The following is a 56,749-nucleotide window of genomic DNA, read 5'->3' as shown; positions in this document are numbered from 1 at the left end:
GACAGCGCTGCGCCGGCCGCCGAGAGTGACGCGCCAAACGTCTTGTCCCCTCACCACCAAAGGAACGGAATACCGATGAGCGAATTCGACAACGTCACCGCCCCGCCGCCGCCGCCGGCCTCGGCAGGGCCGCAGGAAGACCGCACGGTCGCGCTGATCACCCATCTGTCCGGGATCATCGCCGGTTTCATCGTGCCGCTGATCATCTGGCTGATCAACAAGGACAACCCGGCCAAGTCCTTCCTCAACGACCAGGCCAAGGAAGCGCTGAACTTCCAGATCACCGTCGCCATCGCCTACGTGATCTGCGTGGTGCTCAGCGTGATCGTCATCGGCGGGCTGCTGATGCCGGTGGTGTGGGTGGTGAACTTGGTGTTCTGCATCCTGGCCGGCATCAAGGCCAACGAAGGCGTCGCCTACCGCTATCCGTTCGCGCTGCGCCTGATCAAGTAAGCGCACCCACGACGCGTCTCCGAAGGCCCGGCCGCTGCGCCGGGCCTTTTTTGTTCTTGCCGCGCGCTGCCCGACGGGGACAGCTGGGCATCCAAACCGGGTGCGGTCGGCCGGTCAACCGCGGCCCGAGCGGCGCGTTTGCAAGGCTGTCGCCATCATCGGAGCACCGCATGATCCGCCGCGAGAGCCTGAGCGCCGCCAATCGTTTCGGCCTGGGTGCCCGTCCCGGAGAGCTGGCCGCGATGGGCGAGCCGCGGGCCTGGCTGGCCGCGCAGTGGCAGTCGCCGCCACTGGCGCCGGCGCTGCAGGGGCTGCCCGACAGCCTGGCCTACCTGCGCCGCGAGGCCGATTACCAGCGCGAACGCCGCCAGGCGCGGCGGCAGGCGGCCGGCGATCCGCAGCAGGCCGCCCAGCAGGCGCAGCAAGCGGCGCGCGGGCTGTACCGGCAGGCACAGGCGCAGGAACTGGCGGCGCGCTACCGGGTCGCGGTCGCCAGCCCGGCCGGGTTCGCCGAGCGCCTGGTGCAGTTCTGGTCCAACCATTTCGCGGTCTCGGTCGACAAGCGTGCGGCCGCGCTGTACGCCGCGCCGATGGAGCGCGAGGCGATCCGCCCGCACTGCATGGGCCGCTTCGCCGACCTGCTGCTGGCGGTGGAGCGGCACCCGGCGATGCTGCGCTACCTGGACAATGCCAATTCGGTCGGCCCCGACTCGCTGCTGGCGCAACGCGCGCAGCGCCGGGCCCTGCGCATGGATCCTGAAGGCCCGGCGCGCCGCCTGGGGCTCAACGAGAACCTGGCGCGTGAGATCCTGGAACTGCACACGCTGGGCGTGGACGGCGGCTATACCCAGGCCGACGTCACCGAACTGGCGCGTGCGCTCACCGGCTGGGGCGTGCCGGCGCCGCGCGACTTCGAGCAGGGCGCGCCCGACAGTGCCTTCGTGTTCCGCGCGCCGGCGCACGCCGCCGGCAGCCGCCTGGTGCTGGGACGGCGCTATGCCGAGGATGGCGTGGCGCAGGGCGAGGCGATCCTGGCGGCGCTGGCGCGGCATCCGGCCACGGCGCAGCACGTGTCGCTGAAGTTGGCCCGCCATTTCGTCCGCGACGATCCGCCGCCGGCGCTGGTGCAACGCATGGCCGAGGCCTGGCAGCGCAGCGATGGCGATCTGCGCCACGTGTACCGTGCGCTGATCGACAGCCCCGAGGCGTGGGACGCGCAGGCGCGCAAGTTCAAACCGCCGCAGGATTTCGTGGTGTCGGCGTTGCGCGCCAGCGGCGCCTGGCCCGAGGCGCCGCCGCAGCAGAAGACCGTGCTGACCCTGCTGGCGCGCATGGGGCAGCCGCCGTTCACCCCGCGCTCGCCGGCCGGCTATGCCGACGTGGCGGCGGAGTGGAGCGGCGCCGACGCGCTGTGGAAGCGCGTGCAGGCCGCCGAGGCGCTCGCCGGGATGGCCCCGGCCGATCCGCTGGCGCTGGCCGCGACCGCGTTCGGCGACGGTCCGGATGCGGACACGCTGACCGCGGTGCGGCGCGCCGAATCGCCGCGCGAAGGCGTGGCGGTGCTGCTGGCCAGCCCGGCCTTCCAATGGCGCGCCTGAGCGGCGCGCGATTCACTTTGCGATGGGAGAACCTACGATGCAACTGACGCGCCGTCGTTTCCTTGCCGCCAGTGGTGCGGCCACCGTGCTGAGCCTGTGGTCCGGCAGCGGCCTGGCTGCGCCGGGCGCCGATACGCGCCTGCTGGTGGTGCTGCTGCGCGGCGCGCTGGAGCCGCAGCAGACGCTGGCCCTGGACGGCAGCTTCGCGTTGCATCCGGCGCTGGCGTTCGCGCACGAGCTGTACGCGCGCAAACAGTGGCTGCCGGTGGTGGCGGTGGCGCCGCCGTACCGCGAGCGCTCGCACTTCGAGGCGCAGGATTGCCTGGAGAACGGCACCGCGCGACCCAGCGGCGCCTCCAGCGGCTGGCTCAATCGCTGCGCGCTGGCCCTGCACGGCGCCGAAGCGGTGTCGGTGAGCGCGGTGACGCCGCTGATCATGCGCGGCCCGGGCGCGGTCAACAGTTGGTCGCCGCCGCTGCCGAGCGCGGTCAATCCGATCCTGCTGCAGCGTCTGCAGCCGCTGTACGCCGCCGATCCGCACCTGTCTGGCGATTTCGCGCGCGCGCTGCGCGAGCAGGGCATGCAGGTGGACAGCGTCAAGGGCGGACAACTGCCGCAGGCGATGAGCGCGGCGGCCAGCTTCATGGCCAGGCCCGACGGGCCGCGGATCGGCTTCGTCGAGGATGCCGGCTGGGATACCCACGGCAATCAGGCCGCGGTGCTGCAGCGCAAGCTGGGCGAACTGGATGCGGGGTTGCGCGCGTTCCACGATGGCGCGCAGGCCTGCTGGTCGCGCAGCGTGGTCGCGGTGGTGACTGAGTTCGGCCGCACCGCGGCGGTGAACGGCACCGGCGGTACCGACCATGGCACCGGCGGCGTGGCGTTCCTGGCCGGCGGCGCGGTACGCGGTGGACGCATCGCCGGCGACTGGCCCGGTCTATCGCCGCGGGCCTTGAACGAGGGCCGCGACCTGCGCGCCACCAACGACCTGCGCAGCCTGTTCCGGCACGTGCTCGGTGCGCATCTGGGCGTGTCCGAGCGCGCACTGGACACCCAGGTGTTTCCCGGCAGCGCGGGGCTGCCCAGGTTGGAGGGACTGGTGGCCTAGGATGCGCCTTGGCCGCGAAGACGTGCGGCCTGCGCCGCACGCGAACCGGGCGCCGACGGCAGGTCGGCGCCCGGGCCATCACCGGCGTGCCGGACTCAGTTCTGCGACGGATTGTTCTCGGCGAAGTACTCGTGGCTGTCGGCGTTCTTCACCGCGCGCGCCGGATCGCTCTTGGCCAGGCTCTTGGCCGCGCTCTGCCCGTACGCGGTGTCCTGCGTGCCGGCGACCACGCTGAAGTGGCTCATTTCGTGGATCAGGGTGCCGGCCTTGGAGTCGGTGCCGGTCAGCGGTGCGCTCCAGAACGCGTTGCAGACATAGATCTGGTACGGCTGGTTCGGATACACGTAGGCGTAGGAGCTGTCGCTGCAACCGCAGTTGATGGTGATCTGCCCGTTGTTCTGGTCGATCGCCGAATCGATGTTGACGAAGTTGGAGGTGGCGGTGCTGTAGCGGCTGGCGTTGTAGGCGCCGAACCAGGTGGTGTAGCGCGCGCCGGTGCTGCCGCCGTTGAGGTAGGTCTTGGCGTTCTGCGAGTAGGTGCGCGCCGCGTTCACCGCGCTGCCGATGGTGCTGATCTGGTTGCTGCTGCACGAGGCGTAGTTGACGCCGTTGACCACCGCCTGCGGGCCGACCATCAGGTCGTTGCGCACGGCGCGGCCGCGGCCGCCGTCCAGCCACACCGTCAGCGGCGCGCTGGACAGCGTCTGCGGTTCGCCGTCGGCGCGCAGCATGCGCGCACCGTCGGCGAGCGCGGCGCCCTGCAGCGGCGCGTCGAGGCGAATGCTGTAGGTGCCGCTGCGGGTCAGGTCGTAGGCCTGGCCGAGATCGATCTGCGCCTGCCGCGTTTCGCCCGGCTGCAGTACCACCATGTCCTCGGCGCGCGGCGCAGCGCGCTTGACCAGGCGCCCGACGTAATCCACCGGCTTGCCGTCGCGCTGGACCTGGAACAGGGCGTTGTCGAGATCGCCCAGCGGCAGTTCCCACTTGGGCACGCGCGCGACCTGCGCGCCGGTGTTGCGCACGGTCACCGCCAGTTGGCCGCGTTGCTGGCCGTCGGCGTCGGCGACCGGCGTCAGCTCGACCTGCAGCGGCGCGGGCGTGCGCGTGAGTTGCGATTGCGCGGTGGCCGCCGAGATGATGCCGACCAGGCTGAAGCCGATCGCTGCCGAGATCCGGGATGCGTGTTTCATGCAGTCTCTCTCCGTCGAAAGTGGGCGCCCCGTGACAGGGGCCGAAGCAAACTAGCCCGGTGCCACGCGCGTGCGCGGCGCTTGTGCGTTTGTCTTCGATTTCGTCCAGCGAAGCGCGCGCCCGGTCTCAGTATCGGCGTCACCTAGGCACGCTGCGCCGCGTTCGCCGTGCCTCGATGACGCGCCGTCTGGCCGTCGATGAACGCACCGTCGTGTCGATGCTAGAGTCGGCGTCCACCTCATGCAGAGGAGCCGCCATGCGATTTCCGCGCCTGCTCTCGGCCGTTGTCGTGGCCGCGTGGTCGTGCGTGGCCATCGCCGCGCCAGCCACGCCGCGCACGCTCGCGCTGGACGTGCAGGGGCCGACCACGCCGCGCGATCGCTTCTACGACCTGTCGGTCGGCGCGGACTATCCGGGCACGCTGCTCCGCGAGGACAGCCTGGCGCAGCTGCACACCGCGCGGGACGAACTCGGGTTCCGCTACGTCCGCTTCCACGCGATCTTCCATGACGTGCTGGGCACCTGCCGCGAGGTCGACGGGCGCCCGCGCTATGACTGGAGCGGGATCGACCGCCTCTACGACCGCTTGCTCGGCATGGGCATCCGCCCCTTCGTCGAACTGGGGTTTACCCCGGAGGCGATGAAGACCTCCGACCAACGCATCTTCTACTGGAAGGGCAACACCTCGCACCCACGGCTGGATCAGTGGACCGCGTTGATCGATGCCTTCGCGCGCCACCTGCGCCAGCGCTACGGCGAGGAAGAAGTGCGCCGCTGGTATTTCGAGGTGTGGAACGAGCCGAACCTGGCTGGATTCTGGGAAGGCGCCGATCAATCCGCCTACTTCGCGCTGTACGCGGCGACGGCGCGTACCCTCAAACGTATCGATCCGCAGTTGCGGGTGGGCGGTCCGGCGACCGCCGGCGCGGCGTGGGTGCCGGCATTCATCGCGCAGGCGCATGCGGCGGGCACGCCGGTGGACTTCATCACCACCCACACCTATGGCGTGGATGGCGGCTTCCTGGACGAGCAGGGCCAGAGCGACACCAGGCTGTCGCCTGCGCCGGATGCGATCAGCGGCGATGTGCGTCGCGTGCGTGCGCAGATCCAGGACTCGGCGATGCCCGGGTTGCCGTTGTACTTCACCGAATGGAGCAGCAGCTACACGCCGCGCGACCCGGTGCACGACAGCTACCTGAGCGCGGCCTACATCCTGAGCAAGCTGCGCGCGGTGGAGGGGCTGGTGCAGGGCATGAGCTACTGGACCTACAGCGACCTGTTCGAGGAGCCGGGGCCACCGACCGCGCCATTCCAGGGCGGGTTCGGCCTGCTCAACCCGCAGGGCCTGCGCAAGCCGGCGTACTTCGCCTACCGGTATCTCAACGCGCTGGGCGAACGTCAACTGCGCAATGCCGACCCGCAGAGCTACGCGACCTACGACGGCGGCGTGCTGAAGGTGCTGGCCTGGGACTTCGTCGCGCCGCAGCAGGACAAGAGCAATCGCCCGTATTTCACCCAGGTGCTGCCGGCAGCGCCGGCGCCGTCGCTGCGCCTGCACCTGCGCGGGCTGGCGCCGGGCGTGTACACCCTGGCGATCCGCCGCACCGGTTTCGACGCCAATGATGCCTACAGCGCCTATTTGCGCATGGGGTCGCCGACGACGCTGAGCGCCTCGCAACTGCGCCGCCTGCAGGCGCGCAGCGCCGACACGCCGGCGCTGCGACAGCTGCGGGTGCACCGCGATGGCCGCGCGCAGCTCGATGTGCCGATGCGTGCCAACGACGTGGTGTTGCTGGAGCTGCGTCCGCGCTGAGCGTGCGTCTCTCCTGTCGTGAGCGGGGTTCGCTCGCCGATTCCTGCAGGAGCGGCCTCGGTCGCGCCAGGCCGAGCCTGCGAACGCCAGGCGTGGCCGCGGGATGGGCCTTCTCCGTTCCTTCGTCGCGACGGCAGGCGTTGTTGGCGACGCGCGCGTTGGCGTGGCTTGCGCGAGACGCGTGCCACACGCCGGCACGCGTGCAGGCGCAGTGCGCTAGTGCGCGCGATCGACCGCGAGCCGCGCCAGCGCCGCCAGCGCATCGGCGGCGGCGCCATAGCCGCGCAGGCTGCCCTGCATCGCCTGCGCCAGTTCGGCCAGTTTGGCCTTGGCGCCGTCCATACCCAGCAGGGCGGGGTAGGTGGACTTGGCCTGCGCCGCGTCCTTGCCGGCGGTCTTGCCGAGCTGTTCGGAGCTGGCTTCGACGTCGAGGATGTCGTCGCGCACCTGGAAGGCCAGGCCCAGCGCGGTGGCGAAGGTGTCCAGCTGCGCGAGCGCGGTGACGTCGGCGCCGCCGCCGAGCGCGCCCAGACGCACGCTGGCGCGGATCAGCGCACCGGTCTTCAGCGCATGCATGCGTTGCAGGTCGGCCAATGCCTGCACACGGCCGGTGGCGTCGATGTCCAGCGCCTGGCCGCCGCACATGCCGGCCGCGCCGGCGGCCTCGGCCAGGGTCTGCAGCCACTGCACGCGCAGCATGGGCGCCGCCTCCTCGGCATTGGCCAGCAGCGCGAACGCCAGGCTCTGCAGCGCGTCGCCGGCGAGGATCGCGGTGGCTTCGTCGAAGGCGATGTGGACGGTCGGCTGGCCGCGGCGCAGGGCGTCGTCGTCCATCGCTGGCAGGTCATCGTGGACCAGCGAATACGCGTGGATCAGTTCCACCGCCAGCGCCGGCGCGTCCAGGCGCGCCGCGTCGGCGCCGAACAGCGCGCCACTGGCGTAGACCAGCAGCGGGCGCATGCGCTTGCCGCCGCCGAGGGTGGCGTGGCGCATCGCCGCGTGCAGGCGCTGCGGTGCCAGCGTCGCTGCCGGCAACTGCGCCTGCAGGCCGGCTTCCACCCGTTCGCGCCAGTGCGCGAACGCCGCCTCAGCCGCCATGGGGCGGCACGGGATCGAAGGGTTCGGCGCTGTCGGGCTGCTCGGGATCGCTGAGCAGGCGCACGCGCAACTCCGCCTGCTCCAGCGCCTGCTGGCATTGCCGGTACAGGCCCACGCCGCGCTCGTAGGCGCTGAGTGACTGTTCCAGGCTCAGGTCGCCGGCTTCCATCTTCTCCACCAGCACTTCCAGCTCCTCGAGCGACTGCTCGAAGCGGGCGACCGGGGAGGCATCGTCTTGGGACTTCTTGGGCATGGCGAAAGTGTGCGCGGCGGCGGCAGCAGGGTCAATGCGACGCCGATGTCGGCGCTGGCGGCGGGTCCAGCACCAGGCGTGCGGCATGCGCCTGCAGCCAGGCGTGCAGCGGCGCCGCCAGCAGGTCCGGGCCGGCGGCCAGCAGTTGCGTGGCATCGAACAGCAGCGGCAGCCGCAGGCGCTCCCACGGCGGCAGCGCCTGCGTCTGCAGCAGGTGCTTGAGCGACTGCGATTGCGTGCGCCCAGGCAGGCGCAGGCGTTCGCCGCCGCGGCGCGCGCGCACCAGCAGCGGCGTGTCGAAGGCCAGCGTGGTCGCGGCGTGCAGATGCAGGAGGCGGCCATCGGGCAATGGCAGCGGCGTGCGGCCGTCCCACTGCGCCTGCCAGTCGGCAGGCCATGGCGCACGTTCCTGCTCGGCATACAGTGTGTCGCGCCAGCTGCGCACGCATGCACCGTGCCAGGCGAACTGCGCCGCCGCATCGGCAAGCGGTTGCAGCAGGTCGCGTTCGATCGCGGCCAGGCCGGCCGCCGGCAACGGCGGCAGCCCGGCCTGTGCGATCCAGCACCGCAGCACGCGCGCGCGCCGCGCCGTGGGCAGGGCGCGCAGCGGGGCGAGCGGCAGCGGGGCAGCGGGGGCGTCCTGCAGCGCGTCGAGCGCCGCGCGGTCGTCGGCCTGCAGCAGCGCGCTGGCATCGGCGCACAGCTGCGCGCTGCGGGCGAGGGCAGCGTCGGCGTGCGGCCAGCGCTGGCGCAGCAGCAGCAGCACCTGCAGGCGCAGGAAATTGCGGTCGAAGCCGGGGTCGGCATTGCTGGGGTCGTCGATCCACTGCAGGCCGTGCTGCTGCGCATAGGCGTGCAGCGCGCTGCGTGGCTGCGCCAGCAGCGGTCGCCACAGGCGGCTGCCGGCGAAGTCGGACATTGCCTGCATCGCCGCCAGGCCATCCGGACCGGAGGCACGCAGCGCGCGCAGCAGGAAGGTCTCGGCCTGATCGTCGCGGTGCTGCGCCAGCGCCAGCCATTCGCCGGGCTGCAGCGCCTGCGCGAAGGCCTGGCGCCGTGCTTGCCGTGCCGCCGCTTCCAGTCCATCGCCGCTGTCGCGCGGTACCTGTACCCGCACCACCTGCAGCGGCACGGCCAGCGCCGCGCATCGCTGCGCGCACTGCGCGGCCCAGGCGTCGGCGTCGGCATGCAGGCCATGGTGCACGTGCAGCGCACGCAGGCCGGCGCGACGGTAGGATGGTTGTTGCGCGAGCAGGTGCAGCAGTACGGTCGAATCCAGGCCGCCGCTGAAGCCGAGCAGCAGCGGCGCCGGCGCCGGATCGGGCAGGGCGGCGGCGAGTGCGGACAACGGGGACGTAGAGGCGTGCGGCGGCATCGCGTCACTGTAGACGCAAGCGCACGTCAGCGCGAAGCATGACATGGCGACGTCTTTGAGCCTGAGTAGCGTTGTGGGAGGGACTTCAGTCCCGACGCGGGGATATCTGACCTCGCGGACGAGACGATTCACCCGACATCGCGGAGATGCAGCAGGAGACGCGTTGCAGAGAACCAGCCTTGGCGACCTTCTCCGCGACAACGCGGCCATGCTGCACAGGGTCATCGGCTCAGTGCTTCAGCGCCGACACTTCGCGGTTGTGGCGATCGATGGAGTACCAGCGGCCACCCTGCATCGGCGTGTGGCCGTCGGTGTCGGGCGTGCCCGCGCTGCAGCCGTCGCAGACCGCGGCGACACCGTGCTCGAACGGCCAGGCGAAGTCGTGGACCGGCGCGATCACCTCCCGCAGTTGCCGGTCGTAGAAACCGATGCGGCCGTGAAAAATGCCGCGGGTCAGGCCTTCCGTGAAGCCATCCGGGCCGTTGTCCCAGGTGATCACCGGCAGGCTGCGGCCATCGGCGCGCACGTAGTAGAAACGTGCGCCGACGCTCAGCAGCGCCAGGCCGTCGCGATCGAAGTGCAGGCCGCGCAGCGCCTGCGGCGTCAGTGCCAGGCGTTCGTCGGCACCGAGCCGGCAGCCCGGCACCAGCGGCCGATCGGTATTCGGGTCGCCCAGCCGGCAGGCCTCGGTGGCCGGTTGCGCCGCGGCGGCCGGCATGGCGCCGAGCGCGGTTACCGCAGCGAACACTGCGAACACCGCATCGGCCACGCGCAGGCCGCCGCCATGCCGCCGATGCCGCCTCATTGCGTGGTCGCGGCACTGGTCATGAACGCCGCCGGCTTGGGCAACTCCACCGGCACGCCGTCGCCATTGCAGGTGCCGGCCTGGCACAGCCGCGTGCGCAGCGCCGGCGTGGCCTGCACGATCACGTGGTAGATCACGTTCTCTTCCAGGCTGCCGCGGAACGCGTTGCTGCCGGGGCCGCGCGCCCAGATGCCGACGTCGTCGCCGCCATGGGTCTCGGCCTTGGTCGGCACCAGCGCTTCCTGCATGAAGTCCGGGCTTTCGGTGTCGACGTGGGTCAGGTCCGGGCGGCCGTTGGCCGGCTCGAAGTTGCTCGGCGCATGCGGGAAGGTCTTGACCCCCGCCGGCTGCTGGTTGCTGGCGCCGGTGTAGCCGGGACCGTTGGCGTAGCTGAGCGTGGCGTAGGGCTGGCCGTTGCCGTCCAGCGCCAGATCGCCGGTGTTGGCGTCCTCGCCGCTGGTGCCGCGCACCTTGCCCAGGATCGGGTTGCCGCGCTGCGGGTAGCCGACGAAGTTCAGCGTGTGCGAGTGGTCGGCGGTGACGATGATCAGCGTGTCCTCGGCCGAGGTCGCATCCGCCGCGGCCTGCACCGCCTGCGACAGGGCGATGGTCTCGTCCAGCGCGCGGTAGGCGTTGCCGGCGTGGTGCGCGTGGTCGATGCGTCCGCCTTCGACCATCAGCACGTAGCCATTCTTGTCCTGCGACAGGGTGCGGATCGCGGCGCGGGTCATCTCGGCCAGGCTCGGGTCGCCATTGGCGCTGCGGTCGCGGTCGTGATCGAACTGCATGTGGTCCGGCTCGAACAGGCCCAGCAGCGCCGGCGCGTGCTGCGCCGCATCCAGTTGCCCGCGGGTCCACACGTAGGCGCCCTGCGGATGGCGCTGGCGCCATTCGCCGACCAGGTCGCGGCCGTCCAGGCGCAGGCCGACCTTGTCGTCGTACTCGGGGTCGCGCTGCTCGACGGTGGTGAACTGGCCGCGGCCGCCGGCCAGCATCACCTGCGGGCCGCGCCCGAAGCGCGCGCTCACCATCTGCTGGGCGATGTCGCGGCAACCCTCGGCCACCGCCTTCTCCGGCAGGTCGGCATCGCTTTCCCAGTTGCGCTCGGGCACGTGCGCATAGGTCGCGGCCGGGGTCGCGTGGGTCAGCCGGGTAGTGGTGACGATGCCGGTGCCCATGCCGGCGCTGTCGGCCAGCTCCAGCCAGCTCAGCAACTGCTTGCCGAGGCTGTCCGCGCAGGCGTCGCGCTTGCCGGCGGACACGCCGATCGCGCCCATGTGGGTCTTCACCCCGGTGGTGATCGAGGTCATGGTGCCGGCCGAATCCGGCGTCTGCGAATCGGTGTTGTAGGTCTTGCTCAGCGCGGTGGCCGGGAACGCTTCCCACGACAGCTGATTCTCTTCGCCGGAAGCGCCCTTGCGCTGGCCGTCGAGGATGCGCGCGGCGGCGACCGTGGTCAGGCTCATGCCGTCGCCCAGGAACAGGATCACGTTCTTGGCCTTGCCGCGCATCGCACCGTTGTTGGCGGCCTTGGCGGCACCGCTGCGGTACCACCAGGCCGGGGTCTCGCCGGCCGGATGGGCCACGGCGGGGACGACGATCGGCGCGACGTTGGCGCTGGCGGCCGGGGCGTGCGGCGCGCTGGCGCAGGCGCCCAGCAGCAGGGTGGAGGCGGCGGCGAGGGCGGAAACGGGAAGGCGCATACGCGGAACGGGTCCTGAACAACGAAGTCCCCCGCATTATGCCGGCTGCGACAAGGCACGCCCATGACACCGCGCCTTTCCAGCCATGGCGTCGTCGCTGTTGCCGGGGTGCGCTATCGTGCGAAACCCCCGATCTCTCTGGACAGCGTCGATGAAACTGGTGACGGCCTGGTTACGCATTCCGTTCTGGCAGCGCGTGGTCGCCGGCTTCGTGCTGGGCGCGCTGGCGGGCTGGGCGCTGGGGCCGACCGCGGAAACCTGGTTCAAGCCGTTGGGCGACCTGTACGTCACCCTGATCAAGATGATCGCGGTGCCGCTGGTGTTCTTCGCCGTCATCAACGCGATCTCGGCGCTGCACGGGCAACAGTCGGTGGCCAAGCTGGGTGGGCGCACCTTCCTGTGGTTCGTGGTCACCGCGGCGCTGGCGGTCGGCGTCGGCCTGGCCGTGGGCACCGTGCTGCAGCCTGGCGCCGGCCACCTGGGCCTGCGCGTGGACAGTGCCTGGAAACCGGGCGACGTGCCCAGCCCGGTGCAGGTGCTGCTGGACGTGGTGCCGTCGAATCCGTTCTATGCGCTGACCGGCATCGGCACCAGGACCAATGCCGCCGGCGAGACCGTGCTGGCGGCCGGGCGCGGTTCGATCCTGCCGGTGATCTTCTTCGCCGCGCTGCTGGGCTTTGCCATGGTCAAGCTCGGCGAGCGCGTGGCCGAGGCGCGCAAGCTCACCAAGCAGATGAGCGAGATCATGATCCAGGTCACCCGCTTCGTGCTGGAGATGACCCCGCTCGGCACCTTCGGCCTGATCGCCGCGCTGGTCGGCGGCTACGGCTTCGGCAAGCTGCTGCCGTTCGGCAATTTCGTGCTGGCGCTGTACCTGGCCTGCGCGATCCACATCGTGGTGGTGTACAGCGGCCTGCTGCTGGTGCACGGACTCAATCCGTGGAAGTTCTTCCGCGGCGCCGCGCCGGGCATGCAGGTGGCCTTCGTCAGTTCCTCCAGCTTCGCCGCGATGCCGGTGGCGCTGCGCTCGATCACCCACAACCTCGGCGTCAACAAGGACTACGCCGCGTTCGCGGTGCCGCTGGGCGCCAGCATCAAGATGGACGGCTGCGGCGCGATCTTCCCGGCGCTGTGCGCGGTGTTCATCGCCCAGTACACCGGCGTGCCGCTGACCGCCAACCAGTATTTCGTGGTGCTGATCGCCTCGGTACTGGGCAGCTTCGGCACCGCCGGCGTGCCCGGCACCGCGGTGGTGATGGCCACGGTGGTGCTGAGCGCGGCCAACCTGCCGCTGGAGGTGATCGGCTACCTGTACGCCATCGACCGCGTGCTGGACATGATGCGCACCATGACCAACGTGACCGGGCAGATGCTGGTGCCGGTGCTGGTGGCCAAGGAAACCGGCCTGCTCGACCGCAGCATCTACGAGGCCGCGTCGAGCAATGTCGGCCTGGAAGATCCGCCGGTCGATGGTTCAGGACAGGTGCGTTGATGCTCCCGTGAGCATGTCTGCAGAGAGCCTGTGCGCGCAGTTGCGGCAGTTGCCGGGGCTGACGCTCCACGAGGGCGTGCTGGTGCACGACGCGCTGCCGGACGATCCGTTCGAGCAGCGCTATCTCGACGTGCGCCGTCGCGAAGGCCGGCTCTACAGCGACGTGCAGGTGCGCACGCTGCCGCAGCCGCCCGGTGCGCTGGGCGCCAGCCACGAATGGCGGGTGCGCGCCGAATCGTGCCGGCGCCTGTTGCGCCATCTGCGCGCGCGCGGTGGCGACGGTCCGCTGCTGGAGCTGGGTTGCGGCAACGGCTGGCTGTCGCATCGCCTGGCCAGCGGCCTGCAGCGCGAGGTCTGCGGCATCGACGTCAATCGCACCGAGCTGGCACAGGCGGCGCGGGTGTTCGCCGACACGCCGCGGTTGAGTTTCGTCGCCGGCGACATCCTGCGTTTGCCGCTGCCGGCGCAGCGCTTCGACGTCGTGGTGGTGCCGGCCTGCCTCCAGTACTTCGCCGATCCGCGTGCGCTGATCGCGCGCCTGCTGCATCTGCTGCAGCACAACGGCGAACTGCACATCCTCGACAGCCCGTTCTATGCCGACGCCGAGCAGGCCCGGGCCAGCGCCGCGCGCAGCCTGCGCTACTTCAGCGACCTGGGCTGCGCCGAACTGGCGCAGCAGTACCATCAGCACACCGATGCGGTACTGGAAGGCCTCGTGCTGCGCAGGCTGTTCGACCCGCGCCGGCTGTCCGTGCGCTGCCTGCGCGCGCTGCGCTGGCGCCAGCCGCATTTCCCGTGGCTGTGCATCCGCAAGCGCGACAACCTGGCGCTGGCCGCCGCGTAGCCGACCACGCCGGCCGCCAGTGCGTCTGCGGCGACAGGTCATTGCGACGCCGTTGCGATTGCTGGCATCGGCGCATGGCAGACTGCCGCCTCCTTCCCCAGCATGGACTCCCGATGAGCGGCACCCAACGTGAACTGACCTTCCGCTTCCTGGCCGAGCCGATCGACGTCAACTACGGCGGCAAGGTCCACGGCGGCGTGGTGATGAAGTGGATCGACCAGGTCGGCTATGCCGCCGCGGTGGGCTGGAGCGGCCACTACAGCGTGACCGTGGCGGTGGGCGGCATCCGCTTCGTCTCGCCGATCCGCATCAGCGACATGGTCACGGTCAGCGCCAAGCTGGTCCACACCGGCACCAGCAGCATGCATTTCGCCATCGAGGTGCGTGCCCGCGATCCGATGGGCGGCGAGCCGCGCCTGTGCACCCATTGCATCATCGTGTTCGTGGCCCTGGACGGCGTCGAAGGCCGCCCGACCGCGGTGCCGGCCTGGCATCCGGACACGCCGGAAGACCATCGCCTGGCCGAGTACGCGCAGAAGGTGATGGAGCTGAGCAAGGGCATCGAAGACACCATCGCCCACTACCACGGCTGAGCGCGCGCCCGCGCGCTGGCTCAGGCGCGCCAGTCCGCAGGCGCGGTGCGGCAGTCGCCTTCGAACAGGCGGCCGCCGTGCACGGCCAGTTCCTGCTGCGCCAGCGCCAGTACCGGTGCGCGGTCGGCGCTGGCGAACAGCGCGGCGAAGGCCTGGTCGAAGCGTTGGCCCAAGGCCGGGTCCATCCGTGCCAGCAGGCGCGGAACCCACTTCCCGCTGCCGTACCAGTGGCCGCGCCCGCGCAGCGCCAGTTCCGCCAGGCGCGGATGCAGCAGGGCGCCGATCGCAACGACCTCGGCGGCGCTGCGCTCGCCGCACAGGTCGTCGACCAGGTCGGTGATCTCGTAGCGCAGCGCGTCCCGTTGCGCCTGCGTCAGCGACGGCGGCCCGGCCTGCAGCCGCGCGGCGACCTGGCCTTGCAGGCTGCGTGCGGATTCGGTCGCGGTGCCGACGAGGGTGCCCTCGGCGATCATGTGCAGCAGGCTGGGGCGGCCGCGGGCGGCGTCTTCATCGACGAACCAGGCGAGCGTGCCCGGATCGTGCACGAAGGCCTCGACCGGCACGCCCTCGGCCAGGAACGATTCGCGCCGTGCGGCCGGCAGGCGCTCGTAGACCACGACCAGGTCGAGATCGGACAGGTGCGTGCCTTCGCCGCGCAGGATCGAGCCGGCGGCGAAGCCGAACGCCGCGTCGGCGTAGCGGGTGGACAGCAGCAACTGCGCGATCGCCAGCGCCTGGGCGGGCGGGGGCAACGTGGCGGCGGTCGGCGCCGGCGCGTCTTCTCTCGTCGGCGCGGTCATGGTGCGGCCTGGCCATAGCGACGCGCTCGGCGGCACGCCAGGGTGGGGGAGGACGGCATCATCATCATCGAGGTCACGGTGACGCGATCGCGGCGGACCAGCGTATCGTGCCGGCGGGCAATGTGGACGACGGCGATGATGCTCCAGGCGGACAGTACGGAATTGCAGCGGCAGTACGGCGATACCCAGCGGCTGGCGCAGCGCAAGTCGCTGCATGCCAGGTACGGCCGTGCCGACTGGTACCCATGGTTGCGCGGGCAGCTGCCGTTGGCCGTGCACATGCGCGTGGCCGACATCGGCTGCGGCACCGGCCAGCTGTGGGGCGCGCTCGCCGGGCAGTGGCCGGAACGGCTCGCGCTGCAGGTGCTGGACCGCTCGCCGGCCATGGTCGCCGCGGCATTGGCGCAGGCGGCGGCGTTGCGCCCGCAGGGCGTGGTCGGCGACGCGATGCGTCTGCCGCTGCGCGATGCCAGCGTCGACGCCGCGCTGGCGGTGCACATGCTCTACCACCTGCCCGATCCGCACGCGGGCGTGCGCGAACTGCGGCGCATCGTTCGTCCTGGTGGGACAGTGCTGGCGGTGCTCAACGGCCGCGACAACATGCGTCAGCTCGCGCAGTTGATCGCCGGCGTGGCCGGCGGCCCGGACCGCGACCCGTCCACCCTGCGCCTGGATGCCGAGACAGGCGCGCGCCTGTTCGCCGCGCATTTCGCCCAGGTCCGCGTCGCACGCTTCGACGATACGCTGGTCTGCACCGACCCCGACGACGTCATGGCCTACCTGCAGAGCCTGCCGTTGCCGCCGCAGGCGCACGCGCCGGCCTTGCGCCAGGCGGTGGACGCAGCGTTTGTGCGCGGCGGCGGGGTATTTCGGATCGACAAGGACGTGCGCGCGATCGTGGCCATCGCCTGAGGCGCCCGCGCCGCGCGCCAGCGATGCGCCGGCCAACCGGATCGCAGCGAAGCGCCGCAACAAAAAAGGCCGCTGTCGCCAGCGGCCCTTTTCTCGGCGGTGCGTGCAGACTGGCGGCTTACATCGCCACGCGGCGCGCCTGCACGAACTTCTCGCCCCAGTAGCCGGAGGTCAGCGTGTCCACGCGCACGTCCTTGCCGCGGCTGGGGGCGTGCAGGAAGCGGCCCTCGCCGACGTACAGGCCGACGTGGTCGACGCGGCCCTTGCGGCCGAAGAACACCAGGTCGCCCGGCGCCAGCGCGTCGCGGTCCTTGATCAACTGGGCGTTGGCCTCGCGGGCCATCTCGCGCGACACGCGCGGCAGTTCGATGCCCAGCGCGGTGCGGAACACGTAGCCGACCAGGCCGCTGCAATCGAAGCCTTCGGTGTCCTCGCCGCCCCAGCGGTACGGGGTACCCAGCAGCGCCATGGCGCGCTTGAGCACGGACTGGACCTTGTCGCCGCCCGGCACCACGCCTTCGCGCGGGACCGGCTGGGACACGTCGTAGTTGGCCAGCAGGCGGCTGATGTCGCCGGCGAACATCGCCGAGCGGTCCATCAGTGGAATGGTGTCGTTGGCGGCCAGGTGCGGCAGCAGGGCGGCCAGGGTGGCGGTGGCGGCGGCGTCGGCCTTGCTGCGCGACGGTGCGGGCGCCTGTGCGGCGGCCGGCTTGGCCGAGATGGTGGTGTTGGGGGTCTGCGCGGTCGCCTGGGCGGTGGTCGCCGTGGCGCTCACCTGGGCGGGAGCGGGGGCGACGGTCGCGATCGCTTCCGGGACGACGGTGTCGGCGGGAGCGGTCTGGGCCAGGGCCGGGAGGGCCGAGAAACAGAGCGAGGCGGTGCAGAAGAGGCGGAAAGCGGTCCGGCGGGGAACGGCGGGCTTGCCTGGAGAGGTCTGGGCTTCGGTCGTCACGCTTGGATCACAAAATAAAACGATGGGGGATCATGCCTTGTAGACAGAAATAGAAAGTTCAAATAAGGTTAAATTTTCGTAATTATGAATGTGGGTGAAATCACAATTCAACGCAAAACCCGTTTTGCGCCGGTGTAATGGTCTCGCCAATAAGCCCCGTCCAACGAATCCAGGCGCACCGTTCCGCCGGTGCTGGGGGCGTGCACGAAGCGGCCTTCACCGACATAAATTCCTACGTGAGTCACATTTCCTGCGCTGCCGAAGAACACCAGGTCGCCCGTGCTCAGGCGCTGCGGGTCGATCCGCGGACCCTGCACCGCGGCCAGTTCGCGCGAGGTGCGCGGCAGCCGCAGGTCGAGCATGTCGCGGTAGACGTAGGCGACCAGGCCGCTGCAGTCGAACCCGGATTCGGGGGTGTTGCCGCCGTAACGGTAGGGGGTGCCGACCAGGCCCAGCGCGCGCATCAGCACCGCGTTGGCCGCGCCCGGGTCGGCCGGTGCCACCTGCGGCCACTCGCGCACTGTCACCGGTGCCGGCCTGGTGTGGCGGACCTCATGGCGTCCGCAGGCCGCCAGCGCGGCGCTGCACAGCAGCGGAAGCCACCACGGAAACGCGCGGCGGCCGCGCGGCGAAACTGGCGTGTTGTGCATGGAGCCGGGATAATGCGCGACCTCAGAAGGCCGCCATCATGGCGGCGCTCCCGGCGGCCGACAAGCCGCCCATCCCGTCTGCCCCCGGCAGCCACAGCGCAGAGTGCACATGAAGATCGAAAAAGACCGCGTCGTCCGTTTCCACTACACCGTTTCGGAAGTCGGTCAAGAACCGATCGAAAGCTCCAAGGACCGCGATCCGCTGGTGATCCTGGTCGGCCACGGCAACATCATCCCGGGCCTGGAGAACGCGATGATGGACAAGGCTGCCGGCGACAGCTTCGGCGTCGACGTGGCGGCCAAGGACGCCTACGGCGAATACCGCGAGGGCCTGAGCCAGCGCGTGCCGAAGAAGCATTTCGGCGCGGCCAAGCTGCAGCCGGGGAGCCAGGTGGTGCTGCAGACCAACTTCGGCCCGCGCGCGGTCACCGTGCAGAAGGTCGGCATGAGCGTGGTCGACGTCGACCTCAACCACCCGATGGCCGGCAAGGACCTGCACTTCGACGTGGAGATCGTCGACGTGCGCGAGGCCAGCGCCGAAGAAATCGAGCACGGCCACGTGCACGGCGACGGCGGCCACCACCACTGAGTGCGTTTGCGGCGGTGCCGGTCGCGCCGGTGCCGCCGGCCCTGGCGCCGCGCGCAGCGGCGCCGTCGCGCCGCCGCGGACGCCGGCGGCCCTCCTGATCGCGGCGAGGGACAATCGCCGGCCTTTCGCCCGGTGCCGCCTTGGCCACTTCCGCTCCCGTGTTGCAGCCCGTCGCGCCCGCCGAGCGCATCGCCACCCTGGACGTGCTGCGCGGCTTCGCCCTGCTGGGCATCCTGCTGATGAACATCGAGGGCTTCGTCGGTCCGCTGGACGCGGCGATGACCGGCCTGGATCCGGCGCTGCGCGGCGCCGACCGCATCGCCGACGCGCTGGTCTACATCCTGGTGCAGGGCAAGTTCTACACCTTGTTCTCGCTGCTGTTCGGCATGGGCTTCGCGGTGATGGCGCAGCGCGCCGAGACCGCGCGGCGGCCGTTCGGCGGTTTCTTCCTGCGCCGCAGTGCGGGGTTGCTGGTGATCGGCCTGCTGCACGCGGTGTTGCTGTGGTCCGGCGACATCCTGGTCAGCTACGCGCTGCTGGCGTTCATGCTGCTGGCGTTCCGCGAGGCGCCCACGCGCTGGCTGCCCGGCATGGCGCTGGTGGTCTACCTGTTCGCGCCGGCGCTGTGGCTGTTGATCGGCGCGGCCTCCTGGGCGGCGCAGGCCGATCCGCACGGCGCGGCGCAGTGGCAGCGCGAGATGGCCGAGCAGGCGCAGCACGGCGTGGCGGCGCTGGCGCAGCAGCGTGAGGTGTTCGGCCACGGCAGCTACGCCCAGGCCACCGCGCAGCGCGCGCGCGACCTGGTCGAATCGCTGAGCGGGCTGCTGTTCAACGCGCCGACCATCTTCGGCATGTTCCTGCTCGGCGCCTGGTGCGTGCGCAGCGGCCTGGCTGCACAACCGCAGCGCTTCCCGCGGCTGCTCGCCGTGCTGCGCTGGGGCGTGCTGCCGCTGGGCCTGGCGCTGATGTTGCTGAGCTTCCGGCTGGAACCGTGGATGGATCCAGCGCGACTGGATCTGCGTCTGACCGTGGCCTATGCCCTGGCCAGCGTCGCCGGCGGCCTGATGGCGCTGGGCTACGCGGCCTGGCTGGTGCGCGCCGCGCCCGCGCTGCAATGGCTGGCGCCGGCCGGGCGCATGGCGCTGAGCAACTATCTGCTGCAGTCGCTGGTCTGCACGACGCTGTTCTACGGCTACGGCTTCGGCTATTTCGAACAACTGCCGCGCGCCTGGCAGATCCCGTTCGCGGTCGTGTTGTTCGCGCTGCAGGTGGCGCTGTCGCACTGGTGGCTGCAGCGCTTCCGCTTCGGCCCGGTGGAGTGGCTGTGGCGTTCGGCCAGCTACCTGCGCTGGCAGCCGATGCGCCGACGCGACCTGGCCTGAGCGCAGGCGCGGCGGTGTCCTCACATCTGGCGCGCGGCCGGCCATGGCATGCTCCGCGGCGACCGAGACATGCGACAGGACAACCGATGGATGACGTGAGAGGCGGGAACAGGTTCGCCAGCGATGCCGCTCCCCTGCGCGCCGAGCGTGCGCCGTGAACGGGGCGATCCGCGATTACGACCTGCTGGTGCTGGGCGGCGGTTCCGGTGGCCTGGCCACCGCGTTCCGCGCCGCCAGCCACGGCGCGCGCGTGGCGATCCTGGAGCCGAACGCGCTCGGCGGCACCTGCGTCAATGTCGGCTGCGTGCCGAAGAAGGCGATGTGGCTTGCGGCGGATCTGGTCGAGCGCATCGACCTGGCGCGCGCGGTCGGCTTCGCCATTCCCGAGGCCACGCTGTCGTGGGCCGAACTGGTGGCGCATCGCCAGGGTTACATCGGCAACATCCACGCCAGCTACCGGCGACGCCTGGACGCCGATGGCGTGGTGCTGATCCCGCGGCGCGGACGGCTGGTCGATGCGCACACCGTCGAATGCGACGACGGGGTGCGGGTCAGCGCCAAGCATGTGGTGATCGCCACCGGCGCGCACGCGCTGCGGCCGGACATCGACGGCGCCGAGCTGGGCCTGGTCTCCGACGATTTCTTCAACCTGTGCGAAGCGCCGCCGCGGGTGGCGATCGTCGGCGGCGGCTACATCGCGGTGGAACTGGCCGGGCTATTGCAGGCGCTGGGCAGCCGGGTGGAGCTGTACGTGCAGGGCGAACGTCTGCTGGAGCGGTTCGACGCGGAACTGGCGCGGCAGCTCGCCGGCAATCTGCACCACCAGGGCGTGCGCCTGCATTTCGGCTATCGCGCCAGCGCCCTGCGCCGCAGCGGCGAGGGCCTGTGCGTGGTCGATGCGCAGGGGCAGCCCGGCGACAGCGTCGACAAGGTGTTCTTCGCGATCGGGCGCCGCCCCAATACGCGCGACCTCGGCCTGGAAGCGCTGGGCGTGCGCCTGGGCGACAAGCACGAGATCGTGGTGGACGCGTACCAGAACACCGACGTGCCGGGGCTGTACGCGATCGGCGACGTGGCCGGCAAGGTCGGCCTGACCCCGGTGGCGATCGCCGCCGGGCGCAAGCTGATGGACCGCGTGTTCGGCGACCGGCCGCAGGCGCGGCTGGACTACGAGAACGTGCCCAGCGTGGTGTTCTCGCACCCGCCACTGGGCCAGGTCGGGCTGGGCGAGGAGCAGGCGCGCGAGCGCTATGGTGCCGATGCGGTGACGGTGTACCGCAGCAACTTCCGGCCGATGCTGCAGGCGCTGGCCGATTCGCCGCAGCGCAGCCTGTTCAAGCTGGTCTGCGCTGGCGCCGAGGAGCGCGTGGTCGGCGTTCATCTGCTCGGCGACGGCGCCGACGAAATCCTGCAGGGCTTCGCAGTGGCGTTGAAGCTGGGCGTGACCAAGCAGCAACTGGAAGACACCGTGGCGATCCATCCGACCTCGGCAGAGGAAGTGGTGCTGATGCGCTGAGGCAGCGTCGCGCGCCGTTGCTCCGCGCGCGCTCGGCACGGTTCGGCGGTGAGGGACGGCGTCCGGTGGCAGCGTGCCTGGCATGCCGGGGTTTGCCGGCGAGGTGGGCCTGTTGTCCATCGACGCCGAGCACAACGGGCTCGCGTGCATTGCCGCTATGCCGGCGCCTGGCCTGTCTGGATTGCGGCGTCGGAATGAGGCCTCACGCCGCCGAATTGAAACGAGGTGCAAGCTGGGCGCGTATCGCGTCCGGCAACCGGTACTTGCTCACCGAGTCAACCGCGCCGGCCGCGCAGGCAGGTCGGTGCCGCTTGGCCGCCCGTCCGGACAATTGGCGCGGCAGCGCCGAGCGCTGCAGGAGTTTTGTCCGGCAACAGCGACGAAGCGACGGCCAGTCGAACATGGCGCCGTAGAATGGCGGCATGCACGTGTCCTCTTCACCCTGCCGCGGCGGTGCGCGATGAGCGCGCCCGGCACGTCCGCCAGCGTCGCCCCCAGCGCCACACAGGCCAGCCTCGGCGGCGTACTGCTCGCCGCCGGCGGCGCGATCGCGTTTTCCGGCAAGGCCATCATCGTCAAGCTCGGTTACCGCTACGGCGTCGATGCAGTGACCCTGCTGGCCTTGCGCATGCTGGTGGCGCTGCCGTGCTTCGCGGCGATGGCGCTGTGGGCGGCGCGGCGCGCGCCACCGCTGCAGCCGGGCGACCGTTGGCGGATCGTCGCGCTGGGCGTGCTCGGCTACTACTTGGCCAGCTTCCTGGACTTCCTCGGCCTGGCCTACATCACCGCGACCCTGGAGCGGCTGATCCTCTATCTGACCCCGACCCTGGTGCTGCTGATCGGCATGCTGCTGTGGCGGCGACGGCCGCAGCGGCGTCAGCTGTGGGCGCTGGCGTTGAGCTATCTGGGCGTGCTGCTGGCCTTCGGTCACGACCTGCGCATCGGTGGCGCGCGCACCGCCTGGGGCAGCCTGCTGGTGTTCGGCAGCGCGCTGGCCTATGCGGCGTATCTGGTCGGCAGTGGCCAACTGGTGGCACGGGTCGGCGCGGTGCGGCTGACCGCCTACGCCAGCCTGGTCGCCTGTGCGCTGTGCATCGCCCAGTTCCTGCTGCTGCGGCCGCTGCACGCGCTGGCCCTGCCGGCGCCGGTGTACGCGCTGTCGCTGCTCAACGGCACGCTGTGCACGGCAGTGCCGGTGCTGGCGACGATGCTGGCGGTGCAGCGCATCGGCTCGGCGCTGGCGTCGCAGATCGGCATGCTCGGCCCGGTCTCGACCATCGTGCTCAGCGTGCTGCTGCTGGGCGAGGCGATGGGGCCGTGGCAGATCGCCGGCACTGTGCTGGTGCTGGGCGGGGTGCTGCTGGTGTCGCGGCCGGTGCGGGCGCGGCCGGCATGAGTCCACGACGGCCGCCCGCAGCGAGCGCGTCGGCACCGGTCGCGACGGCGGCGGCCGAGGCGCACGCGCGGATCCTGGCGACAATCCGGGCGATTCCGCCGGGTCAGGTGCGGGGCTACGGCGAGGTGGCGATGCTGGCCGGATTGCCGGGACGCGCGCGCCTGGTGGCACGGCTGCTCGGCGCCAATACCGACGCCGCGCTGCCCTGGCATCGGGTGCTGCGCAGCGACGGCCGCATCGCGTTTCCGGAAGGCTCGCGTGGCTATCGCGAGCAATGCCAGCGCCTGCGCGCCGAAGGCGTGGCGGTGCAGGGCGGGCGGGTGAAGCGTGCGCCGGCGCCGGTGCGCGATCTCGATGCCGAGGTGTGGGGGCCGCGGTAGCGACACTCACGAGAACTGCGGCGGCCGGCCTCCCAAAACGGAAAGAAGCCGGATTCAGGCGGGTGGCTTAGCCCCTCTCCCGTTGGAAGAGGGGGGCGGGGCGCGAAGCGCATGCGGTGTTCGGCTGCACGAGGCTGCGCCCGTCCCCTCATCCGCTCCTGCGGGGCACCTTCTCCCGGAGGGAGAAGGATGGGTACAAGCCCCTCTTCCTCCGGGAGAGGGGTTGGGGTGAGGGTAGGGGCGCGAAGCGCATGCGGTGTTTCAGCTGCGAGAGGCTGCGACCCGAACACCATCCGCCCTTCGGCGCACCGCATCGGTGCTAGTGCTTGGAAGAGGGGGCTTGTTCCTTGTGGGAGGGACTTCAGCCCCGACGCTCTTTGCGCCGCCTGCGGGTTGGGCGGTGTCGTTCGTCGTGACTGAAGTCGCTTCTGCAGGGCATCGAGAAGGGTGTGGCGGTTCCCTGGGGGGCGTCGCAGTCGAGGGGCCGGAATGCCACCGCGTCGGTTGGGGTGCAGTCTCCGGCGAGCGGCTATGATGGAGGCAGTTGCCACGGAACCGACCATGTTTCCCAGACTTCCACCCGTCACCCAAGCGCTGCTGATCGGTAACGTCGTGGTGTTCCTGCTGCAGATGCTGCTCGGCACCAACACCTTCGATCCCTTCATGCTGTGGCCGATCGGCGCCTTCGATGCGTTCTCGCCCGGGCAGAACTTCCAGCTCTGGCAGTTGCTGACCTACGGTTTCCTGCACGGCAGCTTCTCGCATCTGCTGTTCAACATGCTGGCCCTGTACATGTTCGGCGGGCCGCTGGAGCAGACCTGGGGCAACAAGCGCTTTCTGACGTACTACATGGTCTGCGTGGCCGGCGCCGGACTGTGCCAGTTGCTGGTCGGCTGGTGGATGCTGAGCAACGGCAGCGAGCCGTATCCGACGCTGGGCGCCTCCGGCGGCATCTTCGGCTTGCTGCTGGCCTTCGGCATGCTGTTCCCGAACCAGCGGGTGATGCTGCTGTTCCCGCCGATCCCGATGAAGGCGCGTACCTTCGTGATCGTGTTCGGTGCGCTGGAACTGCTGATGGGTTTCACCGGCTGGCAGCCGGGCGTGGCGCATTTCGCGCATCTCGGCGGCATGCTGTTCGGTTGGCTGATGATCCGCTACTGGCGCGGCCAGCCGCCGTTCGGCAAACGCAAGCCGCCACGCCCGCGCATCGTGCGCTGAGCGCACCGACCGTATAGCGCAGGCGCAACTTCACGCGGTGCGCGTGCGGTACCCGAGGGGCAATGGCTTTTCCCTTCTCCCGTCGGGAGAAGGTGCCCCGCAGGGGCGGATGAGGGGACGGGCGGAGCCTGGCATTGTCAGCATGGCGCCGGCGCTACGCGCGCCGTACCCTCACCCCAACCCCTCTCCCGGGGGGAGAGGGGCAATGGCTTTTCCCTTCTCCGTCGGGAGAAGGTGCCCCGCAGGGGCGGATGAGGGGACGGGCGGAGCCTGGCATTGCCAGCATGGCGCCGGCGCTACGCGCGCCGTACCCTCACCCCAACCCCTCTCCCGGGGGGGAGAGGGGCAAACGCTTTTCCCTTCTCCCGTCGGGAGAAGGTGCCCCGCAGGGGCGGATGAGGGGACGGGCGGAGCCTGGCATTGCCTGCACGGCGCGGGCGCTTCGCGCGCCGAACCCTCACCCCAACCCCTCTCCCAGTGGGAGAGGGGCAGGCAATTTTCCCGCCCCCTGAACGCACGACGGCGCGGTTGCCCGCGCCGTCGTGCTGTGTGCTCGGCCGGCGGCTAGCGCCGGCACCGGCTCACGGCCACAGGTGGATCTGCTCGGCCTCGCTGCGGACCATCGGCTGGCCCGGCTTGCAGGTGAAGGTCGCGGCGAAGGCGGGCAGGTTGGCCAGCGCGCCATTGGTGCGCCAGCGGCCCGGCGCGTGCACGTCGGCGGTGACCCGCTGCACGGCGTCGGTCGGCGACAGCTGCTGCGCCCACAGGCCGGCCCAGGCCTTGTAGAACGCCTGCTTGCCGGCCTCGCTGGCGGTCGGCTGTGCCGCGCTGTAGGCCTGCCAGGCCAGTTCGACGCTGCCGATGTCGGTCAGGTCCTCGTCCTGGGTCAGCGGGCCGTTGACCTTGGCGCCCTTGACGCCTGGGAAGTCGTAGGCGCCGTACTGCGCGGCGGTGCGGGCCGCCAGCGCGTTCCAGGCGTTCTTGTCCTCCGGGGTCCACCAGTTGCGCAACTGGCCCTGCGCGTCGACCTGGCTGCCCTTGTTGTCGATGGCGCCGATCAGCTCGTGCGCGACCATCGCGCCGTAGGCGCCGTACAGCGCCGCGGCGTCGCCGGCGGTCGCGTACACCGGCGGCTGCAGCACCGCAGCGGTGACGATCAGGCGGTTCTGGGCGATGTCGTAGGTCAGCGCCGGCTGCTGCGGCAGCACGTCCCAGCGGCGGTCCGCATTGCCCTTGCCGATGCGCTTCATCTCCTCGCGGTGGCGCCAGGTGGAGGCGATCAGCATGTTGCCGCCGAAGCTGCCGCGGCCCATCGGCTGCAGGGTGTAGTCGAGGTCGCGGCGCGGCGCGCCGATTTCGATCTTCAGCGCGGCCAGCTTGGCCTGCGCCTCGGTGCGTGCCGGCTCGCTCAGCCAGGTGCTGCGCTTGACCGCGGCGATCTGCGCGTCGCGCACCTGGTCGGCGATGGTCTCGGCCTGGCGGCGGGTGTCGGCCGACAGGTAGCGGGCCACGTACTCGCGGCCCAGCATCGGGCCGGCGGCGACGTTGATCGCGTCCAGCACCTGCGCCCAGCGCGGCGGCGGCGCGACCTGGCCCTGCAGCACGCGGCCGCGGAACTCGAAGCTGGCGTCGCGGAAGCTCTTGGACAGGTACGGCGCCATCGCATCGCCCACGCGCCAGCGCAGGTAGGCCTTCCACTGCTCGGGCTTGATGCTGACGATCATGCCGTCGAGCTGCTTGAACATGTCCGGGTCGGCCATCGACACCAGGTCGTCGTTGACGCCCTGGGCCTTGAGGAAGGCGTCGAGCTGCAGGTTGCGGTACTGCTTGTTCAACTCCTTGGTCGAGATCGGCGCGTAGTTGTTGAACGGGTTGTTGATGCCGGCCAGCGACTTGGCGCTGCGCGCCAGCGCGGTCTCGATCTGCAGCACCGACTGGGTGTCGGCCTCGAGGCGGTCGGCCGGGGTGCCGGTCAGGGTCAGGATCTGCTTGACGTAGGTGCGGTAGCGGCCCATCAGCGCCATGGTGTCGGCGTCGGTGCGGGTGTAGAAGGCCGGGTCGGGCAGGCCCATGCCGCCCTGCATGAAGTAGCCGATGTGGCGGTCCAGCGCCTTCAGGTCGACGTCGGCGCCGAAGTTGAACGCGACCGGGATGCCGATCTGGTGCAGCGCGGCGATCGACGCCGGCACGTCCTTGGCCTTCTTGATCGCATCGATGCGGCCGAGCAGCGGCGCGATCGGGTTGGAGCCGTCCTTCTCCACCGCGGCCTCGTCCAGGCCGCTGGCCCAGAAGTCGCCCAGCGCCTTCTGCACCGCGTTCTGCGGCGACTGCATGCTTGCATCGAGCAGGTCGCGCTGTTGTTGCTGCGCACGTTCGGCGAGCTGGCCCAGCGCGGTCACCGCGCCGGTCTGCGGCACCGGGTTCTGCTTCAGCCAGTCGGCGTTGGCATCGTCGTAGAAGTCGCTGCAGGCGGCGCTGATCGGCGCGGCCTTGGGCGCGGCGGCGCGCTTCTTCTTGGGCGCGGCATCGGCGGCGGAGGCGAGGGCGATCAGGCCGAGGGCGACGGCGAGGGCAAGCGGACGGGCATTGGGCATCGGGAACGCATCCGGTCAGGATTAAAGTCGGCGGAGTTTAACAAGCCGCGGTGTGCAACTGTGGCGATGACGCGTGTCCGCGTCCCCACCGGATTCAGCGAGGGACGCCGGCCACCACGGGCGCCTGCCGCCGGATAGGGCAATCGGCATCGCCACCGCGGTCGCGCGCCGGCGCCGGCGCAAAGAAAAGGCCCGGACATGCCGGGCCTTTTCGCGAGACGGCGGTGACGCCGTCGCTTACCAGATCACCACGCGCTTGTCGCCGCTGCGCACCATCGGCGCGCCCGGCTTGCACTGGAACGCGGTGGCGAAGGCCTCCAGGTTCGACGGCGCACCGATCGCGCGGAACTGCGCCGGGGCGTGCGGGTCGGTGGTCAGGCGCACCATCGCGTTCTGCGGGGTGTACTTGGTGCGCCACACGGTGGCCCAGTTGATGAAGAAGTTCTGGTCGCGGCTCATGCCGCCGACCTTCGGGTCGTCCTTGCCCTCGGTGGCCTTCTTCATGGCGTCGTAGGCGGTGGTGATGCCGCCCAGGTCGGCGATGTTCTCGCCCAGGGTCAGCTTGCCGTTGACGTGCTTGCCGTCGACCTCGTAGCCGTCGAACTGCTGGACCAGCTTGCCGGTGAGCGCGGAGAACTTCTTGGCGTCGGCCGGGGTCCACCAGTTCTCGAAGTTGCCGGTGGGCCCGAAGCGCGCGCCCTGGTCGTCGTAGCCGTGGGTCATCTCGTGGCCGATCACCGCGCCGATGCCGCCGTAGTTGAACGCGTCGTCGGCCTTGGGGTCGAAGAACGGCGGCTGCAGGATCGCCGCCGGGAACACGATCTCGTTCTGCAGCGGGTTGTAGTAGGCGTTGACCGTCTGCGGGGTCATGCCCCACTCGGTCTTGTCCACCGGCTTGCCGATCTTGCTCAGGTTGTACTTGTAGTTGAACGCGGTGGAGGCGCGCACGTTGTCCAGGTAGCTGTCGCGCTGGGTGTTCAGGCTGCTGTAGTCGCGCCACTTGTCCGGATAGCCGATCTTCGGGGTGAAGGTCTTCCACTTGTCCAGGGCCTTGGCCTTGGTCTCGTCGCTCATCCAGGTCAGCTTCTCCAGGCGCGCCTTCAGCGCCTGGCTCAGGTTCTGCACCAGCTGCTGCATCTTGGCCTTGTCGTCGGCCGAGAAGGCGACCTTGACGTACATCTGGCCCATCGCCTCGCCGGCGCCGTCGTTGATGCTGCCGAGCACGCGCTTCCAGCGCGGTTTCATCTCGGCCTGGCCGTTGAGTTCCTTGCCGTAGAAAGCGAAGTTTTCCTGCGCGAAGGCATCGCTCAGGTACGGCGAGGCGCTGTCCACGGTGTGGAAGCGCAGGTAGGCGCGCCACACCGACGGGTCGGTGTCGCCCAGCGCCTTGCTCACTTCCTGGTGGAACGCGGGGATCGCCAGCGAGAACTTCTCCGGCACTGCCACGCCCTGCGACTCGAAGAACTTGGTCCAGGGGAAGTTCGGGGTCAGCTTGTCGGCGTCGGCCGGGGTGACCGGGTTGTAGGACAGCTCGGCGTCGCGCGAGAGCTGCTCGCTGGACTTGGACACCTTGGCCAGGCGGGTTTCCAACGCCACCACGTCCTGCGCCTGCTTGGCCGCGTCGGCCGCCGGCACGCCGGCCAGCTCCAGTACCTTGGCCACGTGTGCCTGGTAGGCCTTGAGCTTGTCCTGCTTGTCGGCGTCGAAGTAGTAGCTGCGGTCGGGCAGGCCGAGGCCGCCCTGCATGGCGTAGGCCATGTTCATCGTCGAGTTCTTGAAGTCGGCCTCGGCGCCGAAGCCGAACAGGCCGTTCTCGCCCTTGGCCGCGCTCTGGCGCAGGTACTCGGCCACTGCCGGGCCGTCCTTGAGGCCGTCGATCGCGGCCAGGTCGGCCTTCAGCGGCTCGATGCCCTGCGCGTTGATCTTGGCTTCGTCCATGCCCGAGGACCAAAAGTCGCCGACGATCTTTTCCACGCCCTGCGGGTTGGCCGCGGCGGCGGCCTGTTCGGCCAGCTGGTGCTGCGCGGCCACCGAGCGCTCGTCCAGGATCGAGAACGCGCCCCAACTGCTGCGGTCCTTGGGAATCTCGTTGGCGGCCAGCCACTTGCCGTTGACGTAGCCGTTGAAGTCGTCGCAGGCGTTCTTGCCGGCGTCCAGATCATTGACGTTGAACGCGTTGTAGGCCGGCAGCTTGCTGGTGTCGAGCTTGAGCTCGGCCGGCGCCGCAGTGGCGGCCGGGGCGGCGGTTGCGGGCTTTGCGGCGTCGGCCGCGGGCGCGGCGTCGTCGTGCTTGCCGCAGCCGCTCAGCGCGGTGCTCCCGGCCAGGGTCAACAGCAGCATCTTGGGATTGCGAAGGGTCACAGGCAGGCTCCAGGCCAACGTGGATAAAGGAATGGCCCGCACGGGCCGTGGCGAGACTCTACGCCGCCGCGGGAGGTTTCAGGGGTGTCGAAGGTCATGGGCGGCCCCCGGCATTGCGCCGTGGGACGGTGTCGCCGCCTGCCGGTCGGCAGGCCCGCCGGCGCTGGCTTACCATGCGGCCATGACCCGCGAGCCGCCATGCGATGCCCTGATCGTCGGCGCCGGCCACAACGGCCTGGTCTGCGCCGCCTACCTGGCGCGGGCCGGCTGGAAGGTGACGGTGCTGGAGCGGCGCGGTGTGGTCGGCGGCGCTGCGGTGACCGAGGAATTCCACCCCGGCTTCCGCAACTCGGTGGCGTCCTACACGGTGTCGCTGCTGCAGCCCAAGGTGATCGCCGATCTCGACCTGGCCGGGCACGGCCTGCGCATCGTGCCGCGCCGGCGCAACAACTTCCTGCCGCTGCCGGACGGGCGCTACCTGCTGACCGGCGCCGGCCACACCCAGGCCGAACTGGCCAAGTTCTCCGCGCGCGACGCTGCACGCCTGCCGGCCTACGAGGCGCGGCTGGAGGGCATCGCCGACGTGCTGCGCGCGCTGGCGCTGCAGCCGCCGCCCAATGTCACCGACGGCGGCTGGCTGCAGGCGCTGCCCGAGTTGTTGCGCGCCGGCCGCCTCGGCCGTCGCCTGCACGCGCTGGACGCGGAACTGCGCCAGGACCTGCTGGATCTGTTCACCCTCTCCGCCGCCGAGTATCTGCAGCGCTGGTTCGAGAGCGATGCGGCGCAGGCGCTGTTCGGCTTCGACGGCATCGTCGGCAACTACGCCAGTCCGTATACGCCTGGATCGGCCTACGTGCTGCTGCACCACGTGTTCGGCGAGAGCAACGGGGTCAAGGGCGCCTGGGGCCATGCGCTGGGCGGCATGGGCGCGATCACTCAGGCCATGGCCCGCGCCGCGACCGCGGCCGGCGCGCAGATCCGCACCGATGCCGGCGTGCGCGAGATCCTGGTCGAGGACGGGCGCGCGGTCGGCGTGGTCACCGAACAGGGCGAGCGCCTGCGGGCGCGGCACGTGGTCGCCAACGTCAACCCCAAGCTGCTGTACGAACGCCTGCTCGATCCGGCGCACGTGCCGGCTGCCACCCGCGCGCGCATGGCGCACTGGCGCTGCGGGTCGGGCACGTTCCGCATGAACGTGGCGCTGTCGCGCCTGCCCAGCTTCAGCGCGCTGCCGGGGCCGGGCGACCACCTCACCGCCGGCATCGTGCTGGCGCCGAGCCTGGACTACATGGACCGCGCCTACCTTGATGCGCGCCGGCATGGCTGGTCGCGCGAGCCGATCGTCGAGTTGCTGATCCCCAGCACCCTGGACGACAGCCTGGCGCCGCCGGGCCAGCACGTGGCCAGCCTGTTCTGCCAGCACGTGGCGCCGCAGCTGCCGGACGGGCGCAGTTGGGACGCGCACCGCGACGAGGTCGCCGAGCTGATGATCGCCACCGTCGAGCGCTACGCGCCCGGATTCGCCGCCTCGGTGCTGGGCCGGCAGGTACTGAGCCCGCTGGACCTGGAACGCACCTTCGGGCTGATCGGCGGCGACATCTTCCACGGCGCGCTGAGCCTCAACCAGTTGTTCAGCGCGCGCCCGATGCTCGGCCAGGCCGCCTACCGCGGCGCGCTGCCGGGCCTGTATCTGTGCGGTTCCGGCACCCACCCCGGCGGCGGCGTGACCGGTGCGCCCGGGCACAACGCGGCGATGGCGCTGTTGCGCCGCTGAGGACGGGGCGGCGCTCAGGCCGGCGGCTGCATCAGTTCGATGGTGATGCCGTCGGGGCCGCTGACATAGGCGACCACGGTGCCGGCGCGCGGCCCGGCCGGGATCGGCTGTGGCGTGCCCTTGGCAGGCCACCCCGCCGCGGCCATCCGGCGCAAGGCCCGGCCGATGTCCGTCACGGTCACCGCGAGGTGCGCGGCGCCGATCGCGCCGGCACTGTCCGGGACCCTGCCCAGGGCGGGGCCGGTCGAATATTCCAGGAGTTCGATGGGATAGCCATTCGGCGCCTGCACCACTGCCATGCGGCACTGCGGCGCGTCGACGCCGGTCACCTCGCGCAGGAACGGGCCGCTCATGTTGCCGCGGCGCACGCAGGCGAACCCCATCGCCTCGGTCCAGAACTGCAGCGCCGCGTCCAGCGACGCGACCGAGAAGCCAGTGTGATCGACCGCCACGACTCCGGCATCGTCCGGGGTGTGTGGCGGCGCGGCGGGGGGGTGTGGCTCATGCATGGCACTGCGGCTCGAGCGGGCATGCCTGCGTAGCGCGCACGCGGGTGCAACTGGCGGGATGTCGGTGCGGATTGCGGACGAGACGGGTGGAGACATTCACGCGGGGCATCGATGGGCGTCTTCAACGGTCATGACGACGGCAGGATACCGCTGGTGACCTGTCGCGCGATGCCGGCGATCTGCGTGGCGGCCGGGTCAAGTGTTCTCCGCGGAGCCGGCCAGGCGGATCTGGGCCGTCGTCTCCCGCGCGCGCCGCCAGCGGAACGGCGCATGCATGGAGACGTGACCGCGGATCGGGCACACGTAGCATGGCCTCGCCCGATCGATCCTGGCGCCGACGCATGGAGCACCAGGCCGGCAAAAAAATCCCTGGCGCGATGGCCAGGGCGAGGAAAGGCGCGGCGCGTGCAGCGCGCCGCGCGCGCCACGGCGGCGCGCCGTGGCGGATCTGCGCTCAGGGTCAGGGCGCGCCGGCCGACGCGGATGCGTCGGGCCGTGGCGCGGAACCGCCCAGATGCGCGTCGAAGAACGCCAGCATCTTCGTGTAGAGGTTGAGGTTGTTCTCCTCCTTGTAGAAGCCGTGGCCTTCGCCGGACTGCACGATCACGCCTTCGGGCGGGTTGCCGGCGGCCTGCAAGGCCTTGGCCAGTGCCTCGGTGTGCTCCGGCGGGCAGCGGTCGTCGCGGGCGCCGGCGGCCAGGTAGATCGGCAGCGTCAGCGCCTGCACGTGGTTGATCGGCGACATCCGCTCCTGCTCGGCGCTGGTGCTGCCGAAGGCACGCAGCAGATAGCGCCTGCCGCTCTCGCTCTTGCTGGTGTCGCTGAGCCGCAGCTGGATCTTGGCGTCGTACATGCCGACGTAGCCGAACGCGCAGCGGAACAGCCCCGGCGCGCGCACCGGAGCCATCATCGCTGCGTAGCCGCCGAAGCTGCCGCCGTAGATGCAGATGCGCGATTTGTCGACCAGGCCCTGCTGGATGGCGTACTGCGTGCCGTCGATGATGTCGTTCATGATGCCGCCGTCCCACTGCCCGTAGGCGCGGTCTCTGAACGCCTTGCCGAAGCCGCCGGAGCCGCGATAGTTGAGTTGCAGCGTGGCGTAGCCGCGACTGGCGAACAATTGCGCCTCGGCGTGGAAGCCCCAGGTATCGCGCGGCCCCATCGGCCCGCCGTGCACGTTGACGATCAGCGGCAGATTTTTCGCCTGCGCTCCGGCCGGCACGGTGAGGTAGCCGTGGATGCGCAGCCCGTCGCGGGCGGTGAACTGGATCGGGGTGATCGTGGCCATCTTCGCCGCATCGATCCACGGCCGGCTCTTCATCAGGAAGCGGGCCTTGCCGGTGGCGCGCTCGTACAGGTACAGCTCGCCCGGATTCTGGTCGCTGCGCACGCTGACCACGATGGTGTCGCCATTGCGGGTGGCACTGGCGAAGTCGACGTACTGGCCGGGAAAGGCCGCGGCGAGGCTGGCGTACAGCGCCGCGTCCGGATGCGTCTCGTCGATCAGCTTGACCTGCGGTGCACCGGCCTCGGTGACCACCGCCAGTGCGGTGTCCGAGCCGTCGGTGGCGTTGATGGTGCGCGCGACCTCGCTGGTGGGATCCTGGAACAGGGAGACGAAACCGCCGCTGCGCGGATCCAGGTAGCCGAACGCGCCAGGCGCCTTGCCGTCGTCGCGGGTGGCATAGACGCGGCCGCTGGCGGTCGACCAGTCGATGTCCAGGCGCGCACCGTCGGTCTTGCTGGCATTGATCAGCGCCCACTTGCCGTCCTGCAGCGCGTACACCTCGCTGTGGCTGTCGTAGCCGGTGTCCTCGTCCTTGTCGCTCTGGCAGGTGGCGAAGGCGGGTTGCTTGGCGGCGTCCAGGGCGATGGAGCAGTTTGCCTTGGGCGCGCGGCCCAGCGATTTGCGCCGGCCGCTGAGGGTGTCGATCATTACCACTTCGGTGCCGGCGCCGTCCGAGGAGCGCGGGTAGCGCACCTGCATGACCACGTTCTGCTCGTCGTCGCGCAACGTGTCGAGCAGGGCGAAGGATTCGCGGCCCACACTCTTGCCGCGCTGGGTGACGCTTTGCGTGCCGTATTCGATCAGGGTACGCGGCTGGCCGCCGTCGGCGTCGACCGCGAACCATTCGCCGGTGCCCATCGGCCGCTCGAACGAGCCGACCTTCTTGACCGCGGTGAACAGCAGCCGCTTGCGGCCGGTCCAGTAGAACGCGCCGACGCTCTTGCCGTCGGGCAGCACGTTGACCTTGATCGGCTTGAGGTCGCGTGTGCCGAGCACGGTCAGCACGTCCTGTTCGCCGCGGTCCACGGTCAGGGCCAGGTACTCGCCGTCGGGCGAGATCTTGACCGCGCTGTAGGTGGGGCGTTTGACGAAATCCGCGATGGGCGGGGGAGCGGCGGCGGCCATGCCGCCGTGCAGACACAGCCCCAACGCACAGAAAGCAACGAGTCGTTTCACGAGCATCCTTTTTGCGTGATTGCACACAGCGAGAGCCCGATGCCGGGCTCTCGCTGACCTCCAGTGCGCGTGCCGCGGCTCAGCGGAAGCGGTACTGGAACTCCGCCGCCACTTCGCGGCCGTACGGGCTGTAGGCGCGCCAGAAGTACGGATACGTGTTGTAGCCGCTGTCCTTCGGGTGGGTCTTGTCGAACACGTTGTTGACGTAGAAGTTGACCGTCAGCTTGTCGGTCAGCTTCTTGCCCACGTTGGCGTTCCAGAGGAAGTACGGCGCGATGCGGCCGGTCTCCTGCCAGTTCGGCAGGCTGCCGTAGCGGATCATGAACACCGCCGCCTGCCAGTCGTTCTTCTGCCAGGTCGCGGTGGTGCGAATGCGGCTGCGGAAGTCGAAGTTGCTCAGGTCGTCGCGGTAATCGAGGATCGGGTCGCCCTTGAACTCGGCCGACTTCTGCTCGAGGGTGTGCGAGTAGCCCACCTGGAAACGGAAGTCGCCCAGCCGATCGGTGTCGAGACGGTAGTCCAGCGACGCATCGATGCCCTTGGTGCCGAGGAAGGCGCGGTTGATCGGACCGCGGCGGATCTCGGTGATCTGGCCGTCGTTCGGCGTGCCCGGCGCGCTGAGGCGGGTCACCCGCGACAGCATGTCGTTGCAGAACGCCGAGCCCGGCGCACCCAGGGTGAACGGATTGCGGTTGCGGGTCAGCCCGGTCACGCAGCCGGCTTCGCCGTCGAGGATGTAGGTGGAGGTGATGTCGGCCACCACGTTCTTCAGGCGGATGTCGTAGTAGTCGGCGGTGACCGACAGGCCGTCGAGCACGTCCCACACGAAGCCGGCGGTCCACGACGTACCGGTTTCCTCGGACAGGGCGGTGGTGCCCTGGCGCACGCCGTAGGCGGTGTAGTTCACCGTGGTGTCCGAGGTCGGGCACTGCGCCGCGGCGCGGCCGCTTTCCAGGCAGCGCCGGGTGTCGAAGATGCTCGAGAACGAACCGCTGCGATCGGCGAACACGTAGTGCAGGTCGGGCGCGCGGAAGCTGGTGGAGTAGGAGCCGCGCAGCAGCAGGCTGTCCAGCGGACGCCACTCCAGGCCGGCATTCCAGGTCTTGGCGTCGTCCACCGCGGTGACGTCGTCGTACTTGTCCAGGCGCCCGGCCAGGTGCGCCTTCAGCGAGCTGAGGATCGGAATCGACAGCTCCACGCCCAGCGCGTAGCGGTCACGCTTGCCGCCGCCGCCGGTGCCGGTGAGGTTGTACGGACGGTCGGCGCCGGTGTAGTCGGGCAGGATGCGCGGATCGGCGTTGAGCTTGTACTCCTGCTGCGAGGCTTCGACCACGCCGGCGAAGCCCAGCGCGCCGGCCGGCAGCTCGAACAGGTCGCCGGAGAGGACGAAGTTGCCCTGGTTGACGTGCGAGTTGGCGTCGGTCTTGACCGTGGTGCTCAACGCCGCGAACTGGTCCGGGGTCAGTGCGCTGTAGTAGCGCTGCTGGTTCAGGCGATACACCGGGTAGGTGGCGCCGCCGACCACGCGAGTGCCCAGCTGCTGGCCGAGGAAGTAATCGTTGACCGCCGACGCCACCAGGCGCGGACGGTCGACCTTGACCTTGTACTCGGCGCGCGACAGGGTCAGGTCCCAATCGAAGCGGTCGCCCCACTTGCCGCGCAGGCCCGCGGCGAAGTCGTAGGACTTCTCCTTGTTGCGCGCCATCAGGTGCTCCACGCCGCCGGCTTCCTGCGGGGTGAACACGCGCTGCGCGTCGACCAGCGCGTTGAAGCCGGGGTCGAACCACAGCGCGCCGTTGGTACGGCCGGACCAGAACTGGGTGCCGGAGGTGTACTTGGATTCGGACGACCAAGCCTGCAGGCTGGCCCAGCCCTGCACGCCGCCGTCGAAATCGAAGGTGCCGTAGGCATAGCCGGACAGGTCGTTGTTCTCGTTGCGGATGGTCTGGTAGGCCGGGTCCTTGAAGGTGCCGCAGGCCTGGCCGAGGTTGGTGATGGCGCCGCTGGCGCTGGCGGTGCGGTAGTTCCAGCGCACCCACTCGTCGCCGAGCTGTTCGCAGGCGCCGGCCGGCGGTGCGAAGTAGGAGTTGGTGGTCGAGCCGGTGCGGCGACGCACGCGCATGGTGCCGGTGGGCTGGATACCGACGAAGGCCGGCGGGAACGGATTGTCCAGTGCCGAATCCATGAAGTCGCGCTGGTAGGCGAACAGCGGCTCGCCGGCGGTGTATTCGAAGGCGTAGGTCAGGCTCCAGCGGTCGCCGGTCTTGCCGCCGATCCACTGGAAGTCGCCGGTGTCGCCGCCGCCGCGGGTCAGGGTGCTGCCGCGCAGCTTGACCAGGTCGCCCTCGTAGTTGGTCTTGAGGATGACGTTGACCACGCCGGCGACCGCGTCGGAGCCGTAGATGGCCGAAGCGCCGCCGGCGAGGATCTCGATGCGATCGACCGCGGCGGCGGGAATGTTGCCGAAATTGGCGAAGTTGCTCTGGCCGTTGTACGGCAGCGGATAGTCCGCGGCGCGGCGGCCGTTGATCAGCAGCAGGGTGCGGCCCGGGCCGAGGCCGCGCAGGTTGATCACGCTGGCATTGGGCGTGAACCCGCCGGCGAACAGCTCGTTCTGGGTGGAGCCGGACGCCTGGGTGAGCGTGCTCAGCGCGTCGAAGACGGTGTTGAAGCCTTCGCGCTCGATCTGGGTGGCGGAGATGATGGTGACGGGCGAGGGGCCCTCGACTTCGGTGCGCTGGATGCGCGAACCGGTCACCGTCACCTTCTCCAGGGTATGCGCCTTGGCGCCGGTGGCCTCGGTCAGTTGTTCCGTTTCCGATTCCTCGCTCGGATTCTGGCTTTGCGCCAGTGCCTGCGAGGCAGGCAGGGCCAGAATGGCGGACACAGCAACGACCAGAAGACTCCGCTTGGGAGTCGGTGCTTTGACTGACATTGACAAAATTCCCCTAGATGCATGTGCAGTACGCGGGTCCCTTCCTAGACCGGTACGTTCAGATGGTGTGAAGTCCGTTTCACGTTTCTTGACCGTAGCATGAACAAATCGGAAAAGTAACGAAAAATTTGCGTTACATGACATGTTTTTGAAGCGGGCTTGCTGTAAGGGCGGCCTTGGCGCGAGCTCGCTCGCCCGATGACGCGCGTAAGCCCTTGTCGCGGCGCTGTTTCGAGCGGGGCACGCGTGGTTTCGCTGCACACGCGCTTCCGCTGCGGGGCACGCTGGTCGCGGAGGGAAGATGCCGCGCGTGCGCGCGCATGCTGCGCTGCGGTCATAATCGGAGACCGTCGCGTGCCTGCATGCCGCCACGGCCAGCCTTCCAGGGGAGATCGGGCGCATCCATGAGCGAACAGGTTCAGCTCTACAACCAGGCCATCGCGGCACTCAACCGCGGCGACTGGCCGCACGCGCTGCGGATCGCGCAACATCTGCTGCAGGCCTTGCCGCAGCATCCGGGCGTGCATTTCGTCGCCGGCGTGGCGGCGCTGGAGCTGCAGCAGATGCAGGTCGCGGCGATGCACCTGCACCAGGCCGCGACCCTGAATCCCGAGCGTGCCGACTACGCCGCGCAATTGGCGCGGGTGCTGGCGATGGGCCGATTCCTGCAGGATGCGCACCGTTCCGCCGATCATGCGATGGCGTTGCAGCCTACCGACGCGCATACCCTGGACACGCTAGGCGTGGTCTACAGCCAGGTCAACGAACATGCCGCGTCGCTGGAAGCGTTCACGCGTGCGGTGCAGGCGGCGCCGCAGCAGGCCAGCTTCCGCTACAACCTGGGAACCTCGCTGCTGTTCTCCGGCAGGCTGCAGGAGGCCGAGGCCGAGTACCGCGCCTGCCTGGCGCTGGAGCCGCGCTACTGGAAGGTGTATCTGTCGCTGTCGCAGTTGCGCAAGTGGACGCCGCAGGAGAACAACCTGGCGTTGCTCGAGGCCGCGCTGGCGTCGGCCGGCGACGATCCCGATGCGGTGTTGCACCTGAACCTGGCGCTGGCCAAGGAGCACGAGGATCTCGGCGATTACCGCGCCGCGTTTCGCGGCTATGTGCAGGGCAAGTCGGTGCACAAGCGTGCGCGCGGCTATACCTCCGAGCGCGACGCGCGCCTGTTCGATGCCCTGCATCGCACCTTCCGTGCCGACGACGCGCCGGTGCCGGGTTTCGAGAGCGAAGAGCCGATCTTCGTGATCGGCATGCCGCGCAGCGGCACCACGCTGGTCGACCGGATCCTGTCCAGCCATCCGCAGGTGCACTCGGCCGGGGAACTGCAGAACTTCTCGGTGGTGCTCAAGCGCCTGACCGGCACGCCGTCGCCGGAGATCCTCGATGTCGCCACGCTGAGCCAGGTGCAGGGACTGGACTGGCGCGCGCTCGGTCGCGGCTACGTCGAATCCACGCGTCCGGGCACCGCGCTGAAGCCGCGCTTCGTCGACAAGCTGCCGCACAACTTCCTCTACGCCGGCCACATCGCGCGCGCCTTGCCGAAGGCGAAGATCGTGTGCCTGCGGCGCGATCCGATGGACACCTGCCTGAGCAACTTCCGCCAGTTGTTCGCGCTGTCCTCGCCGTACTACGACTATTCCTTCGACCTGATGGACGTCGGCCGCTACTTCCTGATGTTCGACCGGCTGATGGCGCACTGGAGCGCGGTCTTGCCGCAACGCATCCTGCAGGTCGACTACGAGGACCTGGTGACCGCGCAGGAGCCGACCACGCGCCGCCTGCTGGACTTCTGCGGCCTGCCGTGGGACGAGGCCTGCCTGCATTTCGAGCAGAACCAGGCGCCGGTGGCCACCGCCAGCGTGGTGCAGGTGCGCACGTCGATGACGCGGTCCTACATGGGGCGTTGGCAGCGCTACGGCGAGGATCTGGACGAACTGAAGGCGCTGTTGTCGGCGTTCTATCCGTAACGGTCGGGGCAGCCGCCCGGCCGGTCTCTGCCGATGCCGTCACCGGTCGCGCTCGCGGCCGGCGCGCTGCCGGGCGCGCTACAGGCGTGCTGCGGCAGGTGATGGCTGCTACGTGCTCTTGTGTTGTGGCGACGCTGCCCGAATGCACCAGGCGGGCCCCGCCTGGTCCAAGTCGCGGCGCGGCAGTTTGGCACTCCATGGGATCCATTGCGGCATCCGAACTGCAGAGCCGCGTGAGCGTTGGACGTGTTGGCGACGGCCGTTCCGTTCTGTACGACTACAGCACGGGCTATCCGCTGGTGCCTTGATGCCGAGACGCTGCCGTGCGCAAACCGCGTGAGCCTGATCGAAAGCACAGGACGAGCACGCATCTGCGCCGACCTGGAGGCTGCGCAGTCCGCGAATGCGAGGCAAAAAAAAACCCACCCTCGCGGGTGGGTTCTTTCATTGCATGCGCGCGTTCTTACTTGCCGAACGAGTAACGCATTTCCAGGTAGTACGCACGGCCGTACACATCGAAGTTGTAATCGTTGTACGCCCACTGCGCGCTGCCCGGGTAGGACTTGTCCAGCGGCGGCATCTTGTTGAACACGTTGGTCATCATCAGCGACAGCTCCATGCCCTCGAACGCCTTGTAGGTCACGCTGGCGTTGTGGGTGATGTGCGACGGCAGCTTGCCGGCGCGCGGGGAGGCATAGCCGGCCGGTGCGACGGTCGCCGCGTAGTTCGGGGTCTTGTCGAACCAGCTCGCGTACCAGGTGGTCGAGAACTTGCCGATGTCCCAGGTCAGCGACGCGTCGGCCTTGCGCTTCGGGTCGGTGCTCCAGTACGGATCGTTCAGCAGGTCCACCGGCGTATCGCCCGTGTAGCGCACATACTTGTGGCGCAGGTTCTCGCTGTAGCTGGCGATGGTGCTCAGGTCGCCCCAGCGGCCGAAGTCGTAGCCATAGCGGAACGAGGCAGTGACCGCTTCCAGCTTCTGGTTGGAGACGTTGATCTTCGGCGTGTAGATGTTGGTGATCTGGCCGGCGGCGTTGCGGGTGACCTGGGCGAACGTGGCCTGGCACAGCGCCGAGGCGGCATCGTCGATGCCGGCGCGGCAGCGGTAATCTTGCAGGCTCAGGCCGTCGGCGCTCTGCTGGGTGACTTCATCGCTGATGTCCCAGTTGAGGTAGTCGACGGTCAGCGCCATGCGGTCCACCGGAGACCACACGAAGCCGGCGCTCCACACGTCGGCATTGATCGGCTTCAGGTCCAGGTTGCCCGACTGCGTCCCGCGGAACTGACGGCTGGAGAAGGCGGCCGGGCAGTTGTCGGTGTTGCCCGGCAGGTAGCCGCGGCGCGCGCACTGGTAGTAGTCGACGACGCTGCTGTAGTAGCCGCTCTGGCCCTGGTACAGGTCGGACAGGGTCGGCGCGCGGAACGCGGTGCCGTACTTGCCGCGCAGCAGCAGGGTTTCGAACGGACGGTACTCCAGCGAGATGCTGTAGGTCGGCTTGTCGATGGTGCGGCCGCTGGCCTTGAACGCATCGTAGCGGCCGGCCAGGGTGATGGTCAGCGGGTCGAACACCGGCATGCGCAGTTCCGAGGTCAGCGCGTAGCGGTCGCGCTGGCCGCCGCCGGCCACCGAGGTCAGGCCCCAGACTTCACCGTTGAGGATCACCGGATCCGGCGCGTAGTCCCACTTCTGCTTGCCGTATTCGCCGACCACGGCCAGGCCGGCATCACCGCCGGGCAGGCTGAACAGCTTGCCGTTGGTGGCCTGGACGCGAAGCATGCCGTCGGAGGTCTTGCTCTTGTTGGTGGCCTGGCCGGTGAAGCTGGCGAAGTCGGCCTGGCTGATCGGCGAGTAGAACGCTGCGTAGTTCGGCGAATACACCGGATAGGTGTCGTACAGCGGATCCAGGCCGAGCTGCGGACCCAGCACGCGGTTCACGAAGAACTGGTCGATCGCGTTCTTGTAGCGGACCAGCTGGCGCTCCTCCAGCTTGTACTGGGTGTAGGTGACGCCGGCATCGTAGTCCCAGCTCGACTGGCCGAGCTGGCCCTGGGCGCCGAAGGTCACGCGCACCGAGTCGCTCTTGTTGCGGCTCATCGTGTCCTTGATGCCGTTGATGCCCATTTCTTCCGGCGCGAACGAGCGCTGCAGGTTCAGCAGGTCGCCCACCTTCGGATCGTAGTAATAGCCAAAGTCGGCAGCGGTGCCCCACCAGATGTAGTTGGAGCCGGAGTTGAACTTGACCTCGTCGTGGCTGTAGAGCACGTCGCCGTACAGCTGCACGTTGTCGTTCAGGTCATGGGTGCCGTGGATGTAGGCCTGCAGCGACTTGGTGCCGCTGTCCAGGGTGCGATAGCCCGGGGTGTACTTGGAGCCGCAGTAGTAGGTGTCGCCGAAGCCCGGGCGCTGCTGCTTGGCGATGGTTCCGCCGAACAGGCCGGACACGTTGTTGCAGTTGTTCGGGTCGAGGAACTTGTAGCTGGTGAACGGGCTGTAGACCAAGAAGTCGCGGCTCGGCAGCTGGGCGTTGTAGCCCTGGGTGTTGAACTGCTTGGTCAGGTCGCGCTGGTAGGCCCAGATCGGATCCTTCTCTTCGTACTGCACGCCGCCCAGGATGCTGGTGCGGCCATCGGCCGAGGTCCAGCCGTCGGCGAAGGTGGTGCGGAAGTTGCTGCCGCCGCCCTCGGAGAAGCCGCCGCCGCGGATGCTGAACACCGCGCCGTCCATCTTCTTCTTGAGGATGACGTTGATCACGCCGGCGATGGCGTCGGAGCCGTACAGCGACGACTGGCCGCCCGGCAGGATTTCGATGCGGTCGACCAGGTCGATCGGAATGCCGCTGATGTTGTTGAACGTGTCGCTGCCGTTGTACAGCGCCGGATAGTTCGACATCGGGCGGCCGTCGATCAGGTACTTCACGTAGCCCGGCGGCAGGCCGAACAGGCTCACCGTCTTCGCGCCCTGGGTGAAGGTGCCCGAGCTCTGCCCGCCCTGCACGCCGCCGGTGGCGAACGAGCTCTTCTGCAGCACGTCGGCGACGGTGCTGAAGCCGCGCGCCTTGATCTCTTCGGCATTGATCGTGGTGACCGGCGTGGCGGTCTCGATCTCGGTCTGCGGGATCAGCGACCCGGTGACGGTGATCTTGTCGAGATTCGTCGCCTTGTCGGTCTTGTCATCGGTCGTGGCGTCCTGCGCAAAGGCGGCAAACGCAGCCGGAACAAGCAGGGCGGAGGCCAGCGCGGCACTCAGGTGGCTGTGCTTGAAACTACGAGTATGACGAGCAGTCATCTTTCTCTATCCCCGAAAATCAATCGATAAGGCGAGGGGCCTCGTGCCGCGACATGTGCCTTGAAAGTGGGACCGCATCCTGCGATCAACCCAAACGTAACACGGACTTAACGCCGTTTGTACATGGGTGTCACTTTTTTCGTCTACAAGCGAAAAGTGCCGCGATCGGGTGGGAAACGTCGGCAAATGCCGGCACTGGGTGGCAGTGAGAACCATTTTCACGCTGCTTTGCACCATTGCGGGGCGTTGTGTGGACAGGTTGCTGAACGGCGCGGTGCTGCGTTGGCACGCACCTCGGCAGACCCCGCGCCGGCAGGGCTGCGCCAACGGAGCCGGCGTCCGGGTGCGCTCGCCGCTGCACCACTTCGGTGAGTGCGTTTCGCCATCGTGGGGCGGTCGTGTACCCGCCGCCTCGCCCGCAGTACGCCAAGCGTTGGTCCAGCGGCTGCGCGGGCAGGTGCGCTCGACGATGGCGGCCGCCTGCGGAAGGCGGGTGGCGGTCGGTGTTGGAGGCCATTTGCGCAAATTCGCCCAGTGTCGCGTCGCCCGCGACGCGGGACCCGGCACCGGCACACTTGTATAGTCATGTGTCTGTGCGGCCCGCGACGCTGCCGCTGTCCGCGGCCCCATTCGCGGTCCATGTCTCCCTTTCGTCCAGCGCACGCCCGTGTGCGGCGCCGACGCTTTCTTGTTGAGTTTTCCGATGACCGAACGCCCGCGTCTCCCCGCCCATGCCGTCCAGCCCAAGCTCGCCCCGCATCCACGCATCCGCAACGTCATTGCCGTCGGTTCCGGCAAGGGGGGAGTGGGCAAGTCCACCACTGCGGTGAACCTGGCGCTGGCCCTGCAGCGTCAGGGCGCACGCGTCGGGGTGCTGGATGCCGACGTCTACGGCCCCAGCGTGCCGGCCATGCTCGGCCTGAGCGGGCGCCCCGATAGTCCTGACGACAAGCGCATCGAGCCGATGCGCGCCTTCGGCATCGAGGCCATGTCGATCGGGCTGCTGGTGGACCAGGACACGCCGATGATCTGGCGTGGCCCGATGGCGACCTCGGCGCTCACCCAGTTGTTCGCCGACACGCTGTGGGACGACCTGGACTACCTGCTGATCGACCTGCCGCCCGGCACCGGCGACATCCAGCTGACCCTGGCGCAGAAGATCCCGGTGGCCGGCGCGGTGATCGTCACCACCCCGCAGGACATCGCCACGCTGGACGCGAAGAAGGCGCTGAAGATGTTCGAGAAGGTCGAGGTGCCGGTGCTGGGCATCGTCGAGAACATGGCGGTGCACACCTGCAGCCAGTGTGGTCATGTCGAGCACCTGTTCGGCGAGGGCGGCGGCCAGCGCATGGCGCAGCAGTACGGCGTGCCGCTGTTGGGATCGCTGCCGCTGGCGATCGCGATCCGCGAGCAGGGTGACGCCGGCACCCCGGTGGTGGTGGCGGCGCCGGAGTCGGCCGCGGCGCAGGCCTACCTGGCCACCGCGCAGCGCCTGACCGAGGAACTGCGCAAGCGCCCGCGCGCGGCGATCCCGATCTCCGCGGCGTTGCGCTGAGCGGCGCGCGGCGCCTGCCGCGAAGGCCCTGCACCGGATAGAATCGCCCGCTATTGCGGCCGGCCCCATCCGCCGGTCGCGTTCCCGGCGCGCAGGCTGCGGCCGCCGCCACCGCATCAGGAAGCCCCATGAGCATCAAGAGCGACCGCTGGATCCGCCGCATGTCCGAACAGCACGGCATGATCGCGCCCTACGAGCCGGGCCAGGTCAAGCAGGTCGATGGCCAGCGCATCGTCAGCTACGGCACCTCCAGCTACGGCTACGACGTGCGCTGCTCGCGCGAGTTCAAGGTGTTCACCAACATCAACTCGACCATCGTCGACCCCAAGCACTTCGACCCCAAGAGCTTCGTCGACATCGAGGCCGACGAGTGCATCATCCCGCCCAACAGCTTCGCGCTGGCGCGCACCGTGGAGTTCTTCCGCATCCCGCGCGACACCCTGGTGGTGTGCCTGGGCAAGAGCACCTATGCGCGCTGCGGCATCATCGTCAACGTCACCCCACTGGAGCCGGAGTGGGAAGGGCACGTGACCCTGGAGTTCAGCAACACCACGCCGCTGCCGGCGCGCATCTACGCCAACGAAGGCGTGGCGCAGATGCTGTTCTTCCAGTCCGATGCCGACGACGTCTGCGAGACCAGCTACAAGGACCGCGGCGGCAAGTACCAGGGCCAGACCGGCGTGACCCTGCCCAAGACCTGATCTCCCACTCCCTTCCTTTCGACAGCACAAGGAGCGCGCAATGAACGACCCCAATCCCTACCAGGCCCCCGACGCGGTGTTGCCTCCCGCGCTGCCGGGCGCCTCCGGCGAGGTCCTGGCCGGCCGCGGCGAGCGCCTCGGCGCGGCGCTGATCGACGGCGTGATTTCGCTGGCGACGTTCCTGCCGGTGGCGGCGCTGACCGGCTATTTCGGCAAGGTCATGGAAGCCGCACGCAGCGGCGTGCAGGTGTCGTTCCTGACCACGCTCGGCTACGGCGTGCTGGGCATGGTGATCTTCCTGCTGGTGCAGGGCTACCCGCTGGCCAAGACCGGCCAGACCTGGGGCAAGAAGCTGCTGTGGATCCGCATCGCCGACCTCGACGGTGGGCAGCCGCCGTTCTGGCGCCTGATCGCGCTGCGTTATCTGCCGACCCAGGCGATCTCGCTGGTGCCGATCGTGGGCGGCATCTACGCCCTGGTGGACGCGCTGTTCATCTTCCGCCAGGACAAGCGTTGCCTGCACGACCTGATCGCCGGCACCCGCGTGGTCAACGTCCGCCGCTGAGCGCGCAGTCGCGAGACGGCGCCCCTGCCTCTAGCAGGGGCGCGCCAGCAAGCCGCCCGCGCGACACACGCGTCTGGAGTGGGGAATCGCCTTAGCGAATCCCCACTCCCTAATCCCCACTCCCGGCTCCAACTACTTTCCGCGGCCGAACAACATGCCGACGCCGACCGCGACCAGGATCGCCGGCCACCAGGTGGCGATCAGCCGGCCCAGGTTCAGGTTGGTCCAGCCCAGGTTGTTGGCCAGGAACACCAGGCCGATCACGATCAGCACGATGGCGGCGATCACGTTGGATTTCATGGAGGCGCGGCTTCCGCAAAAAGGGCGCCTATCGTAGCCGCTGGCGCCACGCCGCAACACGCGCCTGCAGTTCCTCGGCCGGGATCCGCTGTGCCGCGCCGCTGCCCCACACCGGGCCGGGCCAGGCGGCATCGCCGGGATGCCGCCCCAGCACGTGCACGTGCAGTTGTCGCACCACGTTGCCCAGCGCGCCGATGTTGAGCTTGTGCACGCCCGGCTCCTGCCGCAGCAACTGCGAAAGCTGGTTGATCTCGGCCAGCAGCAGGCGCTGCTGGCCGCCGTCCAGGTCGATCCACTCGCTGGCCTCGGCCACCCGCGGCACCAGCAGCAGCCACGGGAAGCGCGCGTCGTCCATCAGCCGCACCTGCGACAGCGGCCCGTCGGCGACGAACGCGCTGTCGGCCTGCAGCCGCGGGTCGAGGACGAAGTCGGCCACGCCGTGGCTCAGCCCAGGTGCTCGGCGAGGAACGCCAGGCTGCGTTCGCGGGCGAGTTCGGCGCTGTCGGCGTCGTAGTGGTTCGGGTCCACATGGCGGTCGAAGCCGTGCCCGGCCGGGTAGACGAAGGTCTGCATCTGCGGCAGCTTCTCGCGATGTTGCTGAATCGACTCGGCCGGGATGCTGCCGTCCTGCGCACCGAAGTGGAACAGCACCGGCGCCTTCGGCGTCTCGTCCAGGAACTGGGTGTTGCGGCCGCCGTAGTAGCTCACCGAGGGCAGGCCCAGGCGCAGTGCCGCCAGCAGCGCGACGCTGCCGCCCCAGCAGTAGCCCAGCGTGCCGACCTTGCCGGCCGGCGCCAGCGCCTGCGCGGCCGCCTGCACGATGTCCAGGGCACGGTCGAAGCCGAGTGCGCCGACCAGTTCCAGGCCATGGCGCACGCCGTCCTGGTCGTAGGCCAGCTGCGCGTCCTTCTCGACCGGGTCGAACAGCGCCGGCGCCAGCACTGCGTAGCCGTGCGCGGCGTAGCGGTCGGCGACCTCGCGGATGTAGTCGGTCACCCCGAAGATCTCCTGGATGACGACCAGGCCGCCGCGCGGCGTGCCCTCGGGCAGGGCGTGCCAGGCGGAAACCTGGCCGTGAGCGGTGTCGAGTGTGGTCCAGTGGCCCATTGCGGCGTCCTGTGGGGTGGGGGAAGCGGCCGATTATCCATCGCCCGGGCTAAGCCGGGGTGAGCGGGCGCACACCGGGCGGCCGCCGCGCCGGCGGCCCCGGCCCGGTATACTTCGCGCGCTGTTTTTCTCCCAGGCCCCCGGACCCCGGCCCCAATGTCTCTCGCGACCCCCAAAGTCGGCTTCGTCAGCCTCGGCTGCCCGAAGGCCCTTGTCGACTCCGAACGCATCCTCACCCAACTGCGCGTGGAAGGCTACGCGATCGTGCCCAGCTACGACGCGGCCGACGTGGTGGTGGTCAACACCTGCGGTTTCATCGATTCGGCGGTGGCCGAGTCGATGGAGGCGATCGGCGAGGCCATGGCCGAGAACGGCAAGGTCATCGTCACCGGCTGCCTCGGCAAGCGCTCGGAGCAGATCCGCGCGGCCTATCCGGACGTGCTGGCGGTGTCCGGTCCGCAGGACTACCAGAGCGTGATGGAAGCGGTGCATGCGGCGTTGCCGCCGCGCCACGATCCGTTCGTGGACCTGCTGCCGCGCGGTCGTGGCAGCAACGAAGACGACATCGGGGTCAAGCTGACCCCGCGCCACTACGCCTATCTGAAGATCTCCGAAGGCTGCAATCACCGCTGCAGCTTCTGCATCATCCCGTCGATGCGCGGCGACCTGGTGTCGCGCCCGGTCGACGAGGTGCTGCGCGAGGCCGAACGCCTGGTCAAGGGCGGGGTGCGCGAGTTGCTGGTGGTGTCGCAGGACACCTCGGCCTACGGCGTGGATCTGAAGTACGCCGAGCGCGAGTGGCGCGGTCGGGCCTACCAGACGCGGATGAAGGCGCTGTGCGAGGGTCTGTCGGAACTGGGTGCGTGGGCGCGCCTGCACTACGTGTATCCGTATCCGCACGTGGACGACGTGATCCCGCTGATGGCCGAGGGCAAGTTGCTGCCGTACCTGGACATCCCGTTCCAGCACGCCAGCCCGCGCATCCTCAAGCTGATGAAGCGGCCCGGCGCGGTGGAGCGCACCCTGGAGCGCGTGCAGCGCTGGCGCGCGCTGTGCCCGGAGATCACCCTGCGTTCGACCTTCATCGTCGGCTTCCCCGGTGAGACCGACGCCGAGTTCGAGCAGTTGCTGGATTTTCTGGACGAAGCGCAGCTCGACCGTGTCGGTGCGTTCGCCTATTCGCCGGTGGAAGGCGCCAGCGCCAACGCGCTGCCGGATCCAGTGCCGGAGGAGCTCAAGCAGGAGCGGCTGGCGCGCTTCATGGAGCGGCAGGCGGCGATTTCCGCCGCGCGCCTGGAAGCCAAGATCGGCAGCGTGCAGGAGTGCCTGGTCGACCTGTTGGAGGACGGCATCGCGGTGGCGCGCTCCAAGGCCGATGCGCCGGAGATCGACGGCCTGGTGCATATCCAGAACGGCGGCGAGCGCGGGCTGAAGCCGGGCGACCTGGTGCAGGTGGAGATCACCGACAGCGACGAGCACGATCTGTTCGGCGATGCGCTGCCGGCGCCGGCAACACCGGCAAGGCCGCTGGACCTGCGGGTGCTCTGAGACCGCAGACGACGGCATGCGTGGCGCCACGGCGCCACCCGCTTACGGCGCGGCGTAGTCCACCGCGACCACCACGAAGCTGTGGCGGCCGCCGGGCAGCTTCGCTTCCACTTCGTCGTCGACGCGCTTCTTCAGCAGCGCCCGCGCCAGCGGCGAATCGATGCTGATCCAGCCGCGCGCCGCATCGGTCTCGTCCGGGCCGACGATGCGGTAGCGGCGCAGTTCGCCGCTGTCGGCATCCTCCAGTTCGATGTGCGCGCCGAAGAACACCGCCTGCGGGTCGGACGGGGCCTCGGCGACCACGCGCAGCGCCTCCAGGCGCTTGCTCAGGTAGCGCACGCGGCGGTCGATCTCGCCCAGTTGCTTCTTGCGGTAGGTGTACTCGGCGTTCTCCGAGCGGTCGCCCTCGGCCGCGGCCGCGGCGAGCGCCTTGACCACCTCGGGGCGGCGCACCCGCCACAGGTCCTCCAGTTCGGCCTTGAGCCGGGCATGGCCTTCCGGGGTGATCAGGGCGGTGCTTTTCTCGGCAGGGGGACGCCAGCGGCTCATCGGTGCGACTGCGGTGGAGCGGGGTGGCGATGCTAGCGCGTGCCTGCGCCTTGCGCACCCGCAGGCGATGGCCGAAGCTGGCGCCGCCCCGCACATGGACGTCGCTCGATGCTGATCCTGCCGCTGCACAAACCGCTGTCGCGGGACAACCTCCCGCTGGTCACGCTGCTGCTGATCCTGCTCAACATCGCGGTCTATGCGGGCTGGCAGCGCCACGACGCGGCGCCGCTGCGGCAGGCGCAGCGCTACTACCTGGACTCCGGGCTCGGCGCGCTGGAGGCGCCGGCCTATGCGCGCTACCTGGAACGACGCGGCCAGCGCGAGCGGCTCGCGCAGTTGCAGCAGGTACCGGCAGCGGAGCGGTCGGCCTTCGTCGGCGCCGCCACCGTGCACGACGTGCGCTTCGTGCAGGCCCTGCGCAGTGGCACGCTGTTCGCGGATGCCGACGCGCAACAGGCTTGGGCGCCGTTGCGCGCGCACTATGACGTGCTGTTGCAGCGCGTGTTCACCCTGCGCCATGTGCAGCGCAGCTCGGAATGGGCGCCGCTACGCATGCTCACGGCGGCGTTCCTGCATGCCGACGCCATGCACCTGATCGGCAACATGCTGTTCCTGCTGGCGCTGGGTACGCTGCTGGAAGGCGCGATCGGCGGCTGGCGGTTCCTGGCGGTGTACCTGCTCGGTGCGTTCGGCGCCAGCGCGGTGAGCCTGTGGTGGCGCTGGGGCGAGGCCGGCGCCGGTCTCGGCGCGTCCGGCGCCATCGCCGCGCTGATGGGCGCGTTCTGCGTGGTCTGGGGGCGGCGACCGGTGCGCTTCTTCTATTGGGTGGCGGTGCTGTTCGACTACGTGCGCGCGCCGGCCATCGTGCTGCTGCCGCTGTGGCTGGGCTGGGAAATTTACAACCTGCTGTTCAACGGCGATGCCGGCATCGGCTTCGATGCGCATGCCGGCGGCCTGGTGATCGGCGCGCTGCTCGGTGCCGTGCTGGTGGCGGCCGGACAGACCCGCGAGGCCTTCCTGCGCGACGAGAGCGACGCACCGGCCGACGATCGCTGGGAGCGCGCGCAGGCGCATTTGGGGCGGATGGAACACGTCCAGGCCGGCGCGCTGCTGGACGCGTTGGCCACGGAAGCGCCGCAGCGCTTCGATGTGGCGCTGGCGCGCTATCGCCTGGCGGCCAATGCCGGCCACGCCGCATCGGCACAGGCGCGGGCGCTGGAGCTGTTGCGCCTGTCGGCGCCGTCCGTGCACGAGGCGCGGCAGCAGGCCGCCGTGTTGCAAGCGGCCGGCGACGTGGATGTGCCGACGCGCACGGCGTTGTTCGCGCGCTGGATGGCGCTGGGCTTGCTGGTCGAGGCGGAGACACTGCTGGCGCAGGATGCGGACTCGTCGCGCGAGCAGCAGGCGCAGGCCTGGTTCCGGCTCGCACTGGGTCATGGCGAACGCCAGGCCATGGCGGAGTGGCGGCGCGTGCTGGAGGCACTGATCGTGCGCTATCCGGATCTGCCGCAGGCGGACAAGGCGCGGTTCCTGCTCGCCAACGCCTGAGCGCGCTGCCTGGCGCGCGGAGTGTCCCGTGTCGCGCGCCGTGCAGGGCGCGCGCTAGACCGGCGTGATCGTCACCGCGCGCAACGCTGCCTGCAGCTTGCCGCGTTGCACCTCGTCGTCGCAGCGGCTCAGCGCGTCCTCCAACAGGTCGTGCGCCTGCGCGTCCTCGCCGAAGCGTTCTGCCAGCAGCAAGGCGGCCTGCAGCGACCAGGTACTGTGTTCCGGTGCCTTCGGCCAGGCGCGCAGCGCGGCCTGCAGGCCGTCGGCGGCGAGCCGGAACTGGCCCGCCAGTTGCGCGCGTTCGGCCAACAACGTGGCCTGTTCCGGCAGCAGCGGCGCGAAGTCGGGATCGGCATCCAGTGCCTCGCGCTGCAGGGCCAGCGCACGCCGTTCCTGCTTTTCCTGCAGGAGCCGGTGCATGTACTGGCGGGTATGTTCGCGGCGTTCGTCGTGGCGCGCACTGCCGCGCAACAGGCGTTGGTACAGCTCGTGCACGCCCAGGCTCACCGCGCGGGTGCGCACTTCGCTGCGCAGCACCTGCAGCGCGTCGTCGGTGTGGCCGTCGCGCACCAGCTGTTCGGCCTCGTCGAGCACGCGCTGGTCCGGGTCGTGGCGGGCGAAGCCGCTCGCTGCGTCGGCGGCCGGTTCGTAGCCCAGCACGGCGTGATACTGGTAGACCAGATAGCCCATCAGGTGGAAGGCGGCGAACAGGCCCCAGATCGTCACCACGGTGACGGCCAGGTCGGCGACCAGCGGCGGCAGGACGCGCTGCAGCCAGGCGGCGGCGCCCAGCGCGCTGGCCTGGATCACGAACAGCAGGCCGAACGCGGCCAGGTACGGCCAACCGATGCGCAGCGCCAGGCCGATCGACACGGCGGGGTTCAGCGCGCGGCGCAGGCTGCCGTCCATCGCCAGGGAAATCAGGATGCCCGGTTGCAGCAGCACCACCGCCAGCAGCATCAGCAGGCCGCCGACCGGCCCGGCCAGCAGCAGCGCAGCGAACACCGCCACGCCGAGCAGGATCATCATGGCCAGCAGCCGCACGACCACGCCGTCGCCGATGTCGAACCCGCGTTCCGGCGCGTCCAGGTAGCCGTCGGCGGTGTGCCGCAGGATCTCGAAGGCGTATTTGTAGATTGCCAGGGTGGTGACGATGCCCAGGATCCAGCCGATGCCGGGCAGCATGCCCAGCAGGCTGCACAGGGTCAGCGCGATCAACGCGTATAGCGCGCCGCCGCGCAGCGGATACAGCGCGATGGCGCGGGTGCGCGCCCAGAACGGTTCGGGTGTGCTGCGGTGTGTGCGACTTGCGCCCACGCGACGACGGTCTTCCATGACGCCCCCTGTCTACGAAGTGTGACGATTGTGCGGGTCGGCTGCGTCGCGCGCAATCAGGAGGCTGGCTGGGGCGGCTGCGCGATGCGGACGGCGGCACCAAGGGACGGCGGCGTCGAGGGAGTGTGGTCGGCTGCGCAAAGCGCAACCTGTGCCGCTGCGTCCGTGCGTGCGCTGGCTACACTGCGCGGCCGAACGACGGGGGAGTGTGGCGGACGCCGCGCCTGCCGCCTGCCGTGCCCCTCACCCCTTGGAGTTTCGCTTGGATCCTTCCTTCGTTTCCGGCAATCCGCGCGTGCGCGTCACCCACATCGAAGTGCTGTCGGACAACTGGTACGTGCTGCGCAAGGTCAGTTTCGATTTCCAGCGCCACGACGGCAGCTGGCAGGCGCTCACCCGCGAGGCCTACGACCGCGGCAATGGCGCGACCATCCTGCTGTACAGCCGCGCCAAGGGCACGGTGATGCTGACCCGCCAGTTCCGCTTGCCGACCCTGCTCAATGGCAACCCCGACGGCATGCTGATCGAGGCCTGCGCCGGCCTGCTCGATCGCCACGATGCGGAGACCTGCATCCGCAAGGAGACCGAAGAGGAGACCGGCTACCGGATCGAGAACGTGCGCAAGGTGTTCGAGGCGTTCATGAGTCCGGGCTCGGTGACCGAGCGGTTGTACTTCTTCGTGGGCGAGTACGTGGACCGCGACAAGGTCGGCGCCGGCGGCGGTGTGGCTGCCGAAGGCGAGGAGATCGAGGTGCTGGAGCTGGCGCTCGATGCCGCGCTGGCGATGATCGACACCGGCGAGATCGCCGACTCCAAGACCATCATGCTGTTGCAGTACGCCAAGCTGCACGGGCTGCTGGGATAGCGCTGGCGCTGTCGGATGCAGAGATGCCGTAGGAGCGGCTTCAGCCGCGACGGGCTTCACCGGGAAAGCCCGTCGCGGCTGAAGCCGCTCCTACAAGCGCGACGCATATCGCGTTCGGTTGCGGCAAAAACGCGTTGCTGGCGGCGCCCCCAGGTCATTCCTGCGGAAGGCCAACGGCCGGGGCACCGCCGCGGGCGTTGCGCGCGCCGCGCTCAGCGCTTGCCGCCGAAGATGCTGCCGAAGATGCCGCGTACGATCTGCTGGCCGATGCGATTGCCGATGGTGCGCGAGGTCTGCTTGGCCATCGCCTCCAGCATGCCCTGGCGGCGCTTGGTACCGAACACCGCGTCCTTGACCGCCTGGCCGAAGCCGCTGTCCTGCGCCTCGTCCTGTTCGCGGGTGCGCGCCGGCGGCGCGGCGCTGCGGTCGGTGCTCTGCTCGACCCGGCGCGCCAGCAGTTCTGCCGCCGATTCGCGGTTGACCGGGGTGTCGTAGCGCGTGCCGACCGGGCTGCCGGCGCGTACCTGCGCGCGCTCGGCGTCGGAAATCGCGCCCATGCGGCAGCGCGGCGGTGCGATCAGGGTCTGCTGCACCGGCGAAGGTACGCCCTTGTCCTGCAGCGTGGACACCAGCGCCTCGCCGGTGCCGAGCTGGGAAATGGCCTTGGCCACGTCCAGCTTGGGATTGGCCACGAAGGTCTCGGCGGCGGTACGCACCGCCTTCTGGTCGCGTGGCGTATAGGCACGCAGCGCGTGCTGCACGCGGTTGCCGAGTTGGCCGAGGATGCTGTCGGGCACGTCGTCCGGGAACTGCGAGCAGAAGTACACGCCCACGCCCTTGGAGCGGATCAGCCGCACCACCTGCTCGATGCGCTGCACCAGCGCCGGCGGCGCATCGTCGAACAGCAGGTGCGCCTCGTCGAACACGAACACCAGCTTGGGCTTGTCCAGGTCGCCCACTTCCGGCAGCCGTTCGAACAGTTCCGACAGCAGCCACAGCAGGAAGGTCGAGTACAGCCGTGGCTTGAGCACCAGTTGCGCGGCGGCGAGGATGCCGATCACGCCGCGGCCGTCGTGATCCACCCGCATCAGCTCGGCCAGGTCCAGCGCCGGTTCGCCGAAGAAGCCTTCGCCGCCGTCCTGGGCCAGGCGCAGCAGCGCGCGCTGGATCGCCGCCACCGACGGCGCGCTGACCAGGCCGTATTCGGTGGAAATGTCCTTGCGTTCTTCCACCACCAGCGTCAGCAGCGCGCGCAGATCGTCCAGGTCGAGCAGCAGCAGGCCGCGGTCGTCGGCCAGCTTGAACACGATGTCGAGCACGCCGGCCTGGGTGTCGTTGAGTTCCAGCACGCGCGCCAGCAGGGTGGGGCCCATCTCGCTGACAGTGGTACGTACCGGATGGCCGAGCTGGCCGTACAGATCCCAGAACAGCACCGGGTTGGCGGCCGGGGCATAGTCGGCCACGCCGATCTCCCGGGCGCGCTGCAGCACCTTCTCGCTGCCGTCGCCGGGCATCGCCAGGCCGGCCACGTCGCCCTTGACGTCGGCCAGGAACACCGGCACGCCGATCCGCGAAAAGCCTTCGGCCAGGGTCATCAAGGTCACGGTCTTGCCGGTGCCGGTGGCGCCGGCGACCAGGCCGTGGCGGTTCCCCAGCCGCGGTTGCAGCAGCACCGCGATGTCGTCGGTCACGCCTTTGCCTAGCAGGATCGGGTCCATATCGGGGTCCGCAATGAGATGCCTGGATTCTAGAACGTCCGCGACAGGGCGAACGCGTGCGAGTGCCCCAGGCGCCTCGCGCCGCCCTGCACCGGCGCAGTCCGCCAAACGCGGTCTTTGCGTGGTTTGGCCGTTCGCCGGTGTGGCGGCGGCGCGGCGCGCTACATCGGCTGGCCCGAGAGCCAGCGCGCGGTACTCGTGTTGCGGCGCGGGATGGCCGTCGGCCATGAACCCTGGCCCGCCGCGGGCCGGACCCTGGCCGCGGCGACCTTGCCGCGATGCGACGGCGGGGGCTACCCTGCGGCCTTTCCGTCGCCGCGTCCCACCATGCCCCTTCCGTTCCGCTTCACCCACGCGTGGCCCGTCGCGGCTGCCGTGGCGCTGACCTGCACCGCTCCTGCCGCCCAAGCCCGCGTGTCCGCCCGCGACCAGGCCGCCATCGCCGTCCTCGACCAGCGCCTGGCCGCCGCCGAGAAGCGCTACAACGACGCCATGGTGCTGGTCGGCAACAGCGACCCCAAGGGCACCCAGGAAAGCGACGCCGCGCTGGAGGACATCGAGGACGTGATCCAGGCCTGCATCAAGCAGCGCGGTTGCGAGGTGGGCACCTACCTGGGCGCGTACAAGCGCCTGCTCAAGGCCAAGGCCGACGCGCAGGGCCAGGCCAGCGACACCGATGCCGCCGACGACGATTCCGCGCCTCTGCAGGCCGACCCCGACCACATCAGCCCGCTCGCCGCCGACGTGCCGGAAGCTGCGCGCGCGGCGCGCCTGCTCAACGACAAGCGCCACGCCTTCGATTCGATGGTGGAGTACAACCCGGCGGTGCAGGCCGGCATTCGTCGCTGGCTCACCGACATGCGCCCGGCGCTGATGAGCAGCTACGAGAACTACCAGAACCTGCGCGCGGTCATGTGGCCGGAGTGGGAGAAGCGCGGCCTGCCGGAAGCGCTGCTGTTCGGCATCATCGCCAAGGAATCCAACGGTCGCGTGCACGCCAATTCGCGGGTGGGCGCCGCCGGGCTGATGCAGTTCATGCCGGCCACCGGACGCCGCTTCGGCCTGGGCCCGGACGGCACCGGCTTCGATACCCGCTACGACGCGCGCAGCGCCGCCGAGGCCAGCGCGGTCTACATCAACGAGCGCATGGCCGAACTCAACCGCAGCGTGGAACTGGCCCTGGCCGGCTACAACGGCGGCGAAGGTCGCGCCGCGCGCGTGTTCAACCAGATGCCCGGCCGCAGCTTCTGGGACGCATCGGTGTACAACCAGTTCCCGGCCGAGACCAAGGACTACGTGCCGATGGTGATCGCCGCGGCGTGGATCTTCCTGCACCCGCAGCAGTACGGCGTGGCCTTCCCCAAGATCAATGCGCAGCCGGCCACGCTGCGCCTGGCCAAGTCCACCACCATCTACGAACTGACCATCTGCCTGGGCAGCGACGGCACCCGCGACGGCTACATGCGCGCGCTGCGCAACCTCAATCCGCGCTACGAGCCGGACGGCTGGATCCCGGCCGGGGTGACCATCAACGCCACCACCAAGATCGTCGGCCTGTACAACCGCTACTGCGTCAGCGGCCCGCGCGCCGACCTGGCCCGTGCACTGATCACCGCCGACGTCACTGCCGCGGTGCGTAGCAGCAGCCCGGCGCCGGCCACCGACCTGACCGGCAATGTGGCGGTGGGCGACGTCAGCCCGGTCGCCGGCGTGCCGACCACGGTGGCCACCGGTCGTCCCGCGCCCGCCAAGCCCAAGCAGAAGCAGGTGCGCAACTACCGCGTGGCCAAGGGTGACACCCTGGGCCGGATTTCCGACCGCCACGACTGCGACCTGAAGGAGCTGGCCAAGGCCAACGGTCTGCGCGCCCCGGGCTATGCATTGAAGCCGGGCCAGTCGCTGAAATTGACCGGCTGCGAGAAGTAGCAGCACTCCATCCCTTCTCCCTCCGGGAGAAGGTGGCGCGCAGCGCCGGATGAGGGTGCGGCTGCCGCAGTGTCGGGTGCGTGGCTTTTCGGCAATCCATTGAGAGCTGCGGTCTGTCACCGCCAATGCGTCGGGACTGAAGTCCCTCCCACAGTGGGGCTGTTGTTCTCGCGAGTCGCCAGCCTGAAAAGCCGACGGCGAGCCCCAAGCGCGGCTCCATCCCTTCTCCCTCCCGGGAGAAGGTGGCGCGCAGCGCCGGATGAGGGTGCGACGGCCGCAGTGTCGGGTGCATGGCTTTTCGGCCATCCATCGAGAGCCTGCGGTCTGTCATCGCCAATGCGTCGGGACTGAAGTCCCTCCCACAGAGGCACTTCCCACCCACAAAGGCATTCGTCAAGAGAAAGGGCCGCAGCGCGGCCCCTCGCGCCTCAGCGCATCAGCCGCGCCAGCGCCTGCCCCAGCCGCACCGGCGATTCCGCCTCCAGCGCCGGATCGAACGCGGCCACGCCGGGCGGCAGCAGCACGATCACGGTGGAGCCGTAGTTGAAACGCGCCATTTCCTCGAACCGCTGCAGAGTGATGCCCTTGCCGCGCCAATCCTTGCGGGTGATGCGGTCGGCGTAGCGTGGGATCTCCACGCCACTCCACACCGTTTCCACGCCGGACACCAGCAGCGCGCCGACCATCACCGAGACCATCGGGCCGAAGTCGGTGTCGAAATGGCAGACCAGGCGCTCGTTGCGCGCGAACAGGCGCGGCACGCTGCGCACCGCGTCGGTGCCGACGCTGAACAGCCGGCCGGGCACGTGCACGGTTTCGCGCAGGGTGCCGGTCCAGGGCATGTGCACACGGTGGTAGTCGCGCGGCGACAGGTAGACCGTGGCGTACAGGCCGTTGGCGAATGGCGCCGCCGCGGCGTCGTCGCCGAGCAGTTCGGCCGCGGTGAACGACTGCCCCTTGGCCTGGAAGATGCGTCCGTCCTCGATGCGGCCGAGCTGGCTGATGCGGCCGTCGGCCG

Annotated in this window: 46 protein-coding genes (1 of these 46 only partly in view); 23 read left to right on the top strand and 23 right to left on the bottom strand. The window is 69.7% G+C overall.

The features are described 5' to 3' along the window. Positions 1-75: 75 nt before the first annotated feature. The 3 genes from ACP93_RS04350 (at position 76) to ACP93_RS04340 (ending at position 3,159) form a co-directional block, all read left to right on the top strand. Complete coding sequence (locus tag ACP93_RS04350; RefSeq protein ID WP_019797965.1) at positions 76-453, top strand: DUF4870 domain-containing protein; 378 nt, start codon at positions 76-78, stop codon at positions 451-453. Between the two features lie 170 nt (positions 454-623). Beyond that, positions 624-2,051, top strand: a complete 1,428-nt coding sequence (locus tag ACP93_RS04345) for a DUF1800 domain-containing protein (protein ID WP_048489541.1) — start codon at positions 624-626, stop codon at positions 2,049-2,051. Positions 2,052-2,088: 37 nt separating this feature from the next. Next, positions 2,089-3,159 carry a DUF1501 domain-containing protein gene (locus tag ACP93_RS04340; RefSeq protein ID WP_048489540.1) on the top strand — a complete coding sequence of 357 codons (1,071 nt, stop codon included), beginning with the start codon at positions 2,089-2,091 and terminating at the stop codon, positions 3,157-3,159. 95 nt (positions 3,160-3,254) lie between these two features. Here ACP93_RS04340 and ACP93_RS04335 read toward each other — a convergent pair whose 3' ends face one another. Next, positions 3,255-4,349, bottom strand: coding sequence for a M35 family metalloendopeptidase (locus tag ACP93_RS04335; RefSeq protein ID WP_048489539.1), 1,095 nt, complete (start codon positions 4,347-4,349; stop codon positions 3,255-3,257). Between the two features lie 257 nt (positions 4,350-4,606). Here ACP93_RS04335 and ACP93_RS04330 point away from each other — a divergent pair, with 257 nt between their 5' ends. Further along, positions 4,607-6,163, top strand: a complete 1,557-nt coding sequence (locus tag ACP93_RS04330) for a GH39 family glycosyl hydrolase (RefSeq protein ID WP_048489538.1) — start codon at positions 4,607-4,609, stop codon at positions 6,161-6,163. A gap of 216 nt (positions 6,164-6,379) precedes the next feature. On the opposite strand, the gene ACP93_RS04325 is transcribed toward ACP93_RS04330, so the two are convergent. The 5 genes from ACP93_RS04325 to ACP93_RS04305 form a co-directional block, all read right to left on the bottom strand. Further along, positions 6,380-7,261: a polyprenyl synthetase family protein gene (locus ACP93_RS04325; RefSeq protein ID WP_048489537.1), complete on the bottom strand. Its 882-nt coding sequence runs from the start codon at positions 7,259-7,261 to the stop codon at positions 6,380-6,382. Continuing rightward, positions 7,251-7,514: an exodeoxyribonuclease VII small subunit gene (locus ACP93_RS04320; RefSeq protein WP_017909613.1), complete on the bottom strand. Its 264-nt coding sequence runs from the start codon at positions 7,512-7,514 to the stop codon at positions 7,251-7,253. Before ACP93_RS04320 ends, ACP93_RS04325 begins: the two co-directional genes overlap by 11 nt. Positions 7,515-7,545: 31 nt before the next feature. Beyond that, positions 7,546-8,862: a tRNA lysidine(34) synthetase TilS gene (tilS, locus tag ACP93_RS04315; protein ID WP_228135947.1), complete on the bottom strand. Its 1,317-nt coding sequence runs from the start codon at positions 8,860-8,862 to the stop codon at positions 7,546-7,548. 256 nt (positions 8,863-9,118) lie between these two features. Next, a complete protein-coding gene (locus ACP93_RS04310) occupies positions 9,119-9,694 on the bottom strand; it encodes a WG repeat-containing protein (RefSeq protein ID WP_048489535.1) in 576 nt (191 codons plus the stop codon). After that, positions 9,691-11,397: an alkaline phosphatase family protein gene (locus ACP93_RS04305; protein WP_048489534.1), complete on the bottom strand. Its 1,707-nt coding sequence runs from the start codon at positions 11,395-11,397 to the stop codon at positions 9,691-9,693. Before ACP93_RS04305 ends, ACP93_RS04310 begins: the two co-directional genes overlap by 4 nt. Positions 11,398-11,548: 151 nt before the next feature. Between ACP93_RS04305 and ACP93_RS04300 the strand changes: the two genes are divergently transcribed. From ACP93_RS04300 to ACP93_RS04290, 3 genes are all read left to right on the top strand, one after another. Beyond that, complete coding sequence (locus ACP93_RS04300) at positions 11,549-12,889, top strand: dicarboxylate/amino acid:cation symporter (RefSeq protein WP_048489533.1); 1,341 nt, start codon at positions 11,549-11,551, stop codon at positions 12,887-12,889. A 13-nt stretch (positions 12,890-12,902) separates the two neighbouring features. Then, positions 12,903-13,733 carry a class I SAM-dependent methyltransferase gene (locus ACP93_RS04295; protein ID WP_048489532.1) on the top strand — a complete coding sequence of 277 codons (831 nt, stop codon included), beginning with the start codon at positions 12,903-12,905 and terminating at the stop codon, positions 13,731-13,733. Positions 13,734-13,846: 113 nt separating this feature from the next. After that, on the top strand, positions 13,847-14,326 hold the full coding sequence (locus ACP93_RS04290) for an acyl-CoA thioesterase (RefSeq protein WP_010341292.1): 480 nt from the start codon (positions 13,847-13,849) through the stop codon (positions 14,324-14,326). A 20-nt stretch (positions 14,327-14,346) separates the two neighbouring features. On the opposite strand, the gene ACP93_RS04285 is transcribed toward ACP93_RS04290, so the two are convergent. Next, positions 14,347-15,126, bottom strand: a complete 780-nt coding sequence (locus tag ACP93_RS04285; protein ID WP_048489531.1) for a hypothetical protein — start codon at positions 15,124-15,126, stop codon at positions 14,347-14,349. A 135-nt stretch (positions 15,127-15,261) separates the two neighbouring features. Between ACP93_RS04285 and ACP93_RS04280 the strand changes: the two genes are divergently transcribed. After that, the gene (locus ACP93_RS04280; protein ID WP_048489530.1) at positions 15,262-16,038 is read left to right on the top strand and encodes a class I SAM-dependent methyltransferase; all 777 of its coding nucleotides are present in this window, start codon (positions 15,262-15,264) and stop codon (positions 16,036-16,038) included. 118 nt (positions 16,039-16,156) lie between these two features. Here the strand turns inward: ACP93_RS04280 and ACP93_RS04275 are convergent, their stop codons facing one another. Both ACP93_RS04275 and ACP93_RS04270 read right to left on the bottom strand, forming a co-directional pair. Next, the gene (locus ACP93_RS04275; protein ID WP_048489529.1) at positions 16,157-16,990 is read right to left on the bottom strand and encodes a C40 family peptidase; all 834 of its coding nucleotides are present in this window, start codon (positions 16,988-16,990) and stop codon (positions 16,157-16,159) included. 107 nt (positions 16,991-17,097) lie between these two features. Beyond that, a complete protein-coding gene (locus tag ACP93_RS04270; protein ID WP_048489528.1) occupies positions 17,098-17,640 on the bottom strand; it encodes a C40 family peptidase in 543 nt (180 codons plus the stop codon). A gap of 109 nt (positions 17,641-17,749) precedes the next feature. Here ACP93_RS04270 and ACP93_RS04265 point away from each other — a divergent pair, with 109 nt between their 5' ends. The 3 genes from ACP93_RS04265 to gorA all read left to right on the top strand — a co-directional run bounded on the left by ACP93_RS04265 (position 17,750) and on the right by gorA (position 21,127). Further along, positions 17,750-18,229: an FKBP-type peptidyl-prolyl cis-trans isomerase gene (locus ACP93_RS04265; protein ID WP_043092617.1), complete on the top strand. Its 480-nt coding sequence runs from the start codon at positions 17,750-17,752 to the stop codon at positions 18,227-18,229. Between the two features lie 158 nt (positions 18,230-18,387). Then, positions 18,388-19,611, top strand: coding sequence for a DUF418 domain-containing protein (locus ACP93_RS04260; RefSeq protein ID WP_048489527.1), 1,224 nt, complete (start codon positions 18,388-18,390; stop codon positions 19,609-19,611). 154 nt (positions 19,612-19,765) lie between these two features. Beyond that, entirely contained in the window at positions 19,766-21,127 is a 1,362-nt protein-coding gene (gorA, locus tag ACP93_RS04255; protein WP_048489526.1) for a glutathione-disulfide reductase, read from the top strand. Positions 21,128-21,329: 202 nt separating this feature from the next. Here the strand turns inward: gorA and ACP93_RS21660 are convergent, their stop codons facing one another. Beyond that, the gene (locus tag ACP93_RS21660; protein ID WP_131721583.1) at positions 21,330-21,551 is read right to left on the bottom strand and encodes a hypothetical protein; all 222 of its coding nucleotides are present in this window, start codon (positions 21,549-21,551) and stop codon (positions 21,330-21,332) included. Between the two features lie 36 nt (positions 21,552-21,587). Here ACP93_RS21660 and ACP93_RS04250 point away from each other — a divergent pair, with 36 nt between their 5' ends. The 3 genes from ACP93_RS04250 to ACP93_RS04240 all read left to right on the top strand — a co-directional run bounded on the left by ACP93_RS04250 (position 21,588) and on the right by ACP93_RS04240 (position 24,121). Beyond that, positions 21,588-22,523: a DMT family transporter gene (locus ACP93_RS04250; RefSeq protein ID WP_048489525.1), complete on the top strand. Its 936-nt coding sequence runs from the start codon at positions 21,588-21,590 to the stop codon at positions 22,521-22,523. Then, complete coding sequence (locus ACP93_RS04245) at positions 22,520-22,903, top strand: MGMT family protein (RefSeq protein ID WP_048489524.1); 384 nt, start codon at positions 22,520-22,522, stop codon at positions 22,901-22,903. The genes ACP93_RS04250 and ACP93_RS04245 overlap by 4 nt, the downstream gene beginning before the upstream one ends. Before the next feature lie 561 nt (positions 22,904-23,464). Further along, entirely contained in the window at positions 23,465-24,121 is a 657-nt protein-coding gene (locus ACP93_RS04240) for a rhomboid family intramembrane serine protease (RefSeq protein ID WP_048489558.1), read from the top strand. A gap of 581 nt (positions 24,122-24,702) precedes the next feature. On the opposite strand, the gene ACP93_RS04235 is transcribed toward ACP93_RS04240, so the two are convergent. Together ACP93_RS04235 and ACP93_RS04230 are read right to left on the bottom strand one after the other, a co-directional pair. Beyond that, positions 24,703-26,715, bottom strand: coding sequence for a M13 family metallopeptidase (locus ACP93_RS04235; protein ID WP_048489523.1), 2,013 nt, complete (start codon positions 26,713-26,715; stop codon positions 24,703-24,705). 237 nt (positions 26,716-26,952) lie between these two features. Beyond that, entirely contained in the window at positions 26,953-29,055 is a 2,103-nt protein-coding gene (locus tag ACP93_RS04230; RefSeq protein WP_048489522.1) for a M13 family metallopeptidase, read from the bottom strand. Positions 29,056-29,257: 202 nt separating this feature from the next. Here ACP93_RS04230 and ACP93_RS04225 point away from each other — a divergent pair, with 202 nt between their 5' ends. Then, positions 29,258-30,850, top strand: a complete 1,593-nt coding sequence (locus ACP93_RS04225) for a phytoene desaturase family protein (RefSeq protein ID WP_048489521.1) — start codon at positions 29,258-29,260, stop codon at positions 30,848-30,850. Positions 30,851-30,864: 14 nt separating this feature from the next. On the opposite strand, the gene ACP93_RS04220 is transcribed toward ACP93_RS04225, so the two are convergent. The 3 genes from ACP93_RS04220 to ACP93_RS04210 form a co-directional block, all read right to left on the bottom strand. Next, positions 30,865-31,359: a VOC family protein gene (locus ACP93_RS04220; RefSeq protein WP_048489520.1), complete on the bottom strand. Its 495-nt coding sequence runs from the start codon at positions 31,357-31,359 to the stop codon at positions 30,865-30,867. Positions 31,360-31,819: 460 nt separating this feature from the next. After that, positions 31,820-33,829 carry an alpha/beta hydrolase family protein gene (locus ACP93_RS04215; RefSeq protein ID WP_048489519.1) on the bottom strand — a complete coding sequence of 670 codons (2,010 nt, stop codon included), beginning with the start codon at positions 33,827-33,829 and terminating at the stop codon, positions 31,820-31,822. Between the two features lie 73 nt (positions 33,830-33,902). Further along, positions 33,903-36,710, bottom strand: a complete 2,808-nt coding sequence (locus ACP93_RS04210; protein WP_048489518.1) for a TonB-dependent receptor plug domain-containing protein — start codon at positions 36,708-36,710, stop codon at positions 33,903-33,905. 452 nt (positions 36,711-37,162) lie between these two features. On the opposite strand from ACP93_RS04210, the gene ACP93_RS04205 reads away from it, so the two are divergent. Next, on the top strand, positions 37,163-38,728 hold the full coding sequence (locus ACP93_RS04205) for a tetratricopeptide repeat-containing sulfotransferase family protein (RefSeq protein ID WP_048489517.1): 1,566 nt from the start codon (positions 37,163-37,165) through the stop codon (positions 38,726-38,728). Between the two features lie 463 nt (positions 38,729-39,191). Here ACP93_RS04205 and ACP93_RS04200 read toward each other — a convergent pair whose 3' ends face one another. Then, a complete protein-coding gene (locus ACP93_RS04200; protein WP_228135946.1) occupies positions 39,192-42,014 on the bottom strand; it encodes a TonB-dependent receptor plug domain-containing protein in 2,823 nt (940 codons plus the stop codon). A gap of 703 nt (positions 42,015-42,717) precedes the next feature. Between ACP93_RS04200 and apbC the strand changes: the two genes are divergently transcribed. The 3 genes from apbC (at position 42,718) to ACP93_RS04185 (ending at position 44,835) form a co-directional block, all read left to right on the top strand. Further along, a complete protein-coding gene (apbC, locus tag ACP93_RS04195; protein WP_048489516.1) occupies positions 42,718-43,569 on the top strand; it encodes an iron-sulfur cluster carrier protein ApbC in 852 nt (283 codons plus the stop codon). A gap of 128 nt (positions 43,570-43,697) precedes the next feature. Further along, the gene (gene dcd, locus ACP93_RS04190; RefSeq protein WP_010340509.1) at positions 43,698-44,270 is read left to right on the top strand and encodes a dCTP deaminase; all 573 of its coding nucleotides are present in this window, start codon (positions 43,698-43,700) and stop codon (positions 44,268-44,270) included. A gap of 40 nt (positions 44,271-44,310) precedes the next feature. Continuing rightward, entirely contained in the window at positions 44,311-44,835 is a 525-nt protein-coding gene (locus tag ACP93_RS04185) for an RDD family protein (RefSeq protein ID WP_048489515.1), read from the top strand. Positions 44,836-44,967: 132 nt separating this feature from the next. On the opposite strand, the gene ACP93_RS22100 is transcribed toward ACP93_RS04185, so the two are convergent. The 3 genes from ACP93_RS22100 to ACP93_RS04170 are packed head-to-tail and all read right to left on the bottom strand — an operon-like array spanning position 44,968 to position 46,242. Continuing rightward, positions 44,968-45,135, bottom strand: a complete 168-nt coding sequence (locus ACP93_RS22100; RefSeq protein WP_048489514.1) for a LiaI-LiaF-like domain-containing protein — start codon at positions 45,133-45,135, stop codon at positions 44,968-44,970. Positions 45,136-45,163: 28 nt separating this feature from the next. Beyond that, positions 45,164-45,571, bottom strand: coding sequence for an HIT domain-containing protein (locus ACP93_RS04175; protein WP_048489513.1), 408 nt, complete (start codon positions 45,569-45,571; stop codon positions 45,164-45,166). Positions 45,572-45,579: 8 nt separating this feature from the next. After that, the gene (locus tag ACP93_RS04170; RefSeq protein WP_048489512.1) at positions 45,580-46,242 is read right to left on the bottom strand and encodes a dienelactone hydrolase family protein; all 663 of its coding nucleotides are present in this window, start codon (positions 46,240-46,242) and stop codon (positions 45,580-45,582) included. 156 nt (positions 46,243-46,398) lie between these two features. On the opposite strand from ACP93_RS04170, the gene rimO reads away from it, so the two are divergent. Continuing rightward, on the top strand, positions 46,399-47,790 hold the full coding sequence (gene rimO / locus ACP93_RS04165; RefSeq protein WP_048489511.1) for a 30S ribosomal protein S12 methylthiotransferase RimO: 1,392 nt from the start codon (positions 46,399-46,401) through the stop codon (positions 47,788-47,790). A 42-nt stretch (positions 47,791-47,832) separates the two neighbouring features. On the opposite strand, the gene greB is transcribed toward rimO, so the two are convergent. Continuing rightward, positions 47,833-48,339 carry a transcription elongation factor GreB gene (gene greB, locus ACP93_RS04160; RefSeq protein WP_048489510.1) on the bottom strand — a complete coding sequence of 169 codons (507 nt, stop codon included), beginning with the start codon at positions 48,337-48,339 and terminating at the stop codon, positions 47,833-47,835. 108 nt (positions 48,340-48,447) lie between these two features. On the opposite strand from greB, the gene ACP93_RS04155 reads away from it, so the two are divergent. Continuing rightward, positions 48,448-49,887, top strand: coding sequence for a rhomboid family intramembrane serine protease (locus ACP93_RS04155; RefSeq protein WP_048489509.1), 1,440 nt, complete (start codon positions 48,448-48,450; stop codon positions 49,885-49,887). A gap of 54 nt (positions 49,888-49,941) precedes the next feature. On the opposite strand, the gene ACP93_RS04150 is transcribed toward ACP93_RS04155, so the two are convergent. Further along, positions 49,942-51,222, bottom strand: coding sequence for a transcriptional adapter (locus ACP93_RS04150; RefSeq protein WP_048489508.1), 1,281 nt, complete (start codon positions 51,220-51,222; stop codon positions 49,942-49,944). Between the two features lie 262 nt (positions 51,223-51,484). Between ACP93_RS04150 and nudK the strand changes: the two genes are divergently transcribed. Then, positions 51,485-52,087 (top strand): GDP-mannose pyrophosphatase NudK, encoded by a 603-nt coding sequence (gene nudK / locus ACP93_RS04145; RefSeq protein ID WP_048489507.1) that lies wholly within the window; start codon positions 51,485-51,487, stop codon positions 52,085-52,087. Between the two features lie 212 nt (positions 52,088-52,299). On the opposite strand, the gene ACP93_RS04140 is transcribed toward nudK, so the two are convergent. Then, a complete protein-coding gene (locus ACP93_RS04140) occupies positions 52,300-54,033 on the bottom strand; it encodes a helicase HerA-like domain-containing protein (RefSeq protein ID WP_255347925.1) in 1,734 nt (577 codons plus the stop codon). 99 nt (positions 54,034-54,132) lie between these two features. Between ACP93_RS04140 and ACP93_RS04135 the strand changes: the two genes are divergently transcribed. Next, positions 54,133-55,731 (top strand): transglycosylase SLT domain-containing protein, encoded by a 1,599-nt coding sequence (locus tag ACP93_RS04135; protein WP_048489505.1) that lies wholly within the window; start codon positions 54,133-54,135, stop codon positions 55,729-55,731. A 428-nt stretch (positions 55,732-56,159) separates the two neighbouring features. Here the strand turns inward: ACP93_RS04135 and asd are convergent, their stop codons facing one another. Continuing rightward, positions 56,160-56,749, bottom strand: partial view of an archaetidylserine decarboxylase gene (gene asd / locus ACP93_RS04130; RefSeq protein ID WP_048489504.1) — the 3' portion only. The gene runs 256 nt beyond the window's last position; only the last 590 of its 846 coding nucleotides appear in the window; its start codon lies beyond the right edge, outside the window — the gene reads right to left on this strand; the stop codon is at positions 56,160-56,162.

It is taken from the genome of Xanthomonas sp. NCPPB 1128, from assembly GCF_001043115.1.
Classification (GTDB): Bacteria; Pseudomonadota; Gammaproteobacteria; order Xanthomonadales; family Xanthomonadaceae; genus Xanthomonas_A.
The sequence above is the reverse complement of the archived record's forward strand: the minus strand, read 5'-3'. Positions and strand labels throughout refer to the sequence as shown.

What these genes read in the sequence shown, in the direction of transcription:
- ACP93_RS04250 (WP_048489525.1), top strand. Translation starts at nt 21,588, where the DNA reads ATGAGCGCGCCCGGCACGTCCGCCAGCGTCGCCCCCAGCGCCACACAG.
- ACP93_RS04205 (WP_048489517.1), top strand. Translation starts at nt 37,163, where the DNA reads ATGAGCGAACAGGTTCAGCTCTACAACCAGGCCATCGCGGCACTCAAC.
- ACP93_RS04325 (WP_048489537.1), bottom strand. Translation starts at nt 7,261, where the DNA reads ATGGCGGCTGAGGCGGCGTTCGCGCACTGGCGCGAACGGGTGGAAGCC.
- ACP93_RS04345 (WP_048489541.1), top strand. Translation starts at nt 624, where the DNA reads ATGATCCGCCGCGAGAGCCTGAGCGCCGCCAATCGTTTCGGCCTGGGT.
- ACP93_RS04330 (WP_048489538.1), top strand. Translation starts at nt 4,607, where the DNA reads ATGCGATTTCCGCGCCTGCTCTCGGCCGTTGTCGTGGCCGCGTGGTCG.
- apbC (WP_048489516.1), top strand. Translation starts at nt 42,718, where the DNA reads ATGACCGAACGCCCGCGTCTCCCCGCCCATGCCGTCCAGCCCAAGCTC.
- ACP93_RS21660 (WP_131721583.1), bottom strand. Translation starts at nt 21,551, where the DNA reads ATGCCGCCATTCTACGGCGCCATGTTCGACTGGCCGTCGCTTCGTCGC.
- ACP93_RS04265 (WP_043092617.1), top strand. Translation starts at nt 17,750, where the DNA reads ATGAAGATCGAAAAAGACCGCGTCGTCCGTTTCCACTACACCGTTTCG.
- ACP93_RS22100 (WP_048489514.1), bottom strand. Translation starts at nt 45,135, where the DNA reads ATGAAATCCAACGTGATCGCCGCCATCGTGCTGATCGTGATCGGCCTG.
- ACP93_RS04290 (WP_010341292.1), top strand. Translation starts at nt 13,847, where the DNA reads ATGAGCGGCACCCAACGTGAACTGACCTTCCGCTTCCTGGCCGAGCCG.
- ACP93_RS04280 (WP_048489530.1), top strand. Translation starts at nt 15,262, where the DNA reads ATGATGCTCCAGGCGGACAGTACGGAATTGCAGCGGCAGTACGGCGAT.
- ACP93_RS04150 (WP_048489508.1), bottom strand. Translation starts at nt 51,222, where the DNA reads ATGGAAGACCGTCGTCGCGTGGGCGCAAGTCGCACACACCGCAGCACA.
- dcd (WP_010340509.1), top strand. Translation starts at nt 43,698, where the DNA reads ATGAGCATCAAGAGCGACCGCTGGATCCGCCGCATGTCCGAACAGCAC.
- ACP93_RS04225 (WP_048489521.1), top strand. Translation starts at nt 29,258, where the DNA reads ATGACCCGCGAGCCGCCATGCGATGCCCTGATCGTCGGCGCCGGCCAC.
- ACP93_RS04220 (WP_048489520.1), bottom strand. Translation starts at nt 31,359, where the DNA reads ATGCATGAGCCACACCCCCCCGCCGCGCCGCCACACACCCCGGACGAT.
- ACP93_RS04335 (WP_048489539.1), bottom strand. Translation starts at nt 4,349, where the DNA reads ATGAAACACGCATCCCGGATCTCGGCAGCGATCGGCTTCAGCCTGGTC.
- ACP93_RS04245 (WP_048489524.1), top strand. Translation starts at nt 22,520, where the DNA reads ATGAGTCCACGACGGCCGCCCGCAGCGAGCGCGTCGGCACCGGTCGCG.
- ACP93_RS04240 (WP_048489558.1), top strand. Translation starts at nt 23,465, where the DNA reads ATGTTTCCCAGACTTCCACCCGTCACCCAAGCGCTGCTGATCGGTAAC.
- ACP93_RS04305 (WP_048489534.1), bottom strand. Translation starts at nt 11,397, where the DNA reads ATGCGCCTTCCCGTTTCCGCCCTCGCCGCCGCCTCCACCCTGCTGCTG.
- ACP93_RS04140 (WP_255347925.1), bottom strand. Translation starts at nt 54,033, where the DNA reads ATGGCCGACGGCCATCCCGCGCCGCAACACGAGTACCGCGCGCTGGCT.
- ACP93_RS04340 (WP_048489540.1), top strand. Translation starts at nt 2,089, where the DNA reads ATGCAACTGACGCGCCGTCGTTTCCTTGCCGCCAGTGGTGCGGCCACC.
- rimO (WP_048489511.1), top strand. Translation starts at nt 46,399, where the DNA reads ATGTCTCTCGCGACCCCCAAAGTCGGCTTCGTCAGCCTCGGCTGCCCG.
- ACP93_RS04230 (WP_048489522.1), bottom strand. Translation starts at nt 29,055, where the DNA reads ATGCTGCTGTTGACCCTGGCCGGGAGCACCGCGCTGAGCGGCTGCGGC.
- ACP93_RS04185 (WP_048489515.1), top strand. Translation starts at nt 44,311, where the DNA reads ATGAACGACCCCAATCCCTACCAGGCCCCCGACGCGGTGTTGCCTCCC.
- ACP93_RS04135 (WP_048489505.1), top strand. Translation starts at nt 54,133, where the DNA reads ATGCCCCTTCCGTTCCGCTTCACCCACGCGTGGCCCGTCGCGGCTGCC.
- ACP93_RS04285 (WP_048489531.1), bottom strand. Translation starts at nt 15,126, where the DNA reads ATGACCGCGCCGACGAGAGAAGACGCGCCGGCGCCGACCGCCGCCACG.
- greB (WP_048489510.1), bottom strand. Translation starts at nt 48,339, where the DNA reads ATGAGCCGCTGGCGTCCCCCTGCCGAGAAAAGCACCGCCCTGATCACC.
- ACP93_RS04170 (WP_048489512.1), bottom strand. Translation starts at nt 46,242, where the DNA reads ATGGGCCACTGGACCACACTCGACACCGCTCACGGCCAGGTTTCCGCC.
- ACP93_RS04300 (WP_048489533.1), top strand. Translation starts at nt 11,549, where the DNA reads ATGAAACTGGTGACGGCCTGGTTACGCATTCCGTTCTGGCAGCGCGTG.
- ACP93_RS04320 (WP_017909613.1), bottom strand. Translation starts at nt 7,514, where the DNA reads ATGCCCAAGAAGTCCCAAGACGATGCCTCCCCGGTCGCCCGCTTCGAG.
- ACP93_RS04215 (WP_048489519.1), bottom strand. Translation starts at nt 33,829, where the DNA reads ATGCTCGTGAAACGACTCGTTGCTTTCTGTGCGTTGGGGCTGTGTCTG.
- ACP93_RS04200 (WP_228135946.1), bottom strand. Translation starts at nt 42,014, where the DNA reads ATGACTGCTCGTCATACTCGTAGTTTCAAGCACAGCCACCTGAGTGCC.
- ACP93_RS04350 (WP_019797965.1), top strand. Translation starts at nt 76, where the DNA reads ATGAGCGAATTCGACAACGTCACCGCCCCGCCGCCGCCGCCGGCCTCG.
- ACP93_RS04235 (WP_048489523.1), bottom strand. Translation starts at nt 26,715, where the DNA reads ATGCCCAATGCCCGTCCGCTTGCCCTCGCCGTCGCCCTCGGCCTGATC.
- ACP93_RS04310 (WP_048489535.1), bottom strand. Translation starts at nt 9,694, where the DNA reads ATGAGGCGGCATCGGCGGCATGGCGGCGGCCTGCGCGTGGCCGATGCG.
- ACP93_RS04155 (WP_048489509.1), top strand. Translation starts at nt 48,448, where the DNA reads ATGCTGATCCTGCCGCTGCACAAACCGCTGTCGCGGGACAACCTCCCG.
- ACP93_RS04295 (WP_048489532.1), top strand. Translation starts at nt 12,903, where the DNA reads ATGTCTGCAGAGAGCCTGTGCGCGCAGTTGCGGCAGTTGCCGGGGCTG.
- ACP93_RS04270 (WP_048489528.1), bottom strand. Translation starts at nt 17,640, where the DNA reads ATGCACAACACGCCAGTTTCGCCGCGCGGCCGCCGCGCGTTTCCGTGG.